Origin of the sequence: Bradyrhizobium sp. ORS 111, from assembly GCF_045571485.1 — a bacterium.
GTDB lineage: Bacteria > Pseudomonadota > Alphaproteobacteria > Rhizobiales > Xanthobacteraceae > Bradyrhizobium.
On record NZ_CP120701.1, the window covers coordinates 1,943,894 to 2,001,564 of the forward strand.

45 protein-coding genes and 1 riboswitch (2 of these 46 running past the window's edge) are annotated in these 57,671 nt (G+C 59.6%); of the genes, 32 read left to right on the top strand and 13 right to left on the bottom strand.

The window, feature by feature from the left end; all coding sequences use genetic code 11:
- The 10 genes from P6U30_RS08995 to P6U30_RS09040 all read left to right on the top strand — a co-directional run.
- Positions 1 to 1,113 carry the 3' portion of an FGGY-family carbohydrate kinase gene (locus P6U30_RS08995; protein WP_407169041.1) on the top strand. The gene continues 303 nt to the left of window position 1, outside the view, so the window shows 1,113 of its 1,416 coding nt (coding positions 304–1,416); its start codon lies beyond the left edge, outside the window; the stop codon is at positions 1,111 to 1,113.
- A 107-nt stretch (positions 1,114 to 1,220) separates the two neighbouring features.
- A complete protein-coding gene (locus tag P6U30_RS09000; RefSeq protein ID WP_407169042.1) occupies positions 1,221 to 2,633 on the top strand; it encodes a sugar ABC transporter ATP-binding protein in 1,413 nt (470 codons plus the stop codon).
- Positions 2,633 to 3,634 (top strand): ABC transporter permease, encoded by a 1,002-nt coding sequence (locus P6U30_RS09005; RefSeq protein ID WP_407169043.1) that lies wholly within the window; start codon positions 2,633 to 2,635, stop codon positions 3,632 to 3,634. Before P6U30_RS09000 ends, P6U30_RS09005 begins: the two co-directional genes overlap by 1 nt.
- A gap of 15 nt (positions 3,635 to 3,649) precedes the next feature.
- Positions 3,650 to 4,594, top strand: coding sequence for an ABC transporter permease (locus tag P6U30_RS09010; protein WP_407169044.1), 945 nt, complete (start codon positions 3,650 to 3,652; stop codon positions 4,592 to 4,594).
- Between the two features lie 59 nt (positions 4,595 to 4,653).
- Complete coding sequence (locus P6U30_RS09015) at positions 4,654 to 5,760, top strand: substrate-binding domain-containing protein (protein ID WP_407169045.1); 1,107 nt, start codon at positions 4,654 to 4,656, stop codon at positions 5,758 to 5,760.
- Between the two features lie 91 nt (positions 5,761 to 5,851).
- Entirely contained in the window at positions 5,852 to 6,913 is a 1,062-nt protein-coding gene (locus P6U30_RS09020; protein WP_407169046.1) for a class II aldolase/adducin family protein, read from the top strand.
- Complete coding sequence (locus P6U30_RS09025; RefSeq protein WP_407169047.1) at positions 6,913 to 8,187, top strand: FGGY-family carbohydrate kinase; 1,275 nt, start codon at positions 6,913 to 6,915, stop codon at positions 8,185 to 8,187. Before P6U30_RS09020 ends, P6U30_RS09025 begins: the two co-directional genes overlap by 1 nt.
- Positions 8,187 to 9,035 (top strand): TIGR01459 family HAD-type hydrolase, encoded by an 849-nt coding sequence (locus P6U30_RS09030; protein WP_407169048.1) that lies wholly within the window; start codon positions 8,187 to 8,189, stop codon positions 9,033 to 9,035. Before P6U30_RS09025 ends, P6U30_RS09030 begins: the two co-directional genes overlap by 1 nt.
- A gap of 18 nt (positions 9,036 to 9,053) precedes the next feature.
- Positions 9,054 to 10,343, top strand: coding sequence for an L-rhamnose catabolism isomerase (rhaI, locus tag P6U30_RS09035; RefSeq protein WP_407169049.1), 1,290 nt, complete (start codon positions 9,054 to 9,056; stop codon positions 10,341 to 10,343).
- Positions 10,344 to 10,386: 43 nt separating this feature from the next.
- A complete protein-coding gene (locus P6U30_RS09040) occupies positions 10,387 to 10,611 on the top strand; it encodes a hypothetical protein (protein WP_407169050.1) in 225 nt (74 codons plus the stop codon).
- A gap of 332 nt (positions 10,612 to 10,943) precedes the next feature.
- Here the strand turns inward: P6U30_RS09040 and P6U30_RS09045 are convergent, their stop codons facing one another.
- On the bottom strand, positions 10,944 to 11,741 hold the full coding sequence (locus tag P6U30_RS09045) for an IclR family transcriptional regulator (protein ID WP_280980834.1): 798 nt from the start codon (positions 11,739 to 11,741) through the stop codon (positions 10,944 to 10,946).
- 201 nt (positions 11,742 to 11,942) lie between these two features.
- Between P6U30_RS09045 and P6U30_RS09050 the strand changes: the two genes are divergently transcribed.
- From P6U30_RS09050 to P6U30_RS09075, 6 genes are all read left to right on the top strand, one after another.
- A complete protein-coding gene (locus tag P6U30_RS09050) occupies positions 11,943 to 13,103 on the top strand; it encodes an aminotransferase class V-fold PLP-dependent enzyme (protein ID WP_407169051.1) in 1,161 nt (386 codons plus the stop codon).
- 51 nt (positions 13,104 to 13,154) lie between these two features.
- On the top strand, positions 13,155 to 13,946 hold the full coding sequence (locus P6U30_RS09055) for an amino acid ABC transporter permease (RefSeq protein ID WP_407169052.1): 792 nt from the start codon (positions 13,155 to 13,157) through the stop codon (positions 13,944 to 13,946).
- Positions 13,943 to 14,638, top strand: a complete 696-nt coding sequence (locus tag P6U30_RS09060) for an amino acid ABC transporter permease (protein WP_280980832.1) — start codon at positions 13,943 to 13,945, stop codon at positions 14,636 to 14,638. The genes P6U30_RS09055 and P6U30_RS09060 overlap by 4 nt, the downstream gene beginning before the upstream one ends.
- A gap of 55 nt (positions 14,639 to 14,693) precedes the next feature.
- Complete coding sequence (locus P6U30_RS09065; RefSeq protein ID WP_280980831.1) at positions 14,694 to 15,461, top strand: amino acid ABC transporter ATP-binding protein; 768 nt, start codon at positions 14,694 to 14,696, stop codon at positions 15,459 to 15,461.
- A 29-nt stretch (positions 15,462 to 15,490) separates the two neighbouring features.
- Positions 15,491 to 16,384, top strand: a complete 894-nt coding sequence (locus P6U30_RS09070; RefSeq protein ID WP_280973537.1) for an amino acid ABC transporter substrate-binding protein — start codon at positions 15,491 to 15,493, stop codon at positions 16,382 to 16,384.
- A 110-nt stretch (positions 16,385 to 16,494) separates the two neighbouring features.
- Entirely contained in the window at positions 16,495 to 17,847 is a 1,353-nt protein-coding gene (locus P6U30_RS09075) for an amidohydrolase family protein (RefSeq protein ID WP_280980830.1), read from the top strand.
- A gap of 341 nt (positions 17,848 to 18,188) precedes the next feature.
- Here the strand turns inward: P6U30_RS09075 and P6U30_RS09080 are convergent, their stop codons facing one another.
- Together P6U30_RS09080 and P6U30_RS09085 are read right to left on the bottom strand one after the other, a co-directional pair.
- A complete protein-coding gene (locus tag P6U30_RS09080; RefSeq protein ID WP_280985647.1) occupies positions 18,189 to 19,226 on the bottom strand; it encodes a Cj0069 family protein in 1,038 nt (345 codons plus the stop codon).
- 87 nt (positions 19,227 to 19,313) lie between these two features.
- Positions 19,314 to 20,087: a sulfite exporter TauE/SafE family protein gene (locus P6U30_RS09085; protein ID WP_280980829.1), complete on the bottom strand. Its 774-nt coding sequence runs from the start codon at positions 20,085 to 20,087 to the stop codon at positions 19,314 to 19,316.
- A gap of 418 nt (positions 20,088 to 20,505) precedes the next feature.
- Between P6U30_RS09085 and P6U30_RS09090 the strand changes: the two genes are divergently transcribed.
- A complete protein-coding gene (locus P6U30_RS09090) occupies positions 20,506 to 20,805 on the top strand; it encodes a hypothetical protein (RefSeq protein WP_280980828.1) in 300 nt (99 codons plus the stop codon).
- Positions 20,806 to 21,066: 261 nt separating this feature from the next.
- Here P6U30_RS09090 and P6U30_RS09095 read toward each other — a convergent pair whose 3' ends face one another.
- On the bottom strand, positions 21,067 to 21,873 hold the full coding sequence (locus tag P6U30_RS09095) for a hypothetical protein (RefSeq protein ID WP_407169053.1): 807 nt from the start codon (positions 21,871 to 21,873) through the stop codon (positions 21,067 to 21,069).
- Positions 21,874 to 22,149: 276 nt separating this feature from the next.
- Positions 22,150 to 22,650, bottom strand: coding sequence for a transcription elongation factor GreA (gene greA / locus P6U30_RS09100; RefSeq protein WP_407169054.1), 501 nt, complete (start codon positions 22,648 to 22,650; stop codon positions 22,150 to 22,152).
- Positions 22,651 to 24,019: 1,369 nt separating this feature from the next.
- On the opposite strand from greA, the gene sfnG reads away from it, so the two are divergent.
- From sfnG to metE, 7 genes are all read left to right on the top strand, one after another.
- Positions 24,020 to 25,120 carry a dimethylsulfone monooxygenase SfnG gene (gene sfnG / locus P6U30_RS09105; protein ID WP_280980825.1) on the top strand — a complete coding sequence of 367 codons (1,101 nt, stop codon included), beginning with the start codon at positions 24,020 to 24,022 and terminating at the stop codon, positions 25,118 to 25,120.
- Between the two features lie 446 nt (positions 25,121 to 25,566).
- Positions 25,567 to 26,763, top strand: a complete 1,197-nt coding sequence (locus P6U30_RS09110) for an acyl-CoA dehydrogenase family protein (protein ID WP_280980824.1) — start codon at positions 25,567 to 25,569, stop codon at positions 26,761 to 26,763.
- A gap of 434 nt (positions 26,764 to 27,197) precedes the next feature.
- Positions 27,198 to 27,512 (top strand): co-chaperone GroES, encoded by a 315-nt coding sequence (locus P6U30_RS09115; protein ID WP_280980823.1) that lies wholly within the window; start codon positions 27,198 to 27,200, stop codon positions 27,510 to 27,512.
- Positions 27,513 to 27,599: 87 nt separating this feature from the next.
- On the top strand, positions 27,600 to 29,249 hold the full coding sequence (groL, locus tag P6U30_RS09120) for a chaperonin GroEL (protein ID WP_407169055.1): 1,650 nt from the start codon (positions 27,600 to 27,602) through the stop codon (positions 29,247 to 29,249).
- Positions 29,250 to 30,609: 1,360 nt separating this feature from the next.
- On the top strand, positions 30,610 to 31,455 hold the full coding sequence (locus P6U30_RS09125; RefSeq protein WP_280985646.1) for a nodulate formation efficiency C protein: 846 nt from the start codon (positions 30,610 to 30,612) through the stop codon (positions 31,453 to 31,455).
- Positions 31,456 to 31,824: 369 nt separating this feature from the next.
- Positions 31,825 to 32,937, top strand: a complete 1,113-nt coding sequence (locus tag P6U30_RS09130; RefSeq protein WP_407152465.1) for an MFS transporter — start codon at positions 31,825 to 31,827, stop codon at positions 32,935 to 32,937.
- 708 nt (positions 32,938 to 33,645) lie between these two features.
- A riboswitch (cobalamin riboswitch) is annotated at positions 33,646 to 33,846 on the top strand.
- A 101-nt stretch (positions 33,847 to 33,947) separates the two neighbouring features.
- Positions 33,948 to 36,281, top strand: a complete 2,334-nt coding sequence (gene metE / locus P6U30_RS09135; RefSeq protein WP_280973518.1) for a 5-methyltetrahydropteroyltriglutamate--homocysteine S-methyltransferase — start codon at positions 33,948 to 33,950, stop codon at positions 36,279 to 36,281.
- A gap of 540 nt (positions 36,282 to 36,821) precedes the next feature.
- Here metE and P6U30_RS09140 read toward each other — a convergent pair.
- Complete coding sequence (locus P6U30_RS09140) at positions 36,822 to 37,778, bottom strand: GDP-L-fucose synthase family protein (protein ID WP_407151032.1); 957 nt, start codon at positions 37,776 to 37,778, stop codon at positions 36,822 to 36,824.
- A complete protein-coding gene (gene gmd / locus P6U30_RS09145; RefSeq protein WP_280980820.1) occupies positions 37,759 to 38,844 on the bottom strand; it encodes a GDP-mannose 4,6-dehydratase in 1,086 nt (361 codons plus the stop codon). The genes P6U30_RS09140 and gmd overlap by 20 nt, the downstream gene beginning before the upstream one ends.
- 1,047 nt (positions 38,845 to 39,891) lie before the next feature.
- Between gmd and P6U30_RS09150 the strand changes: the two genes are divergently transcribed.
- From P6U30_RS09150 to P6U30_RS09160, 3 genes are all read left to right on the top strand, one after another.
- Positions 39,892 to 40,122, top strand: a complete 231-nt coding sequence (locus P6U30_RS09150; protein WP_280985643.1) for a hypothetical protein — start codon at positions 39,892 to 39,894, stop codon at positions 40,120 to 40,122.
- A 145-nt stretch (positions 40,123 to 40,267) separates the two neighbouring features.
- Positions 40,268 to 42,094: a glutamine--fructose-6-phosphate transaminase (isomerizing) gene (glmS, locus tag P6U30_RS09155; protein WP_280978243.1), complete on the top strand. Its 1,827-nt coding sequence runs from the start codon at positions 40,268 to 40,270 to the stop codon at positions 42,092 to 42,094.
- Positions 42,095 to 42,633: 539 nt separating this feature from the next.
- Positions 42,634 to 43,458, top strand: a complete 825-nt coding sequence (locus P6U30_RS09160) for an Effector protein NopP (RefSeq protein ID WP_280973514.1) — start codon at positions 42,634 to 42,636, stop codon at positions 43,456 to 43,458.
- Positions 43,459 to 43,993: 535 nt separating this feature from the next.
- On the opposite strand, the gene P6U30_RS09165 is transcribed toward P6U30_RS09160, so the two are convergent.
- The 4 genes from P6U30_RS09165 to dctA all read right to left on the bottom strand — a co-directional run bounded on the left by P6U30_RS09165 (position 43,994) and on the right by dctA (position 49,912).
- Positions 43,994 to 44,380, bottom strand: coding sequence for a response regulator transcription factor (locus P6U30_RS09165; RefSeq protein WP_280973513.1), 387 nt, complete (start codon positions 44,378 to 44,380; stop codon positions 43,994 to 43,996).
- 92 nt (positions 44,381 to 44,472) lie between these two features.
- Positions 44,473 to 45,150, bottom strand: coding sequence for a response regulator transcription factor (locus P6U30_RS09170; RefSeq protein ID WP_280980817.1), 678 nt, complete (start codon positions 45,148 to 45,150; stop codon positions 44,473 to 44,475).
- Positions 45,147 to 47,819: a PAS domain S-box protein gene (locus P6U30_RS09175; RefSeq protein WP_407151033.1), complete on the bottom strand. Its 2,673-nt coding sequence runs from the start codon at positions 47,817 to 47,819 to the stop codon at positions 45,147 to 45,149. The genes P6U30_RS09170 and P6U30_RS09175 overlap by 4 nt, the downstream gene beginning before the upstream one ends.
- A 770-nt stretch (positions 47,820 to 48,589) precedes the next feature.
- Positions 48,590 to 49,912: a C4-dicarboxylate transporter DctA gene (gene dctA / locus P6U30_RS09180; RefSeq protein ID WP_280973509.1), complete on the bottom strand. Its 1,323-nt coding sequence runs from the start codon at positions 49,910 to 49,912 to the stop codon at positions 48,590 to 48,592.
- 1,936 nt (positions 49,913 to 51,848) lie between these two features.
- On the opposite strand from dctA, the gene P6U30_RS09185 reads away from it, so the two are divergent.
- From P6U30_RS09185 to P6U30_RS09205, 5 genes are all read left to right on the top strand, one after another.
- Positions 51,849 to 52,895 (top strand): aromatic ring-hydroxylating dioxygenase subunit alpha, encoded by a 1,047-nt coding sequence (locus P6U30_RS09185; protein WP_280980816.1) that lies wholly within the window; start codon positions 51,849 to 51,851, stop codon positions 52,893 to 52,895.
- A gap of 3 nt (positions 52,896 to 52,898) precedes the next feature.
- Positions 52,899 to 53,651 carry a GntR family transcriptional regulator gene (locus tag P6U30_RS09190; RefSeq protein WP_280980815.1) on the top strand — a complete coding sequence of 251 codons (753 nt, stop codon included), beginning with the start codon at positions 52,899 to 52,901 and terminating at the stop codon, positions 53,649 to 53,651.
- Positions 53,652 to 53,663: 12 nt separating this feature from the next.
- Entirely contained in the window at positions 53,664 to 54,644 is a 981-nt protein-coding gene (locus P6U30_RS09195; RefSeq protein WP_280980814.1) for a PDR/VanB family oxidoreductase, read from the top strand.
- A 542-nt stretch (positions 54,645 to 55,186) separates the two neighbouring features.
- Positions 55,187 to 55,909, top strand: coding sequence for a CBS domain-containing protein (locus P6U30_RS09200; protein ID WP_280980813.1), 723 nt, complete (start codon positions 55,187 to 55,189; stop codon positions 55,907 to 55,909).
- 27 nt (positions 55,910 to 55,936) lie between these two features.
- Positions 55,937 to 56,116: a hypothetical protein gene (locus P6U30_RS09205; protein WP_280980812.1), complete on the top strand. Its 180-nt coding sequence runs from the start codon at positions 55,937 to 55,939 to the stop codon at positions 56,114 to 56,116.
- Between the two features lie 352 nt (positions 56,117 to 56,468).
- On the opposite strand, the gene P6U30_RS09210 is transcribed toward P6U30_RS09205, so the two are convergent.
- Together P6U30_RS09210 and P6U30_RS09215 are read right to left on the bottom strand one after the other, a co-directional pair.
- On the bottom strand, positions 56,469 to 57,143 hold the full coding sequence (locus tag P6U30_RS09210) for a helix-turn-helix domain-containing protein (RefSeq protein ID WP_280973503.1): 675 nt from the start codon (positions 57,141 to 57,143) through the stop codon (positions 56,469 to 56,471).
- Between the two features lie 297 nt (positions 57,144 to 57,440).
- A protein-coding gene (locus P6U30_RS09215; protein ID WP_280973502.1) for a hypothetical protein crosses the window boundary here: on the bottom strand, positions 57,441 to 57,671 show its 3' portion. Its footprint extends 42 nt past the window's final position; 231 of the gene's 273 nt are visible here — the last part of the coding sequence; its start codon lies beyond the right edge, outside the window — the gene reads right to left on this strand; its stop codon occupies positions 57,441 to 57,443.

Genomic DNA, 57,671 nt, shown 5'->3' on the forward strand with positions numbered 1-57,671 from the left:
GAGCAGGAGATTCCCGACGCGATCGCCGCAAAGGTCGCTCCGAGCCTGCCCGCCTTTTCCGAAACCTACACGCCGCATCTGCCGTTGGGGTTTTGCATCGCACGCCACATCTTCTGGCTCGCGGAAGAGGAGCCGCAGGCCTTCGCCGAAACCGAGTCCATCCTGTGCTACCCGCAATACTGGGTCTGGCGATTCACAGGCCGGCATGTCTCCGAGTATTCCTATCTCGGCGCGCATAATCAGCTCTGGGCGCCGCTGAAGCGCGATTACAGCTCGCTGGTCGACCGTCTGGGATGGCGCTCCAGGTTCCCTGCAATCGTTCCTTCCGGCGCCATCGTTGGCCAGACGACCGTGCGTCTCAACGACGGCTCGAAGAAGACCATCGATGTGCACAATGGAGTCCATGATTCCAATTCGGCGCTCGCTTACTACCGCATGACCGGGCTCGAACATTTCACGATCGTCTCGACCGGAACCTGGGTCATCATCATCAATCTCGATTGTCCGCTGAACGCGCTCGATGAGGAGCGCGACATGCTCTCCAATGTGACTGTCAATGGCGAGCCGGCGCCGTCGCTGCGCTTCATGGGCGGGCGCGAATATGACCTGCTCAGCGGCGGCTGGACCAAGCCGATTGGCCCCGTCGCGGTCGAGGCGGTGATGGCGCGCGGCGTGTTCGCGCTGCCATCATGGGCTGCCGGGGGGCCATTTCCGGAGATCAAGGGCGAAATCGTCGGCGGCGATGTCGCGGGCGAGGAGCGCGCCGCCGTCGCCGCGCTCTATGTCGTGATGATGACAGACTTGTCGCTCGACCTGATCCGCTCGACTAACAAGGTGGTGGTCGATGGCGGCCTGGCGAAGATCGACCTCTACACCTCCATGCTGGCGCAGCTTCGGCCTGAGCAGGCGGTGGTCCGCAGCACCATGAGCGAGGGATCCGCCACGGGTGCTGCTGCACTCGCCTTCAAGGCGCGAGGTTTGTTTCCGTTCAAGGACGAGACGGTGGCTGTCGTCGCGAGCGGCGTCGCCGGGCTCGAGGCCTATCGCGATCGGTGGCGTGAGCTCGCGAGCGCGGCGCGGGCAAGGGCGCGCCGCGCTGCGGGACTGGAGTAAGCGGAATGGCCGACACGCCCGCCTTTGTGACATTGAGTGGCATCTCCAAGGCCTTCGCCGGCGTGAAGGTGCTCAGGGATGTCGGTTTCGACGTGCGCCCGGGCGAGGTGCATGCGCTGCTCGGCGAAAACGGCGCGGGCAAGTCGACGCTGATCAAGATTCTGTCGGGCCTCTACACGCCCGATACCGGCACGATGATCATCGACGGCAAGAGCGTGAAGTTCGCTTCGCCCCGCGACGCGACGGCCGCGGGTATCGCGACCGTCTATCAGGAGCTGCTGCTTTTTCCCGAGCTTTCGGTGGCCGAAAACGTATTTCTCGGCAACTACCCCCGCACGTCGATCGGCATCATCGATTGGGCCGAGGTGCGTTCGCGCACGCGTGAGCTGCTCGATTCACTCGACACCCACGATCTCGATGTCGATGCCAAGGTGCTATCGCTTTCGGTCGCTCAGCGCCAGCGCGTGGAGATCGCCAAGGCGCTGTCGAAGAACGCGCGCGTGCTGATCATGGACGAGCCGACGGCTTCCCTCGTCGAGGCCGATGTGCGCCGGCTCATGGATATCGTACGCCAGTTGCGTGCTCGCGGTGTCGGCATCATTTACGTGAGCCATCGCATGTCCGAGATCTTTGCCTTGGCCGACCGTGTCACGGTGCTGCGCGACGGAGCTTTCGTGGCGACCAGGGATATCGGCGATGTCGACGAAGCCGGGCTGGTTTCGCTCATGGTTGGCCGTTCGATCGAGAGTCTGTTCCCCAAGCTCGACGTCTCCATCGGCGAAACGGTGCTGGAAGTGAAGGACCTCAATCATGGCCGGCATGTCCGCGACATCTCGTTCGCGCTGCGCAAGGGCGAGATTCTCGGCGTGGCCGGCCTTGTCGGTTCGGGCCGGACGGAGCTGGCGCTCACGCTTTTCGGCATGACGCCGGCGGCGTCGGGGGAGATCCTGCTTGACGGCAGGCCGGTGTCGATCGGATCGCCAGTACAGGCGCGCGATCTCGGCATCGCCTATGTGCCAGAGGATCGCGGTTTGCAGGGATTGGTCAAGCCGATGGCGGTGCGCAAGAATGTGACCATGGCGACTCTCGAGGAGGTATCGAGCGGCATCTTCCTTAAGGCGCGTGAAGAGGCCTCTCGTGCCATGGCCGCGGTCAAACGCCTCGGCATTCGCTGTCGGACGATCGACCAGCCCGTTGGGCAGCTTTCTGGCGGCAACCAGCAGAAAGTCGTGATTGCCAAATGGCTGCAGACGAACCCGCGTATCCTCATTCTCGATGAGCCGACCCGCGGCGTCGACGTCGGGGCGAAGTCGGAGATCCATTCGGTCATGGGCGAGCTCGTCAAGCAGGGCGTGGCCATTCTGATGATCTCCAGCGAACTGCCTGAAGTGCTCGGCATGAGCGACCGGGTGCTGGTGATGAGCGACGGAAGGATCACGGATGTGCTCGACCGCGTCGAGGCGACACCTGAGCGCGTCGGGGCTGCGATGACGGCACGGAAACCGGCGGAGGCAGCGTGATGGCCGTGACCGGAGTTGAGCTGTCGTCTGCCCGTCCGCAGCGAAAGCCGCGCCTCGGCGGCCTGAAACGCCTGATGTCGGACTATGGACAGGAGGTCGTGGTGTTCGCTGCGATCATCGCTCTGTTCGTGGTCGTCACATTGATCAATCCGCGCTTCATCAGCGCCAACAACCTGACCTCGATTTTCGCCGGCAACGCCTATATCGCGGTGGCCGCGATCGGCATGTCGATGGTCATCATCACCGGCAACATCGATGTTTCCGTCGGCGCGCTGATCGGCGTGCTGGCGACGATCTCGGGGACGCTCGCGGTCGCCGGCTATCCGGTCTGGGTGGCGTGGTTCGTCCCCGTGCTGGTCGGCATGGCGATCAACGCGGTCATCGGCGTGCTCGTCGCCTACGCCAAGATCCCCTCGATCGTGGTGACGCTGGGGGCGTTGTCCATCCTGCGTGGCGGTCTCATCAGCGTCACCGGCGGAACCTGGATATCCAACCTGCCGCCCGAGTTCCTGATCGCGCAGAAGAGACTTCTTGGCATTCCCGTGCCGCTGGTCGCGATGTTGTTGCTGACGCTCGCTGCCGCAGCTTGGATGCGTTATTTCGCCTTCGGGCGATCGCTCTATGCGCTCGGCGGGAATCCCGAGGCCGCAATGGCCAGTGGCATACCGGCCGAACGGCGCACCGTGGCAGTGTTCATCATCCATGGCTTCTTTGCAGGGCTCGCGACGATCCTCTTCGCCACACAGCTTCAGGTGATCCAATCCACCGTGCCGCCAAACCTGGAACTGACCATCATCACGGCTGCGGTCATCGGAGGCGCCTCGATCCTGGGAGGCAGCGGAACGGTCGTCGGCTCCACACTGGCGGCGATCCTCTTCGCGACGATCGGATCGGCGCTGATCTTCACCAATGTCTCGGCTTATTGGCTGCGCGCGGTCATCGGTTCGCTCATCCTGGCGACCGTGCTGGCCGACATGCTGCGTCGCCGGCGTAACGCTTAGTCAGAGAGGGCGGCGATGACGCTGCGTTCCTTCATTCGTCACGAGACCTTGCTGACGCTGCTGCTGGCGCTGGTGCTGGTCGTCCTGTCCTTTCAGTCGGACAAGTTCTTTACGGTGCAGAACCTGCTGAACCAGGGCCGTCTGATGACCGAGACAGGTCTGATCGCGATCACCATGACCTTCATCATCGCGACAGGCGGTATCGATCTCTCGGTCGGCTCAATCCTTGGCCTCTCGGCGATCCTGACGGGTGTGTTCTGGCACAACGTCGGCCTGTCTTTGCCCTTGACCGCCGTCGCAGCGATCGCTGTCGGCACTGTCGCCGGCCTGGTCAACGGGATCATTATCACGCGCTTCAAGGTGCCGCCGCTGATCGCGACGCTGGCAACGCTGGCGCTCTATCGCGGTCTGGCAGAGGGCATCAGCCAGGCGCGTTCGGTGCGCGGCTACCCCGAATGGTTCTACGTGCTGGGTCAGGGACAAGTTCTCGGCGTGCCGACACAGCTTTGGATCCTGCTTCTGGCTGCGATCACGGCCTCCATCGCCCTTACCTACACGCGCTGCGGCCGAACCGTGTATGTCATCGGCTTCAACGAGGTTGCGGCACGGTTTTCCGGTCTCTCCGTCGAGGGGACGAAGCTCGCCCTTTACACTGCGTCCGGTTTCACCGCCGCGGTGGCGGCGGTGATTTTCGTGTCGCGCGTCTCGACGACTCGCTCGGACATGGGCACCGGCATCGAACTCGACGCCATCACGGCGGTCGTCCTTGGTGGCACATCGATCTTTGGCGGGCGGGGCACCGTTCTCGGTACGGTCATCGGGCTCTGCCTGATCCAGGCGCTGAAGAATGGTCTATCGCTCGCCGGCGTCAAAGGCGACGGCACGATCATGCTGATCGGCGTCGTACTGATCCTGGCGATCCTGGTTAGCAACCTTTTCGAGAGAAGCGGCGCTCGATAGCTCGGAGAACGTCGTTGCTCATTGCCGCGTGAAGTGACCGGACAACACTGGAGGAAACAATGGGTAGGATACTTCTGTCTGCGCTGCTGGCGCTATCGTTATCGACCGGCCTCAGTCATGCCGCTTCGACTTGGACCGGGGGCGACGACCTGCCGACCAATCCGCTGGCTTGCGATGCGACACCGGCGAAGGCCGAGCCGAAGCCGTATGACGGTGGTCAGCCGAGCAAGGCTCCTGACCGAAAGGGCAAGACGCTCAACGTCGTCGACGTGCCCAAGCTGGTCGGGATCGGCTACTTCAACGCGACATCCAAGGGTATCGCGGACGCGGCCAAGGAAATCGGCACGATGAAGGCCAAGACTGACGGTCCGAGCAAGGCCAACATCGACGACCAGATCACGCTGATCGACAACTACATCACCAGCGGCGTCGACGGCATCCTTTTTGCCGCGAACGATCCGGTGGCGATCTCGCCCGTGCTCAAGAAGGCCCTGCAGGCGGGCATCAACGTCGTCGGTTACGACGCCAACTCCGAGCCAAGCGCGCGTCAGTGGTTCGTCAACCAAGCCGAGTTCAACGGCATCGCCAAGGCGATGGTGGACTCGATGGCCGCCGGGATCGGCGAGGAGGGGGCTTTCGCCATCGTCACATCGACCTTCACCACACCTAACCAGGCGCGCTGGATCGCCGAGATGGCCGCGTACCAGAAGAAATGCCACCCCAAGATGAAGTGGCTGGAAACGGTCGAGGCGCAGGAAGACAACATCCTGTCCTTCAATCAGTCCAATACGCTGATCAACAAGTACGGCGACGAATTGAAGGGCATCTTCGGCATGACGTCCGTCGCGACGCCAGCCGCCGCCGATGCGGTGACGCAAGCGAAGAAGTGCGGTCAGGTCACCGTCGTCGGCCTGGCGACTCCGAATGCGATGAAACCCTATGTTTCGTCCGGCTGCGTAAAGTCGGTGGTGCTGTGGAATCCGGTCGATCTCGGCTATGCGGCAGCCTATGTGCTGCGCGCCGTGGCTGACGGTACGCTGCAGCCAGGCGCGACCTCGGTGAAGGCCGGCAAGCTGGGTGACCTCAAGGTCATCAATGGCTCGGAAATTCTGCTCGGCTCGCCGACAGTTTTCACCAAGGACAACATCAATAACTTCGACTTCTGATCGAAAGTCGGGGAGGCGCATGGTGCGCCTCCCCGCAACGATCGCACGACGGCCGCCGAGGCGGCGTATTGGCATATCGATGACTCAATCCATGAAGCCTTTGGACTGGCGCACGGAACTTCAGGCGTTGCGCGACTTTTCCGCGCTCATCGGCGCCGACTCGCTGCTGACCCAGGCCGCCGGCGGCAACACCTCGCTCAAGGACGGCGATACGCTCTGGATCAAGGCATCGGGCACGTGGCTCGCGCATGCGCGGGAGCGCGACATCATGGTTCCGGTGCGAATGGCGCCGCTGCTTGATGCCGTTGCGAACGCGCAACCGGAGGCCGAACAGGCCCAGTTGTTTACCCTCTCCGATCAAAGTCCTTCCGGCCTGCGCCCATCCATCGAGACCACAGTTCATGCCTTGATGCCGCAGCGTGTCGTCGCGCACGTCCATTGCGTCGACACCATCGCTCTGGCGGTCCGTGAGGACGCGATGCCGATCCTGCAGGACCGGTTGCGCGGATTGAACTGGGCCTATGTGCCGTACAGGCGGCCGGGGCTGCCTCTGGCACTCGGTATCGCCGAACACCGGCACCGGCGTCCCGATGTCATCATCCTCGGCAATCACGGACTGGTGGTTGCGGCGGAAACCGTCGCTGATACGGCGGCTCTGTTGTCGCGCGTGAAGCGGTTGCTGACGCAGGATGCACGCCTGGCGCCGGCCGGCGATCCGGAGGCGTTGTCGAAGCTGGCGGGCGACAACTACCGGCTTCCGGCAAGCGATGTCGCCCATGCTGTCGCGACGGATGCGGCCAGCACGGCGATGGCGGTCGGCGGGAGCCTCTATCCTGATCACGTCATTTTTCTGGGCGTCGGTTCCGTTGCGGCTGGGGTCGGCGAGACTGCGGATGATGCTGTCGCTCGTCTCGGGACGGCGCCGGTAGAGATTCTCTTTCCCGGCAAAGGGGTGCTGATGCGCCGGGACGCGACGCCCGCAGCGGATGCGATGGCGAGGTGTCTCGCCGACGTCATAGCGCGCGTGCCTGAAGGTGCCCCTCTGCGCTATCTGACCAACGAGGAGAACCTTGAGCTGACGAACTGGGACGCCGAAAAATATCGGCAGAAGCTCGACGCCATGGTTCCCTCGGCGACCAGAGGTATCTTCTGATGTCCGCGATTGTCATCGGCATCGACATCGGTACGTCAGGGGCGCGTGCCGTCGCCTTGGATGCCGCAAGCACGATTGTCGCCCAAGCGACGGCTTCCTTGTCTGATTTCGGTGCGGATCCTCGCGATCCGAACATCTGGTGGGCAGCCGTCGCGCGCAGCATCCAGGGCTGCGTAAGGTCGATCGGCGGCAGCAAGGTCCGCGCCATGGCCGTTGATGGCACGTCTGGCACGGTGCTCCCCGTCGACGCGACCGGCCGGCCGCTCGCCGCGCCGTTGATGTACAATGAGAAGGTCGCAGACGCCGGCCTGCTGGCTCGCATCGCACCGCTGATGCCGCCGGAGAGCGCGGCGCACGGCCCCACATCCGGCTTGGCGAAGATGCTGTGCTTTCAGTCGATCCCTGACGTGGCCAAGCTCCTGCATCAGGCGGACTGGATTGTCGGAAGGTTATCCGGCCATTTCGACGTGACCGACGAAAACAACGCGTTGAAGTCCGGCTACGATCCGGTCGCCGGCAGATGGCCGGAATGGATTGCCGGTACTGGGCTTAAGCCGGAATTTCTGCCGCAGGTGCTCGCACCGGGCGCGGTGATCGGATCGATCCTGCCTGCGGTGGCCGCCGAATTCGGGCTGCCGTCGGACGTTTGCATTGTCGCCGGCACGACGGATGGTTGCGCGTCGTTTTTGGCGACAGGTGCAAGCGCGCCTGGCGACGGCGTTAGCGCGCTCGGCTCCTCGCTCACCCTCAAGCTGCTCTCGACTGCGCCAATCTTCGCGCCCGAGTTTGGCATCTATAGCCACCGTATCCTTGGCATGTGGCTCGCGGGCGGGGCGTCCAATACAGGAGGCAGGGTGTTGGCACATTTTTTCGATCCAGACAGCCTGCGGCGCCTGTCGGCAACTATCGATCCATCTCGGCCGGGCGGTCTCGATTACTATCCTCTGCTGTCGCCCGGCGAGCGGTTTCCGATCATGGATCCGTCGCTGCCGCCGCGGCTCGAGCCGCGTCCAGCGCGAGAGGATGATTTTCTCAAAGGCCTGCTCGAAGGCATCGCCGCGATCGAGCAGCTCGGTTATCAACGCCTTGAGGAACTCGGCGCGCCAAAACTGAAATCCGTACGCAGCGTCGGTGGCGGTTCGGCCAATCCGCAATGGACACGCATTCGTCGACGCATGCTGGGCGTGCCGTTTCCGGCGGCGGTGTCGGGAGAGGCTGCGGCCGGAACGGCGCGGCTCGCGCTTGCGGGCGCGCGCAACGCCGGGCTTCTCTAATGCATAACGTTCGAATCCCCCGGGGCATTCAGGACCTCGTCGACGTGTTCGACTGCTTTATCGTGGACCAATTCGGCGTGCTGCATGACGGCACACGGCCCTATCCCGGCGCGGTCGATGCGCTTGTCATGTTGAAGCAGGCCGGCAAGACGATCCTGGTCCTGTCGAATTCCGGACGCCGGTCGGCCCCCAACGAGCAGCGGCTGCTGCGGCTCGGCTTCCAGAACGGAAGCTGGGATTATTTCCTGTCGTCGGGAGAGGTGGCCTGGAAACGACTCGAGGGGAAGCTGAAGGAGCGGGTCGGCGGAGAGCCTTTGAAATGCCTCCTCATGGCGCGCGAGGGCGATCGTTCCGCGGTGGAGGGATTGCCGCTTGAGATCGTGGATTCGGGGGCGGATGCCGATATCGTGCTGCTGTCCGGCAGCATGGGCGATCGTTTCGATATGGATCACTACCGTCGTCTGCTGGAACCGGCCGCCGCGCGCAACGTGACGTGTCTGTGCACCAATCCCGACAAGATCATGCTGACGGAGGTCGGGCCGCGCTTCGGCGCCGGCCGGATCGCCGAGGTCTATGCCGAGATGGGGGCTCCCGTGACATGGATCGGCAAGCCGTTTCCGGAGATCTACGAGGTTGCCGTCGAGATGCTCGGCCGTCCGCTTGCGGCCCGCACGGCCTGCGTCGGCGACAGCATCGAGCACGACATTGCCGGTGGGCAGAGAGCCGGCCTGCCGACAGTGCTTGTCGGCACGGGCATCCTCGGCATGCTGACCGGCGCGGAAAAGGCCGAACTGCTTCGACAGCACGGCGCGGAGCCGGACTATTTTCTCCCGGCATTCGTTTGGTGAGGTGGACCGGAGGCTTGCATGGAAAATGTCATCGCTGGCGAGATCTTGGCCGCAGGTAATGCCGCGCGCGAGAAGACGTTGCGGACAGACTACGCAGCGCTGGGCGAGCAGTTGCAACGCCGCGCCATCGACATCGATGCCATCCTGAAGAAGGTCGAAGCCTTCGCCGTGGCCATCCCGTCCTGGGGCGTCGGCACCGGAGGAACGCGATTCGCGCGCTTTCCCGGCGACGGCGAGCCGCGCGATATCTTCGACAAACTCGAGGATTGCGCAGTCATTCAGCAACTGACCCGCGCCACGCCGAGCGTATCCTTGCACATCCCCTGGGACAGGGCCGACCCGAAACGCTTGAAACAGGCGGCATCGCGTTACGGCCTCGGGTTCGACGCGATGAACTCGAACACCTTCTCCGATGCCGGGGATCAGAAGCATTCCTACAAGTTCGGCTCGCTCTCCCATGCCGATGCCGGCACGCGCCGGCAAGCGGTCGAGCACAACCTCGAATGCATCGAGATCGGAAAGACGCTCGGCTCCAGGGCGCTGACGGTCTGGGTCGGGGACGGTTCGAACTTCCCTGGGCAGGTGAATTTCGCCAGGGCATTCGAGCGCTATCTTGACTCGGTCAAGGCCGTCTACGCGGCATTGCCCAGCGACTGGCGCCTCTTCACGGAGCACAAAATGTACGAACCGGCCTTCTATTCGACGGTCGTGCAAGATTGGGGCACGAACTACATCATCGCGAAGGAACTTGGCGAAAAGGCCTATTGCCTCGTCGATCTCGGTCATCACGCGCCGAACGTCAACATCGAAATGATCGTTTCGCGCCTGATCCAGTTCGGCAAGCTGGGTGGCTTCCATTTCAACGATTCGAAGTACGGCGATGACGACCTGGACGCAGGCTCGATCGATCCCTATCGGCTGTTCCTTGTCTTCAACGAGCTGGTCGATGCCGAGCAGTCCGGGAAGAGGGACTTCGACCCGGCGCATATGCTCGACCAGAGCCATAACGTCACGGACCCGATTGAAAGCCTGATGTTGTCGGCAATCGAAGTGCAGCGGGCCTATGCTCAAGCGCTGCTGGTCGACCGCAAGGCCCTTGGAGCGTATCAGGAGAACAATGACGCGTTGATGGCGACACAGACGTTGAAGGCCGCTTATCGCACCGACGTCGAGCCGATCCTGGCGATGGCACGCCTCAATGCCGGCGGCGCCGTCGATCCGATCGCCACCTATCGAGCCAGCGGCTATCGCAGGAAGGTCGCCACCGAGCGTCCCGCCGTCGCAGCCGGCGGTGGCGGCATCGTCTAAGGGCCTTCACCCTGCAAGAAATCCCCCATCTACCGCGACCACCGTGCCGGGTGTCGGCGGCTTCCTCGCCGGGCGCACCATCTGGCTCGATGCCGTCCTGAAGAATTTTCCGGATCGTGCTGCGGTTTCGGCAAGCCTTCGCACGGATGGCCTCGCCGTGCTGGAACGGCTCAATCGGCTGACTACCGCGAAGGGCACACCCTGGAAGGCGCGCTTTCCGGTTTTCACCGATATCAAGCAGGAAGGCGACTTCGCGCGCGCTTACTGAGGTAGTCGCGGCTCCGTCGTCATCTTTATCTCGATCGCAACGTTTGCAGCACGACTGACCGCGTCACCATTGTATATCCTTGAAGATATTGGTGGGCCCGGCAGGACTCGAACCTGCAACCAGACCGTTATGAGCGGGAGTATCTCGATCGCCCTCGTTGATTTTCTTTCGCTTTCGTTTGGGTTCGATCGCGTTCTTCACATTTCGTTTGCACTGTTTCTGGTGCGGAACTGGTGCGGTTGGGCCCACTGAAGATCGCGGGCTCAAAATCCGGTCCCAGCAAACGATTCTTGCGAAAACGGGGCTTCCTGGAAGGTGGACGCCGACGCTTCTCAAATCTCCTCAATTGTTTCGTCTTCACTGTCCGTCTGAAGGATGGTTTGCGACAGGAGCGAGGCGGCTCTTTGAAGCGGCGGAATGAAGCGATCCAGCTCTGCAAAGCTGACTCGCGCTACAGGCACCGATACGCCAAGGCAGGCTATCAGCGCTCGGTCTGGGGAAACGATGGGGACCGCGCAGCCGACGACGCCCTTCACGTACTCCTCATTGGTCTTGGCCCATCCGCGACGGCGGGTCTCCTTGAGAAGCTTCAGGAGGGTGTCGTAGTCCACAATGGTGTTGTCGGTGTACCGCGTCAGAGCGAGGGAGCGGCATAACTGCTCACGCGCTCTCTCGGGTAACCGGCTCATGTAGATTTTTCCAGTCGAGGTGCAGTGAAGCGGAGCAGCCTCGCCAGGATTGAATTGAAGCCCCTGTGGTTGGGACACACGTACGCTGTCGACGTAAGCGACGACGTTGTCGCGCACGACGCCGATCTCGCACTGTTCGCCTATCTCACCGGCGACCGCGCGCAGGACCGCATGGCGCCGCGCCGTGCGAAAGGCCGCGCCGATAACTTTGGCGGACAGCGTGACCAACTGGTTGCCCACCACATAGCGCTTTGATCCAAGCGCCTTCTGGAGGAGCCCCCGTTCTTCCAAGTTTCCGACAAGCCGATGAGCGGTCGGAACCGGCAAGGAAAGGGCGCTCGCGATTTCCGCGACCGAGACAGCCTTCGTCTGATTGGCGACGTAACCGACGATGGCGAATGCCCGGTCGAGCGGTCTAGCCGTGCTTTCATGCTCCGTCATACGAGTCTCCTATTTCAATAAATTATCATTATTCGGAATAAATACTACTGAAATACGGAAAAATAACTTGGACGCCTCCGCCTTTGCCCATATCGTCGGCGTCGTCGCCTCATGATCAGTTCTTGTGCAGTGCACAGGCCACTTCGGCTAAGCCCAGAATTCGACCGCTGTGGCGAGAGGTGTCCGAGAAGGAGATGAGGAATGTCTCGTCATTACGATGTGGAAGCTGTGCGCAGGGAGTTCCCGGCAGCCGAACGGATGGTCTATCTCGACTCCGGTTTCCAGGCGCCGCTGGCGCGTCCTGTCATGGCCGCGATCGAGACCTTCCTCCGTGAAGGTCTGGAGACGGCCGGTCCGAAAAGCGTATGGCTCGATCGAGTTGAGCAAACGCGTGGCAAGGTCGCCCGTTTCCTTGGGGTGTCGGCCGACGAAATTGCCTTCACGAAGAACACATCGGAAGGCATGAACATCGCGGCGAATGCGTTGCCTCTCCGAGCTGGCGACAACATTTTGATGATCCACGGAGATCATCCAAATAATGCCTATGCCTTCCTCAATTTGAAGAAGAAGGGCGTCCGGATCGACTTCCTCCCCATGACGGATGTCGTAAACGCGGAAACGTTCCTTCCCCACATCGACGAAAAGACTCGCGCGATCTCGCTCTCGCACGTCACCTTCCACGCTGGACATCGCTTCGACATCGAGAGCGTCGGCGCTCTTTGCGCGGATAAGAAGCTGTACTTCGTCGTTGACGTCATGCAGGCGATCGGGGTCGTTCCGATCGACGCGAAAGCTATCCAGGCAAGCTTCGTGGGCTCCGGCAGTCACAAGGGATTGCTCGTCCCTCAAGGTCTTGGACTGCTCTATTGGGATAAGAAGCTGGAGGAGCTGGAGCCTACCTATCTTGCCGCCGCCAGCTTGGCCGAGATTCCTGGCGACCTTATCGCACGTACCGATCGGTTGTCGCCATCTCCGAGCGCGCGACGTTTCGAACTAGGAAACTTCAACCTTCCTGCAATTCACGCACTCGGCGCCTCCCTCGACATGATCGAACAGATCGGGGTGAATAACATTCAGAACCATTGCTTCGATCTGGGCGATCATCTCATCGCTCAACTGGACGATCTCGACCTCACTCTCGTCGGCCCACGTCAGCGGCAGCATCGCTCGCCTCACATCTACGTCGTTGGCCTACCCGCGACAGAATGGCTCAGCTACTTCGAAGAGAATGGGGTGCGTGTTTCCCCCGAACGCGATGGCATTCGCGTGTCGTTCGGCATGTTCAACACGGTCGACGATGTCGATCGTCTGGTCGACCTCATCCGTCGACGCAAATCAAGAAAGTCATTCAGGGCCGCTTAGGATTGGCAGGGAAGCGGACTGATAAAAACACCCGCAATCGTGAGGCTCGCGATGTTCGGAGTTCTTCTTGAAAATACGACGGATGGTCAGCGGTACATCGACTGGCTTCTTTCGGGCCTCGGTTGGACGTTGGCGCTTGCCTTCTTCGGCTGGTGGATAGCGTTCGGGATCGGAGTCGTCGTTGGTATAGGTCGAACCGTGCGGAGTTCCGTTATCAGGGCATTAGCGCGATTGTACGTAGAGATCTTCCGAAACATTCCCGTTCTCGTGCAGATGTTCCTCTGGTACTTCGTCCTGCCCGAGCTTCTTCCGAGTGCGATGGGCGACTGGATCAAGCAAATTCCTCCGCCCTGGGGATCTTTCTTTCCCGCCTTGTGGTGTCTGAGCCTATATACCGCGGCACGAATCGCAGAACAGGTTCGGGCGGGCATCGAGGCCTTGCCGAAGGGGCAAGCCGAAGCGGCTGCCGCACTTGGTCTGAGTGGATATCTGACCTATCGCCTTATCATCCTGCCGCAGGCTTTGCGGGTCATCGTGCCAAGTCTGACAAGCGAGGTGATGGGCGTCTACAAGAACACGTCCGTCGCTCTGACCATCGGCTTGATGGAGCTGACCGCCCAGGCGCGCCAAATCAGCGATGCGACGTTCCAAACCTTCGCGGCATTCGGTGCCGCCACACTCATCTATCTCGCTTTGGCTTTGATCGCCTACCAGACGATGATGCTCATCGACAAAGCGGTGCGAATTCCCGGTGCCGCACCGGGCAGGGAAGCCATCGGGGCAGATTTTGACGATGTGAAATTGGAAAGCCCCCTGCCTGGCAGTATGGAGGTCGTGAAATGAATGGTCTCGATTTCTCGATTGTCGTGCAAGCGTGTCCCTATTTATGGTCAGGATTGCTGTTCTCGCTTTCGTTGACGGCAGCCGCCTTCTTGGTTGGGATGTTTCTGGGAACGCTCTTCGCCCTCGTGCAGCACTTTGAGCTCCGCATTCTGAGCCAGCTCGTTCGTAGCTACGTCGCCCTGATGCGATCGATTCCGCTCATTCTTGTCCTATTTTGGTTCTTCTTCTTGGTGCCCGTCGTTCTGGGACACCTGTCAGGCAATGGTCGTCCGATTCCAGTCGGTGCCACCTACACGGCGTTCATCACTTACGGCTTGTTCGAAGCCGCCTACTATTCGGAAATCATTCGCGTCGGATTGCGCGCGGTGAACGAAGGACAGTTCGAGGCTTGCCAGGCTCTCGCCCTGTCGACATTCGATACGTATCGTCATGTCGTCCTTCCGCAGGTGTTTCGGGTCGCAAGCCCCATCATACTGAGCCAGACCATCATTCTGTTTCAGGATACGTCCCTCGTTTACGTCCTGTCGCTCACTGATCTCCTTGGTGCGGCTTCGAAGCTTGCACAGCTCAATGGCCGCCTCGTCGAGATGTACCTCGCAGTGGCCGTCGTTTATCTCATCATAAGCTCAACCGCGTCCCAATTCGTCGCCTCGCTCCGCAAGAAGTACGCGATCGCGGGTGCCCGCCGATAATTAATCGATTCGCTGATGGCCCCTCGTTCCTAGTGGCTACAACCTGGAGATCAGCATGCCGCAAGAGTGCACAGTTAGCCCAGCCGACCCTTTCCCGATGGTTGTCGTCGAGCACCTCGTCAAGCGGTTCGGCAGCTTCAATGCCCTGAGTGACATCAACCTCAAAGTTGCAAAAGGAGAAAAGATCGTACTCTGCGGGCCCTCGGGTTCCGGGAAGTCGACTCTCATCCGCTGTATCAATCACATCGAAAAGCATGATTCCGGCCGAATAGTCGTCGATGGGATCGAGCTGACAGATCGGATGCGCGATATCAACACCATTCGCCGTGAAGTCGGCATGGTCTTTCAAAGCTTCAACCTTTTCCCACATCTTTCGGTAGCCGAAAATTGCATGTTGGCGCCAATGAAAGTCAGGGGGCTCGCTCAGTCTGAAGCACGTGACCGGGCGATGGTATTGCTGAGGAAGGTCCGGATCCACGACCAGGCCAAGAAATATCCCGCGCAATTGTCGGGCGGCCAACAGCAACGTGTCGCTATAGCCCGTGCCCTGTGCATGCAGCCCAAGATCATGCTCTTCGACGAGCCGACTTCTGCCCTCGATCCGGAAATGGTCAAGGAGGTGCTCGAAACCATGGTTGATCTCGCGCAGGACGGGATGACGATGATCTGCGTCACGCACGAAATGGGCTTTGCGCGCGAAGTTGCGGATCGAGTGGTCTTCATGGATCGCGGCTCAATCGTGGAAGAGCGCGATCCGAGCACCTTCTTTCGCGCGCCCAACACCGAGCGTGCGAAGGCCTTCCTCAACCAGATCATTCATTAGGCGCGTCTCACCCGAACAGAGGGATTTCTATGTTCAGAACATTTGCACTGCTTTCCGCGTCTGCGATTGCCGTGTTTTCAGTCTCTGCTGCTCAGGCAGGGCCAACTCTCGATAACATCAAGTCGAGGAGAACAATCACCATTGGCTATCGCGAGGCCTCGATACCGTTTTCCTATCTCGCCGGTGACCAGAAGCCTGTCGGGTTTTCCCTGGACCTCTGCGCGCACGTCGTCGATCGGCTGAAGGCTGATCTCAGCACTCCAGATCTTCAGATAAAGCTCACGCCGGTCAATTCGTCCAACCGTATCCCGCTTATCCAGAATGGCACAATCGATATCGAATGCGGCGGAACTGCCAGCAGCAAGCAGCGTCTGGAACAGGTCTCATTTAGCGTTGCAACCTTCGCCAGCCAAACGGCTTGGCTCGCGAAGGTGTCGAGCGGGTTTAAGACGCCGAAAGACCTGAAGGGAAGGACTATCGTTGTCACACAGGGGTCCGATGCGCTCGGCATCGCCAAAGGCATCTCGCAGGATGAGGGTCTCAATCTTACGATCGCGCAGGCCAAAGACCATGCTGAATCCCTGCTGCTGCTGACCACTGGGCGTGCATCGGCGTGGGTGGAGGCCGACATTCTCTTGGCCGGTATGAAGGCGGATTATTCGAAACCCGCTGACCTAGCCTTCTTGAGAGCCAACTACGGCACGATCTATTATTATGGTCTGATGTTCTCGAAGGATGATCCCGACTTCAAAAAAATGGTCGACGACGTTCTCTCTAAGCTCATGGCTTCCGGCGAGTTCACGAAGATCTATGACAAATGGTTCATGGCTGCGATTCCGCCAAGAAACATAAACCTCAACTTCCCAATGACCGACGCTCTTAAAGAGCGCGTTGCTCATCCTAGTGATGTCGTCAGCAATTGATCTCGCCACCCGCGGCGCTGAAGGTCCCGCTGGCTACAGCTAGACGTACAGCATGTCTACACGAGGATCGCAAATGCGGACGCAAGCGACTGTACTTAAAGGAGCCACAAATGAGTAGAGCTGCGATTGGCTGGGAGTCGATGACGGAATCCGATCGACAGATCGCACAATGGGTCGAGGAGACGCCGTTTGTGGATACCCATGAGCACCTGATCGAGGAAAGTCAGCGCCTTGCCGGCGAGATCCATCCACGAACATTGCCGTGCAATGACTGGGCGTATTTATTCAGGTCCTATGCTGCCGAAGATCTAGTGGTGGCCGGCCTGCCAGCGGCCGACTTGCGCAAGTTTCTCGGGCCGGATCTTCCAAGCCAGGAAAAGTATCGGATCATCGCCCCTTACTGGGACCGCATCCGCCACACTGGCTACGCCCAGGCGCTGCGCCATACGTTTCGCGGCGTATACGGCGAGGATGAACTGACTGCCGAGAGTCTGCCGCGCATCGCCGAGAAATATCGTGAAACCGTTCAGCCCGGCTTTTATGCGCGCATTTTTGGCTTGGCGAACATCAAGGGCTGCCACGTCAATTCGCTACAGCGCATCTTCATGGAGACCGAACAGCCAGAGCTGCTCGATCACGATATAAGTATCCTTCAACTGTGCCGGTGCAGTGCTGCTGACTTTGCGTGGGTGGAAGCCGAGACAGGTCGACGCCCAACGACACTCGATGAGTGGCTCGACGTCATCGACTTCTATTTCGCAACATACGGCGCCAGAGCGGTCGCCGTAAAATCGCAAATAGCTTATTCGCGTGCGCTCAATTTCGAACCGATCACCAAGGCGCATGCGTCAAGGTTATTTCCCCACCACGCCGACAGGGTCGGCGCATTACATGCCCTCGGTCCTGAGGATCTCAAGGCGCTACAAGATTATCTGTTCCGCTATTGCGTCGGCAAAGCTGGCGAGTGCGGCCTGCCGGTCAAGCTGCACACCGGCGTTTTGGCTGGCTACGGCGTGATGCAACTCGGTCGTACCCACAGCAATGCTGCCGACGTCTGCCGACTATTGCAGGACTTTCCAGAAACCCGATTCGTCCTAATGCACATTGGGTATCCATACCAGCACGAGTTTATCGCGCTGGCCAAACATTATCCCAACGCCGCGATCGACATGTGCTGGGCATGGATTATCAACCCAGTGGCAGGCGTTCGCTTTCTGAAGGAGTTTCTGATGGCGGTTCCGTCCAACAAGATCTTCACCTTCGGCGGCGACTATGTCGCTGTCGAGCCAATTTATGGCCATGCTTTCGTAGCGCGCCGCGGAATCGCTCTGGCACTCTCGCAATTGGTTACCGAAGGTTGGATTGCGCTCGAAGATACTCGTAGCCTGATAGACCGGATCATGCGAGGGAACGCCCAACAGTTCTTTCGGAAAGGATATCGAGAGAATGTGACGCATCCGTGAGAGGCGAGGGCGCCCTGTTACAATTAGGGAGCTCGGCTGGACGCGGTGTTCTGACGGATCGTTGTGGTGGTTATCCGCTACGGCGTTGTGGCCCGCGAGGAGGCCTATCTAGATCGCAAGTTCGGTGATGTCCACCGCGCTTATCGCGCGCGTGTTCGACGGTGGATGTAGCGCACTCCAATGGGAGTGCATCCAGGGTTCGAACCCTCACTGAGCGCGTTCATGTGACCCGAACGCCGGAGATCGTGGATATGGAGCCGGAATGCAACATCGACGCCGTGGCAGCCGTTGGCGAGCACGGTTGAAAACTCGAGATCGGAGCAGACGCAAGATTTCTCGCCTCAGAGCTTCGACTTCAGTCTATCGGCAACTCGGCCAGCGATCTCTGCCCAAGCCTCTTCGGGGATCGGGAAGACTGAGCTGACGTTGATCTCGCCGAGCACGTAACTGTCGGTCCCGTCGGGACGGGGCGGACCGAGCATGAAGTCCGCGTCCCAGATCATCGGGAGATCGCTGCTCGGAATATCCAGCAAGGTTGTCAGCTGCGGCGTCCACTCGTCTTCCATCAACCGACGCAGGACCTGAAAGCGCGGATCGGCCTTGCTGGCATAGAGCCGTGGTCCGGCTTCGGCGCGCGCGGTCGGTTCGTCAACCAGGGCCTTGACCTTATGGTGGCCGAAGCCGGCGCAGCGATCGCCTGCCATATAACAGCGCACCACCCCCTCGCTCAGGCGCGCCTGGAACGGCTGATCGATCACAGAGCCGTCTTCGAAATAATCGACGCACCGCTGAAGAAACTCGTCCAGAGCGACGTCCTCCGATGCGTCGCTCGTGGCATCAAGCACGCGAACCATCGGCCGGGTGGGGGGACTTACCAGGGCGTCGACCTTCCAGACGCCCTGGCCGCCGTTGCCGCGGCTGCGCTTGATCACGCGCGGGCCAGCTGCCAGCCGCAACGGCAATTCCACCCTCATCTGCTCGAGCGTTCGGTAGAGGGCCGTGTCACAGCCCCAACTCATCATGCGGGTGCGATGGAGCACCTCCTTGGTGCCCATTTTGAGGATGACATCGGGATGGGCGCTCACCCAGACGCCGCGCGCCGCCACCTCGCGCAGCAGCGCGTCGAGATTGGCGCGATTGCGCCCCTCGTGAATCGGATTGACCCAGACGAGTACACCATCAAGTGTGGCGAGCTGTGCGCGCACTGCGTCGAGGACATCGTCCTCGTAGACCACCGGTTCGGCATCGACGCCGACATCGGCGAGCGCCGCGAACACGGCCTTGAAACGGCTGGTCTCTGGGGAAACACTGCGGCGCGCCGCTTCATCACCTCGCCAGAGGATAGCGATGCGGCCGAGGCGAGTTGTGGGTTCAAACATGGAAACGGCTCCAGAGTCATTGATCCCTATGATTGCATGTTCCTTCCATACAGCCGGTCCGCCCGCCGGGCGGGATCTGCCGTAACGCTAAACGACCAGGACCGCGCCCGAAACCAGAAGCGGCGCCAGTACGATCCTGCGGAATGCAACCTCGCTGAGGCGACCGAACAACTTGAGACCAATCCAGGTACCGGCGAACAGGGCGGGCAATCCGATCAGAAAGAGCTTGATTGTCTCCGCGCTCAACGCGCCCCTGGCGCCGATCCACAGCGCACTCACCAGGAATGTCGCCACCGCAACGGGGTGAAACACCGCACGCTGCACGTCCTTGGGCCAGCCGCGCAGTCCGCACCGGATCGTGACGAGGATTCCGGCGAGCCCGGTGATACCGCCCAGGACGCCATTGAGGAATCCGACAATGGCATCGACGCCAGCGCCCGGCGCTTTCAACGGCCCGAGCGCAGGACGAAGCAACGCATAAAGGCTGTAGAGAACGAGAAACACATCGACGCCAACGCGGACGCAGCCAGGATTGCCCCAAGTCAATATCGTTACGCCAACCGGTACGCCGAGTGCTGCGCCAAAGATGAACGGCCAGAGCCGTCTCCAGTCCAGCGCACCACGTAGTTTCCATACGGAGTAGGCCTGCACGACCAGCCCAAAGGCGATGATCAGGCTGGCGGTTTGCAGGGGGGTAAGGATGTAGAGCCAGATCGAGGCGACTACCAGGCCGGATGCAAATCCGGAAAGGCCAGCGACGAGCGCACCGGCACCGCCGAAGGTCGCAACAATGAAAAGCGGAAGCTCAAAAGACATCCCATCCATGTGTTCGCTCCAACACAAAGCGAACAGCTCTTGCATGGGATGGCCCACTTGACGGGGAGGCTGCTACGTCCCCTGAGGCACACTAGTACGAACGTAAAGCTCAATTGACGATTTCAATGTGCAACGTCTCGGCCGGTTTGAGGATGGAGTAACCGATGGACACATGGGTCGTGAGGATCACCGCAGCGGGTTTATGCAGTGTCTCGTCGGTTGCCTGATGGCTCTTATTTTCAGGACGAGACGTGCCGAGACTTAAGGGGTAACAGCCTGATTCCTGCGTGCGGACGAGGGGCCTATTTGTGATCGTCGCGGTCTCCGCTTTGAGTCTATAGCATCAATGTTACGCCCTTCTGCGCCCATACTGCACCGCTCACCTGCACCGGAACCAGCGTGAAATCAGCGAACCGAAGCTCAGGTGAGTCGTTAGTGTTTCATCTGAATGGAGGAGAAACGCATGCGTATCGTTGCGGTAACAACAGCAATGCTGCTGTCCTGTGGTCTCGTTCCCACCTCCGCCGAAGAAGCGGGAAGGACTGGCCAAGCGCAGACGGTCCCTGTGCAGCCCGATCAGACCCCTCAACAAGCGGAGCAGTCGCGCGCACAGGAACGGGGACGCGGAGAGGATGTGCAAATTGGGCGTGATTGGAAAGCCAAGGAAAGCGACGCTGATCGCGCAGGGCGTATGGATAAGACAGATGAGGGCCACCAGACGGTAGGCCGTGACTGGCGAGCGCATCCGGACGAGAAGCATTGACACCATTCCTGCCACACCGTTCTTGCGACCCCCAAGATGATCTGCGAGCGGACGGCCGCAGACACGTCGTTTCGCTCTCGGCGTCGCAAGGAACGCGGTGGCGCCTCACCGTTATGCAATCGCGTGCCTGCGGACCTGCTTTCAGATTGACAGGTTCAACAGCTTTGGCACTATTTGCCCCTGGGGATAGCGGTCTCCCCACGAGGCGACATGCCCAAGAATCGCGTCCGGTTCTTTGAAAAGGACGCTGCATGTCTGCCCTTATTCCACCATCGGCTGTTGGATGCGCTCGCTTAATTGTCCAACGAAAGCCTTCCATCTCTTCAGCTGGAGCGCCCTCAGGTTGGTCATTTCATTGTCCAGTTCGGCAATGCGTTGTGTAGCGGTGATCATTGCTGCTGAAGCACGATTGTAGTTGTCTGCAGTCAATTGAAACGGGAATACGAACTGACCTTCTGTCACTTTGTAGATACCAAAATCCCTCAGCAGGACCGTCACACACTTCTCATAGGCCTTGTAGTATTCAGTGTGCGTGGCCGACAGTTTGGAAGCTACGGCAACTATTTCGGTGTGCTGCGCGTCAATCATTCTCATAAATCTGAGAACTGTTTCGTTTCCAAGACGGAGCAAACGGGCTTCGTTTTCCAATTTGCCGCGCTCGGATTTGATCAGAGCGATATAACGGGGTTCAAAAGTAGCGATACCACGCTCGGCGGCTTTCAGATCGCGTAGGAGCTTGTCTAGATCACTGCGACTGGAAGCTAAATCGATTGCTTTCGGAAGATCATTTTGCTCGGCACCGGCTAGTAACCTCCGCGCGGCAGCATCCATTTCGATCGCATCCAGCCTTGCCATTGCGATCATTTTCAGCATCGCATTTGAGGGATGTTGCTTTAGCGCTTGATCCAGTTGTTCGGGATTACTCACGCTGCGCATGGCGACCTGGCCCTCACTTATTGAAATAGCTTCCTGAAATCTGGACAGGTCGCCGACTACGTACAAGCCGATGAGGCCAACGATCATGAACGCACACAGTACCAGTAGAACCGGCGCCAGTCGTCCCGGCATGTTCGCGTCCCGATGTAACGTTGATCTCATTGGTCGACCCGAGACTCGTGTGCGCGCTATTGGGCGCTCTCGATCGGCGAAGCGAGCCCCCGAGGCAATGAAGCCGGGAAAGAGCTTGGTCTCGATCGCCACCGGCTCTTCCCGCCGAAGACTACACTAGTCGGCTATGCTTTTGCTTGCGCCGAGTCCCGCCCTGTACGCGATGACCTAGAGCAGGATCCCCGATAGGTTGTCGCGTAACTATGGTTGTGCGGTCGGCGCCTTCGTCGATTACGCTTACACTTGCTCTTGCTTGGGCTTGCTCTGGAGCCACTCTACTTGTCGCACACTGTAGGTCTTGGTACCGCCCGGCGCCTTGACCACCGTACTTCCGTTTCTCTTTCCAATTAATGCCAAAGCAATTGGCGAGGTTACTGAAATTTTGTGTTTGCTCGCATCGGCTTCGGCTTCGCCTACGATCTGCCAGATCCGCTTCTCACCAGTGTCCTCATCTATCAACGTCACCGTCGCTCCGAACTTGATTTCCTCGCCGGAAAGTCTGGACACGTCGACGATCTCAGCACGCGCGAGCTTATCTTCCAGCTCGGCGATGCGAGCGTCGTTAACGCTTTGCTCCGCAAGCGCAATCTGATATTCCGAGTTCTCGACCAGATTTCGGTCATTGGCGATCGCCTGTTGAATTCGCTGAACGAGATCTGGTCGCTCGGTGCGGATGCGGTGACGCAGTTCACCTTCGAGCGCAGCATGCCCCTCGGCCGTCATGGGAAGCTTTATCATCGGAATTGTTCTAACGGGTTAATCGACGAAGTCTTGTCGCCTGAATGAATGGTGCCTTTGACGCTCGATACTGGTGCCGATGAGTGCCACGGCCTGGGCCTATCGGAGCCGATCGAAATCGATCGCCGTAAGCCTCGGGTGGAACGCCATGCGCCGACAGATGTTCCAATCCTGATGATTGTTGCTGCACTGCGTAAAGGTGCAAGCCGGCGGGGCAGCCGACCGCTATGTCGTGGGCTTGACCGATATGGTTCGGTACCTCTACTCAAGATAAGGAGCTCTAGGATCCAAGGGGGTGCCAACGCTGATAGTCCACCACCCGAGCAATGACATAGCAAAGGCCAGACGTGAGACTGCAGCCTGGATGAGGTGCGATGTCGTCCCGCAAAGGTGGACGCAGGGTTTGGTAAGCCGGCGCGGTTCCGATCGCTTTTGCGGAACTGGCGCTTACGGGTCGGCCACGGCACGTAAATTAGCGAGCGGCAAACCGAGGAGCCGAACGACGCGTTTGATCTAGCAACGCACCCGTATCGATCGCAACGAATGCGCGCTTTAGTAGCCTACGACTTGTTGAAGGCGCCGCGGGCCGGAACAGGCGGCCCGCGGCGCCGTTAGCAAAAGCCATGTCCTTATTTCCGACAACGTCCAACGAGGACTGATGCAGCGCATTGTCGGCAACGTAATTGCCGCCGCGGCGATATCAGCTCCGCTAAACGGTGCGCAGATGATCAAACCCGATGTTCGCATTCGATCGCCTAGAATTCAGGCGGCCGTAACTTCGTTCAAGCGATGAGGCGGCGTCTTAAAGCGACTGATTAAGTGGTCGATCGTGTACCGCCTGGGTCGACAGCCGCAAATGCGCGGGCGCCAAAGCGAACATCGCACTCGGAAAGGCCGTGTTCGAAGGTCGCATCGTTGGGATCAATGCGATTGGCATTCAGCACTGCTGAACAAGCTCGCGACCAGAGCTGCAGCAATAAACGACGCGTTCAACGCGATTAAGAGAATGTTGCTTTCCCCGACCGCATGGAAAAGAGTGCGCCTTGGACTCGCGCGTGATCGGTTTCTCTGCGAGTATCAGTTGCTCGCCGAGCGCGCTTGCGAGGGAGAATGCGGATGACTTGCTCTGGCCTCCTTGATCAATTTCGAACATGCGTCGCATCGTTGACGCCGTGCCGTGCGGCCTGTTGCTGACGTACCGAGCATGCGCCGGCGGCGATCAGCTGACCTGAGCCGCGCCAACCGTCCCGTAAATCACATCTAACGACGGCTCGAACGAGCGGCGTCGCAACCGGCTGGCACAGCAGCCTGGGTGCTTCGTTGCGCCAGCGTCACGTCCTACTCCAGCCAAAACCGTTGAGGTACCTTCATGAGCACCAGCAATGATTCGATCAAATTCGCCTACTGGGTCCCGAATGTCTCCGGTGGTCTTGTCATCAGCAAGATCGAGCAGCGCACCGGATGGGACATCGATTATAACCGCCGCCTGGCGCAGATCGCGGAGCAGGCGGGGTTCGAGTATGCGCTGAGCCAGATCCGATTCACAGCCGGTTATGGGGCCGAGTTTCAGCATGAGCCAGTTGCTTTCAGCCATGCGCTACTTGCAGCAACGAACAAGCTGAAGGTGATCGCGGCCCTTCTTCCCGGACCATGGAATCCGGCTGTTGCGGCCAAGCAGATCGCAACCATCAGCCAGCTCACCGAAGGCCGCGTCGCGGTCAATATCGTCAGCGGCTGGTTCCGCGGCGAGTTCGCGGCAATCGGCGAGCATTGGCTTGATCATGACGAACGTTACCGGCGCTCGGAAGAGTTCATCCGGGCACTACGCGGCATCTGGACTCAAGACAGCTTCACGTTCCGCGGCGATTTCTATCGCTTCAAGGACTACACGCTGAAGCCGAAGCCGGCGCAGCCTCTGCCAGAGGTCTTCCAGGGCGGCAGCTCGCGTGCGGCGCGCGACATGGCGGCGCGGGTATCGGACTGGTACTTCACCAACGGCAACTCGGTCGAGGAGATCAAGAAGCAGGTCGACGACATCATGGCCAAAGCCCGCGCAAACAACCGTTCCGTCAAAATCGGCGTCAACGGCTTTGCGATCGCGCGCGACACAGAGGCCGAAGCGCGCAGCGTCCTCAATGAGATCATCGACAAGGCCGATCCGGAGGCCGTCAATGCCTTTGGGCGCGAGGTCAAGAACGCCGGCAAGGCGTCGCCGGAAGGTCAGGGCAATTGGGCGAAATCAAGCTTCGATGACCTCGTCCAGTACAACGATGGATTCAAGACTAATTTGATCGGCACGCCGGAGCAGATTGCCGAGCGCATCATTGCGCTTAAGAAGGTTGGCGTTGACCTCGTGTTGCTCGGTTTCCTGCATTTCCAGGAAGATGTCGAATATTTCGGCCGCCGCATCATTCCGCTGGTCCGCACGCTGGAAACGAACATGGCCGGGCACGTCCAGGCGGCCGAATGACAATGGTTGACGTGACGACGATAGCAGCAAGTGCGGACCGCCTTGCGCCAGATGGGGTCTTGCTGAGCCGGCGCTCTCTCTGGCTTGTCGGCCGAGCGGTCCGGCGATGGCACAGTTGCGGCCGGTGCTCTTGCGTGCGGAGATCTCGCTGACGTTCGAAGCACCGCGGCGCTCGGTGACATCGAGCCTGAAGTCGTGGCGGCGAAATGCGAGCCCTGATCGGATCCAACGGGACGCCGCGCCAAGGCTGGATCCGGTATCGTGCGCGCTTTGCCGATGTGGTGCAGCTGGCCGAGCACGCGGGTCGCGTGCACATTCCAGACCCTCGCGGTGTACTCGCCCGCGTGGCTGCCGAGCTGCGTCTCGGCGGCTCGTCGCCGGGGCGATCTTAACGGAACGTTGCCGACGCAGGCTCTCGCTTGACACTGCCCAACAGGAGAATGACCATGACCAACGACAACTTCGCTCACAGGGCCGACGACGACGCCTACGCTCGGCTCGACGCGGCGATCGACGCCACCGTAAAGGTGAACGCCGATCGCAACGACAAGGAGAGCCGATTTCCGCGGGAGAATCTCCACGCATTGTCGGACGCCGGCTGGACCGGCGTGCTGAACGAGGTGCAGTTCGGCGGGCTCGACTGCAGCCATATCGACTTCGCCGAGGCTGCCTGTCGGATCGGGCAGGTCGATGCCTCGACCGGCCTCGTCTACGTGATGCATGTCGGCGCGGCGCAGACCATCAATCTGTTCGGCAGCACCGATCAGAAGGAGCGATGGCTCAAATCGAACAATGGACGACTGCTCGGCACTTATTCGACCAGCGAGCGCGCCACCGGCGGGCACTGGTGGTACAATCTGTCCGAAGCGTCGCGAGATGGCGAGGACTATCTCGTCAACGCCGAGAAGTCGTTTACGACTAGCTCGGGCCAAGCCGACTATTATGTGGTCCAGACGCGCACTCCGGGCGCCAAGGATCAGACCGACATCGTGTTCTTCATCGTCGACGGCACGTCCCCCGGCATTGAGTCACGGCCATGGGATGCGCTGGGTGTCAAGGCTAATCATTCGGGCGCAATCCGCTACATCAACGTGCGTGTACCACAACGCGACAGGCTTGGTGCCGAAGGGCAGGGCAAGGAGATTATCTATGACGGGGTGTCGCCCGTCTACTTGATTGGGCTCGGCTCTGTCTGGGAAGGTGTGGCGCGCGGCGCGCTGAACGCGGCGGTCGCGCACACCACACGCTTCGTGCATAGGGATCGGAACAAGAGTCTTTCGGACTACCAAGCGATCCGGCAGGAACTCGGGGCAGCCAAGGTGCTGGTCGAGACGCTGCGGCCTTGGCGCAACGAACTCGCGGGCCAACTGGACGCGCTGTGGCGCGCTGGCAGGCCGCAGAGTGAAATCCTTATCCCGCTGACCGAGTTCAAGGTGCATGCCGCCGAAGTCGCCAACAAAGTCGCGGCCACGGCTCTGACGGTAACGGGCGGCTATGGGTACCATCGGGGGCCGATCGAACGCGCCTTCCGCGACGCGCGCGCGGCCATCGCGATGGGGCCCTCTAATGTGATCGCGCGCGATTGGATCGGCAAGGCTCTGGTCGGTCTGCCGCTGGAGCTGTTCTACGAGGGGGGAGAATAGTGAGGATTGAGAACTGCTCGCAACATTGCCTGCGAGCCGCGGCTGAAAAGAATGAGAGCCTCTGCTTTCAGATGCAGTGCCGTTTCCGGCCGTCAGAGATCTTTCAGGGTTCTTATGCGAGCCCAACCGGTGGCAAGTCCCGGACCCAAGGACGCCTTTAGAAAACTCGAAGTCGTTCCCGCTACCTGCTGGTCGGGTTGGGCGTAGCCCGAGGCATAATGGGGCCACCAAATCGTCTTGGCTTTGGTCGGAAGGTCCCGTCGGCAAACGGCGGGCTCCTTCTTTAGGTAGGGGGTAAGCGCCAATTTTTTTGCTACAGACCCTTGCTCCGGAAGAAGCCTGTCCTATTTCAGTTCCGCCTGCGTTAGCACTCGCCGGCATCGACTGCTAACAGTCGAGAATCGTTAACTCGTGCAAATAGTTAGGAGGACTGTATGACTTTCCGTCCACTTCATGACCGCGTCGTCGTCAAGCGCATCGACGCAGAAGAGAAGTCCGCTGGCGGCATCATCATTCCAGACACAGCCAAGGAAAAGCCCTCCCAGGGCGAAGTCATCGCCGTCGGCCCAGGTGGCCGTGATGAGGCAGGCAAGTTGATCCCGATTGATTTGAAGATCGGCGACCGCGTGCTGTTCGGCAAATGGTCGGGCACCGAGGTCAAGATCGATGGCCAGGAGCTGTTGATCATGAAGGAGAGCGACATCATGGGCGTTCTCACCGAAATATCTTCCAGCAAGAAGGCCGCCTAATCCACTGCTCGCACCGCTCACCCCTGAGGAGCGCCTGCTGGGCGTCCTATCCAGGGTGAGATGAAATGAAACTCAGGGAAATCAACCATGTCAGCCAAAGAAGTCAAATTCGGCGTAGACGCACGCGACCGCATGCTGCGCGGCGTCGACGTTCTCGCCAACGCGGTGAAAGTCACCCTCGGTCCGAAGGGCCGCAACGTGGTGCTCGATAAGTCGTTCGGCGCTCCCCGCATCACCAAGGACGGCGTCACCGTCGCCAAGGAGATCGAGCTCGACGACAAGTTCGAGAACATGGGCGCCCAGATGGTGCGCGAAGTCGCTTCCAAGTCCGCTGACGCGGCCGGCGATGGCACCACCACCGCCACCGTGCTGGCGGCTGCAATCGTCCGCGAGGGCGCCAAGTCGGTCGCCGCCGGCATGAACCCGATGGATCTGAAGCGCGGTATCGACCTCGCGGTCGAAGCCGTCGTTGCGGACCTCCAGAAGAACTCCAAGAAGGTCACCTCGAACGAGGAGATCGCCCAGGTCGGCACCATTTCGGCCAACGGCGACGCCGAGATCGGCAAGTTCCTCGCCGACGCCATGAAGAAGGTCGGCAACGAGGGCGTGATCACGGTCGAGGAAGCCAAGTCGCTCGAAACCGAACTCGACGTCGTCGAGGGCATGCAGTTCGACCGCGGCTACATCTCGCCCTACTTCGTCACCAACGCCGACAAGATGCGCGTTGAGATGGACGACGCCTACATCCTGATCAACGAGAAGAAGCTCTCCTCGCTGAACGAGCTGCTGCCGCTGCTCGAGGCCGTGGTGCAGACCGGCAAGCCGCTGGTCATCGTCGCTGAAGACGTCGAAGGCGAAGCGCTCGCCACCCTCGTCGTCAACCGCCTGCGCGGCGGCCTGAAGGTCGCGGCCGTCAAGGCTCCCGGCTTCGGCGATCGCCGCAAGGCCATGCTGCAGGACATCGCGATCCTGACCGGCGGCCAGGCCATCTCGGAAGACCTCGGCATCAAGCTCGAGAACGTCACGCTGCAGATGCTCGGCCGCGCCAAGAAGGTGATGATCGACAAGGAGAACACCACGATCGTCAACGGTGCCGGCAAGAAGGCCGACATCGACGCCCGCGTTGCCCAGATCAAGGCGCAGATCGAGGAGACCACCTCGGACTACGACCGTGAGAAGCTGCAGGAGCGTCTCGCCAAGCTCGCGGGCGGCGTCGCGGTGATCCGCGTCGGCGGCGCGACCGAAGTCGAAGTGAAGGAGCGCAAGGATCGCGTGGATGACGCGATGCACGCGACCCGCGCGGCTGTCGAGGAAGGCATCCTGCCGGGTGGCGGCGTGGCGCTGCTCCGTGCCACCGAAGCGCTCAAGGGCCTGCGCACCAAGAACGACGACCAGAAGACCGGTGTCGAGATCGTGCGCAAGGCGTTGTCGTGGCCGGCCCGTCAGATCGCGATCAACGCCGGTGAAGACGGCTCGGTCGTGGTCGGCAAGGTCCTGGAGAAGGATCAGTACTCTTACGGCTTCGACGCACAGACGGGCGAGTACAGCAACCTGGTCTCCAAGGGTATCATCGATCCTACAAAGGTCGTGCGAGCGGCGGTCCAGAACGCCTCCTCCGTGGCGGCGCTCCTGATCACTACGGAAGCGATGGTCGCCGAGCTGCCGAAGAAGAACGCTGCCGGCCCCGCAATGCCGCCGGGCGGCGGCATGGGCGGCATGGGCGGTATGGACTTCTGATCCAGTCGCGTCACGCGGAACGCAAAAATAAGAAAGCCCCGGCAGCAATTGCCGGGGTTTTGTTTGCTCATTGATACAGCGGGCCACCAAGGCTGTCGACGAGGCTCGTTCCCTTGGAGCCGTGTTGGAATACCGTCGTCCAGCTTGCATCGGGCAATGTGAGGCGCGAGAGCTTGTATTGGCGAGCCATACCTGACGTTGCCACTCATCCCGGAGCGTACCAGCGATGTGCATATTCCAGGAGGGCGGTCACTCCGGATCGTTGCAGATCGTGTGCCCGATGGGGTGCAACTGTAGTCTCAGCCCCCCGTAGGGCCGGCGGCGCAATCCTCGCGGCACGGCTCTGTCCTCAGCATTATGTGGCGATTCAATAGGCTGGGCAGAGTGAGGGACCCAGAGGCTGTCGCGGTAGTCATCTCAGCGCTCCGGCAAGTTCACGGCGACGCTATTGCTCGCGCACTCCTTGCTGACGGAATGAGCCTAGCCGTTCTTATGGACGCGGTGTTCTCTCTATCAATGCGGAATAGCGAGGCGGTTCGAATGATCGCCAGAGCGTTAGACTCTCGCGATTTCGTCGTCTCCCCTGACGTCGGCTCGCTTTGGCACGTAAAGTATTTATATGATCGCCCAGGGTCCATGACCGTCGTCGATATGCTGGTACTGACACCTGAGAAGACGTTCATGAGCACTGAAATTTCGTTGCGGCTGCCGATCTGACCTGAGGCGTCAGCGCCGGGGGATCGCTCGGCAAATGCAATGGACAATAAGCCAGAGCAATCACCTGTTCGAAATAGCTGGTTGATCGTACGTCTGGTAACGTCAGCGCGCAATCCGTCGTGCTGGTATATGAACGTTCTGCCGTCCGAGCCCGGCGTCGAAGCCGACCTTCACCTAAATCTGCCGCCCGAGCGAACAAACGGAATATGAGTCCCACGCGTACGACCTTGTTCGGGCGGTCAGACCAAGTTGGACTCCGTGCCCGCGAATTTCGGCCGACGGATATTGCCTGATCATCACATCGACCACGCTGCAAGTGGAAGCATTCCGATCAGCGCGCCGAGTGCTTGCAAATCAATCACCTTCAACAATCTGTAACGACGTTAGTATTCTTCAGTATCTTTCCCACGACCGCTTCACGGTTGGACTGTACTGAAGGATTCGAGTGAGCGCACCCAACCATTCCTGGTAGGTGCATTGGATGCTTTCTGGCATACAGTTGTTCTAGATTGCCAGCACCTCGCTTCTCTCGAGACTCTCAACAGGTCGCGTTGGCCCGGCGGGACCAGAGCTGCAGCAAAAAAAATGAGTCTAATCTAGCGCTCCGCTCAAGCGTCGGCGCTGACCAGTCGCGATGACGAAGATGACGAAAATGACCAGAAGGTGCATGCTTTGGCTCTGTCTCGACCTCTTGTTGATTTGCCCAGGTGCCGTGGTCGTCGCGAGCAGCGATGTCAGAGCGGAGGACAGCATCCTTGTCGACAAGGTCAAGTCAACCTGGCGATCGCAAGACGGTGACACTATCGAGCAAATCATTTCCAAGGTCGCGAAGGTCGCGCACTTCGTCCCGAGAAGGTGGGGAGTCGCTCAATCGAACGATGGGAGCGAATATGCCTTCTTTTCGTGGAGTAAACATCGCGACGATAAAGCCGCCGAATATGCCATTATCTGGCAGGCTGCGCCCGACGGCGCGTTAAAAGTCGATTCGCCATATGCCAAGCCGATAGAATTGGGCTGGAAGGCGTTCGCACTCTCTCTGATCTCCAGTGAAATCGCAAACGGCGAAAAGGCGGTGAATCTCCACTTTCTGCATAACCCCATCAACTTCAACTTTGTGATGACTGCTCAGGGCAGGTTGGGCGATCTTCTGCGACACGGCCGCTGCACTATCGGCGATCCGATCCAGGTGGATTACCTGCAGAAAGTTGATGAAAAAGAGGCCACACAGAGCGGCCTATGGCGCGCCCTGATTGTGGTGAACTGCAATATTCCAGGACCTCGGTACTTCACTCGTGGCGGCGTCATCATTTTTGAGAAGGCCGAGGGAAAAACCTGGGAGCCGCAGTCGTTTTTTGCTAAGCGCATCGCAACCTATCCCCCAGGCTCTTGGTTCGATCATGCAGATCCAGAAGAACAAGAAGCACTAGAACCGGCCAAGAAGACCTTGCAGAATGACCGCGGAGGGCAGCTTCGCGGCGCAGCCCCTTGAGACAATGCGTCGAGTTTACAATGGGGCTCTACGACGAAGCGATGCTGCATCTGAGCCGGAGGTGCCGTGTTGGGTTTGAGAGATTTACGACAACACTTCTCCAAACTCGTCGTGGGTCCGAGGGTGCCGCAGCCCGCAATAGCAAGCAGTCGCGAGAAATAGGCTCATCCGAAAGTTTGCACCAGGAACGTCGCGTTAATTTCGCAATGGCACTGGACTTGCAGTAACGGAAGCATGTTCCGCGACGACATCGTCGTCGGGCTGCCCACCGTGTGCAGGCATGCGCCGGCAAACGCCGGCGCGCCGTACTCGTAACGTGCGTTCTCTGCGGAGTGCCCCGTAAAACCGTCTGCCGATCCGCCGGCCGGCCTGCTCGCGACGCGACTCATATTTTTTGTCTCCGGATTCGGCTTCTCGGCCTGGGCGCCTCTGGTGCCGCTCGCCAAGGAGCGCCTTGCGGTCGATCATCGCGTGCTTGGTCTGCTGCTGCTCTGCCTCGGCATGGGGTCCCTCTTCGCCATGCCTTTGACCGCTTTGTCGGGGGCGCGCTACGGCACCAGGCGCACTATTCTTGTAGGTGGACTTGGCCTTGCGCTGACCCTGCCATGGCTCGCTATCGCCAGTACACCTCTGAAACTCGGGGCGGTGCTGCTTGCCTTTGGCGCTTCACTCGGCTCAATCAATGTAGCCATGAACGTTCAAGCGGCCGAAGTAGAGCGAGCAGCCGGCCGCCCATTGATGTCCACCTTTCACGCACAGTTCAGCATCGGCGAATTGTCGGGCGCTGGCGCCCTGACAGCCTTGCTCTCGCTGCGGATTGACTCGTTTGCTTCGACGCTGGCTTGTTCGGCGCTAATGATAGTTGCGATTTTGTCGGCATGGCCGCGGTTGCTTGCGACACGTCGCACGCCGTCAGAGCCACTGCTTGTCTTGCCTCATCGCAGCGTATTGCTGATAGCGGTGCTTGCGGCCATCACCTTCCTTGTCGAAGGCGCGATGATCGACTGGAGCGCCTTATTTCTCATTGACAGAGGTCTTGTGGCGCAAGAGCATGGCGGGTTCGGTTATATGTTGTTTTCCATCGCGATGACCGCAGGCCGTCTCGCCGGAGATGCCCTCGTGATCAGAATCGGAGACCGCGCCACACTGATGTTCGGACCTGTGCCGATCATGATCGGTTTTGTGGCCCTGCTGGCCGCGCCGGTGGCTGCGATTGCCATGGCGGGTTTGCTGCTTATCGGATTGGGTGCATCGAATATCGTGCCGGTGTTATGCCGCCGTGCTGGCAAGCAGAAGGTGATGCCGGCAGGTTTGGCGATCGCAGCCGTCACGACGGCGGGTTACGCCGGTATCCTCGTCGGTCCAGCTGGCGCCGGGCTCGTTGCACACATGGCTGGGCTGCCTTTTGCTCTCGCGATACTAGGAGCACTCATGTGCATCGTCACGCTGTCGGCCCGGACTGTGACGGCCAACCCTCGCTGATTGTTGGAGAAGGACATGTAGGCCTTCTGCCAAGCGGTTGCGCACGGTTGGCACCCATCACCGCCACTCGGGGGTAGCAACATAGCGAGGACGCTGCGAAAGAGAACGGTTATGGCCAAGAAGCACTGTCGCAGAATGGCCGTTGGTCCAGCGGCCTGAAATACATAGCAAACGCAGTGCTGGTCCGTTCGACATCGATGGGGGCGCCCAGCACGGCAAAAGCGAGATTGATTGATAGTGCCGAGATCTTCCATGCCTTCCAGAGCATATTCGCACGTCTCGGCGCACACGGCCGACGGGATAGATACGTTACCGGGAGCTGCTTACCGGCCCAGCCGCTCGAACCACTTTGCCCGGGATGGGCAAGCTGATTTGACCCACAGCTTCCAAGGGTGACGGTCCCGCAAGGCGGATCTTGCTAAGTTGTCGAGAGATTCACATGTCGAAGATGCTAGTAAAGGCTACCGACTGGTAGCTCGGTCGAAGCCGATCTGTCGCGTGCCATCGGCTGCAGGCAAAATGCGACCCCGATGTACTCGCGCGTGCAGAGACCAGGGCCGAGTTCGAAGCGAGCACTGCCCGGCACACTCATCGCGCAAAGGGGGCTTTAGATCGCGATCGTCGCGATGGAGCCACACCTACAGACTTGTTGAGCGGAGCCGCAGAAGGATGCCGTGCCAAGAGGTTGACGGAACGCTGCTTGTTCGGATAACTGATTTTCGTCGAGGTTCTCCGGAGCGCACTGATCCGGAGCTAAGAGGGAAGCCGGTCGAATGCCGGCGCTGCCCCCGCAACTGTAAGCGGCGAGCCGCTGTCCAATAAAGTCACTGAAACCGCTTGGTTTCGGGAAGGCCGGACAGCAGCGATGACCCGCAAGCCAGGAGACCTGCCCCGACAACATATTCGTCCGCGGGCGGGGTGTCCCGGTGGTGCGCCAAGCAATTGCCGCTTCGGCGGCTTTTCCTGCACGCAATCGCCATGACCTCTGCCCCAAACCAGGGGTTAGAGCTATGTCCGTCCTTTCACTTCCCGTTGCTACACTTGGTACGCCACGCATCGGTCCGCGCCGTGAACTCAAATTCGCGCTCGAAAGCTACTGGACCGGGAAGTCCACCGAAGCGCAGCTGCTTGAAGCGGCAGCTGGACTGCGCACTGCTAACTGGGCGCGGCAGAAATCGCTCGGCGCGACCGTCATTCCGTCGAATGATTTCTCGCTTTACGATCATGTGCTCGACACCAGTGTGATGGTGGGCGCCATTCCGGATGTTTACGCTTGCACCACAGGTCCTGTACCGCTCTACACCTACTTCGCTATGGCGCGCGGTGCGCCGAACGGTGAACTCGATGCGAGTTGCCCTCACTCCAATCCTGCACAGGGCGCGCCTGCGCAGGAGATGACGAAGTGGTTCGACACCAATTACCACTATATGGTCCCTGAATTTCACAAGGGGCAGATCTTCAGGCTTTCTTCTCGAAAGCCGATTGAGGAATATGAGGAGGCAAAGGGGCTTGGTTACCAGACGCGTCCCGTGCTGATTGGCCCAGTGACCTTCCTGAAGCTTGGCAAGAGCGCAGATCCTTCATTCAATCCATTGTCGCTGTTGGATCGACTGCTGCCGGTCTATGTCGACGTTCTTCGTGAGCTGGTCGCGCGCGGCGCAGAATGGGTTCAGCTCGATGAGCCCTGTCTGGTCTTGGACCTCGACGAAATATCCCGCAAAGCCTTGCTTCGTACCTATACCTATTTTGCTAGGGAGATACCTGCTCTTAAAATCATGCTGGCGACCTACTTTGGGACCATCGGCGGTAATCTCGATACGGCCTTGGCTTTGCCGGTTTCCGGGCTCCACGTCGACTTGGTAAGGGGGGCAGACCCGCTGAACGCGATCGTCGCTGGGATTCGCAACGATCTCGTTCTCTCACTGGGGGTCGTCGATGGGCGCAACGTTTGGCGCTCCAACCTTTCAGCGCTGGTCGATCAGCTGGCGCCCACCGTGGCAAAACTCGGCACTGATCGCGTCCAGATCGCCCCCTCATGTTCGCTGCTCCATGTTCCAATCGACCTGGGGCTCGAAACCGATCTCGATTCCGATGTAAAGAGCTGGCTGGCTTTCTCGGTTCAGAAAATTAAGGAACTAGCGACCCTAGGAAGGGCGCTTGCTGGCGATCGTGCCGGCGTGGCCGATGTGCTCGCGGCATCAAAAAACGCGGCACTTGCACGCGAGCAATCGCCCAAGATCCACAATGCGGACGTCGCTGCGCGCATGGCTGCGATCGACCAAACCAAGCGCTACCGTTGCAGTCCTTTCGCAAAGCGCGCCGAGGCCCAGCGCGCGCGGTTTGCCTTGCCGACATTTCCCACGACGACCATTGGATCGTTTCCGCAAACCGCGGAAGTTCGCAATGCCCGCGCTTGCCATGCCAAAGGAGGGTTGAGCAACGCGCAGTACGAGCAGTTTCTCAGAGAGGAAACGGCGCGTGCGGTGCTATGGCAGGAGAATATCGGGCTCGATGTTCTCGTGCATGGTGAGTTCGAGCGCAATGACATGGTGCAGTATTTCGGCGAGCAGCTTTCCGGATTCGCCTTCACCAAGCACGGTTGGGTTCAGTCGTATGGCTCGCGCTACGTCCGTCCACCAATTCTGTTTGGGGATGTCTCGCGGTCGAAGCCGATGACGGTCGAATGGTGGCGATACGCGCAGTCGCTGACCAACAAGCCAATGAAGGCAATGTTGACTGGACCGGTGACGATTCTGAACTGGTCTTTTGTCCGTGACGATATTCGGCGAAGCGATGCCTGTCGCCAGCTTGCGGTTGCGATCCGCGATGAGGTGCTCGACCTTGAGGAGGCGGGAGCGACAATAATCCAGATAGACGAGGCCGCGTTGCGCGAAGGGTTGCCGTTACGCAAATCACAATGGAGGAGTTATCTCGATTGGGCCGTGGATAGCTTTCGCATCTGTTCGTCCGGTGCTGCCGACGAAACTCAGATTCATACGCACATGTGCTATTCCGAATTCAACGATATCATCGATGCGATTGCGGCGATGGACGCAGACGTCATTTCGATCGAGACGTCGCGCTCGAAGATGGAATTGCTCGACGCCTTCAAGAACTACAAATATCCGAACGAAATCGGGCCGGGTGTCTACGATATCCATTCGCCACGCGTTCCCGGCAAGGACGAAATGAAAGATCTCATAACGCTGGCCAGGCAGCGATTGTCCGATTCGCAGCTCTGGATCAATCCAGATTGCGGCCTAAAAACCCGAAGATGGGAGGAGGTGCTTCCCGCCTTGGTCAATATGGTCGCAGCCGCCCGCGAGTTACGAGCAGCCTGCTGATTGCATGAAGATCGTCGGCCCGAACGCCGTCGTCGATGGTGAATGTCGACTCGGACAAATGCACTGCGCTGAAAGGCGGGCGGTCCAATTGCGTGAATATCCCGCTAGTCGGCGGGATATGGCGAAAAGACCGTTCCGGAGTCGATCACACGCCGGTCTGCGAAAGGCCGGCACACCCCAGGACCCGTGGTATTTCGCTTTGCCTGGTCGGATGGGCAACAAATTGCGTGGCGGCGGTACTGAAGCTTCGGCGAAAGCCTGCATCAAGGAGAGCGACAGGCTGCGGGCATAGAGTGGGCGCGTCCTACTCTGTCCTTTCGGTGAGGCGCATCGTCGCCATGATGCCATCGGGCAACCCCGTCTCACGATTTCGCGCGAATGCTCAGAATCAATCGTCAAGCGTTCGCGCTTTCGAATTCGAAAAGCTTGCAGCCTGGTCCGGCTGCCAAATCGGCGTCCCGATCGGGAGTAGAATCGCAACCGACTGATTGCGGCGCTCGATTGCTCTGCTTCATCCCTGCGTGTCCGGCACGAGTGGGCTTACTCTCGCCGTGCGTTACTGTCGTCGAGATACGCTCGATACGCGAGCCTGATGCCGTCCTTGAGCGAGGTGGAGGCGCGCCAGCCGAGCTTGGCCAGGCGGCTGACATCGAGCAGCTTGCGCGGCGTGCCGTCCGGGCGCGACGTGTCGAAGCTGATCTCGCCGCGATAGCCGACCGCAGCCGCGACCACGCGGGCGAACTCGGCAATGCTGATATCCTCGCCGGTGCCGATATTGACCAGTTCGGGAGAGGAATAGGCCTTCATCAGGTGGATGCAGGCGTCAGCGAGATCGTCGACATAGAGGAATTCGCGCCGAGGCGTGCCGGTACCCCACACCACGACGTTGGCCGCCCCCGACAGCTTAGCCTCATGGAAGCGGCGGATCAGCGCCGCGACGACGTGGCTGTACTCGGGGTGATAATTGTCGCCGGGACCGTAGAGGTTGGTCGGCATCACGCTGATGAAATCGGAGCCGTATTGGCTGCGATAGGTCTCCGCCATCTTGATGCCGGCGATCTTGGCAATGGCATAAGGCTCGTTGGTCTGCTCCAGAGGGCCGGTCAGCATCGAATCCTCGCGCAGCGGCTGCGCTGCCAGCCGCGGATAGATGCAGGACGAGCCGAAGAACATCAGCTTCTCGCAACCATTGGCGTGCGCGGCCTGGATCACATTGGTCGAGATCGCCAGATTGTCGTAGAGGAACTCCGCCCGCAGCGTGTTGTTCGCGACAATGCCGCCAACCTTGGCCGCGGCAAGGAACACAACCTGCGGACACTTCGCGGCAAACCAGGCGTTCACTGCGGCCTGGTTGCGCAGGTCAACCTCGCTGCGCGAGGCCGTCAAGAGGTTTGTGCCCTCGCGCGCCAGCCGGCGCATCAGCGCCGAGCCGACCATGCCGCGATGGCCGGCGACGAAGACCGTCTTGCCCTTCAGTTCATACGGAGTGCTTGCCATTGGCGGCGTCCTGTCTGGCTTCTGCGAGATCGCCGGCAACCATTTCCTTCACCAACTGCGCGAAGGACGTCCTCGGCTTCCATCCAAGCTTGGCGCGCGCCTTGCTCGAGTCGCCGATCAAGAGATCGACCTCGGCCGGGCGGAAATAGGTCGGGTCGACGCGAACCACGGTCCTGCCCGACGCCTTGTCGACGCCGGTTTCGTCGACGCCCTTGCCGCGCCATTCGATCGCGCGGCCGACCTCGGCGAACGCCAGCTCGACGAATTCGCGCACCGAGCGAGTCTCGCCGGTCGCCAGCACGAAGTCATCGGGATGATCCGCTTGCAGGATCATGTGCATGCCCTCAACATAGTCACGCGCATGGCCCCAGTCGCGCTTGGCCTCGAGGTTGCCGAGATAGATCGTGCTCTCAAGGCCGACCTCGATGCGAGCGACGCCACGCGTGATCTTGCGCGTCACGAAGGTCTCGCCGCGGATCGGGCTCTCGTGGTTGAACAGGATGCCGTTGCTAGCGAACATGCCGTAGGCCTCGCGGTAGTTCACCGTGATCCAGTAGCCGTAGAGCTTCGCCACGCCGTAGGGCGAGCGCGGGTAGAATGGCGTGGTTTCCTTCTGCGGCACCTCTTGCACTAGGCCGTAGAGCTCCGAGGTCGAGGCCTGATAGAACCGCGTCTCCTTTTCTATGCCGAGGATCCGGATCGCCTCCAGGAGGCGCAGCACGCCGATGGCGTCGGCGTTGGCGGTGTATTCCGGGCTCTCGAAGCTGACCTGAACGTGGCTCTGGGCGGCGAGATTGTAGATCTCGGTCGGGCGGATCTGCTGCATCAGCCGGATCAGATTGGTGGAATCGGTCATGTCGCCGTAGTGCATCAGGAACGGCACGTTGCCGGCATGCGGGTCCTGGTAGAGGTGGTCGACACGCGCGGTGTTGAACGAGGACGACCGGCGCTTGATCCCATGAACGGTGTAGCCGAGACCGAGCAGGTATTCGGCGAGATATGCGCCATCCTGCCCGGTGACACCGGTGATCAGCGCGACGCGCCGCTTCGAATCCTGAGCTGCCATGTCGTCTCCAGAGCACGGAGCGGAAGTTGAGCTCGGCAACGCCATCTGCGCAGCGGCCTTTCGGAAGAGCCTGGATATGCTGGGTCGCGATCACACGAAGTGGAGGAGAGCAATCGTTCGCCTTGATAATACACGTCAAGTAAAGATGCGCATTATATACATTGATTTATCTTCCACCAGGCAGTGCGGAGGCCGCTCTTTATGCACACCTCCCGCCGAACGTTCAGGTCACGGCCTACTGTCTTCAGTAGAAAAAACAGCTCGGCCTTCGACACCCGAACAGAGCATAGGAGTCTGCGATCCCGAGCGGTCTGCAGGCGCTGGATCCGCACAGCCCGTGTTTTCAGGCGCGAAGCGACGCCCTGAGCGCGGATCAAGCGGTGCAAACGTATGTATAGTTCATCAAACGTTTCGATATCGGAGGTTTACTTCCGTACAGTTGAGCTGCCGATCCCGATCCTTCTAGTCTGGCGTTGGTCCGACTAGCGCCGTTCGCGTTGGTTCGAGTGTCGCGGTCTTCAAGATCAACGCTTGCGCGGTAAACTGATGCTTCGCGGCAGTGCCGTTGCAACAGCGCCGAATGCTTTTCAGATTAAATCAATCCGGCGAAGCAGAACGTCCGCAAGATAGAGAGAAGACGGAAAGCACATTCGAAACAGGATAAGGCAGCGGCAATCTAGATGGCAGGAATCGAAAGTGCGTTTCAACACAAGAGGTGGGCCCTATCAATGCGCATCGTGTCGTTGAGAGAAGCCGTATGGTCGTCGTTCCCTCAGGTGCGCAGCTCCGCCTTTTCAAAAGCTTATCTGTCCGCATTCTGGGCCGGTTAACTGAGGTTATCAGCAGAATGGTGGAGCGCGGCTATTTGGATGTTAACTGGCGTATCCTTCCAGCTGTGGCGCTGCAGAAGGTTCTTATGGTCTCGTACCGGAGAATCAAGCGTGGCTCTCGACCACGACGGGTCGAACCACGATCATGAAGTTTTATCGCCGGACATGCCGTCGGCCGACCCGCCTCGACTGTCGTCGATCTTTAGAAGGAGGTCACTTGCACGACATTGGTCTGCGACGCGATTATGATTGCTATCGTCGCTGTCGGGCGAAGGCTCCGCTGGTGCCGGAGCTGGCCGCCACACCAGAGCGTGGAGACGCGCCTGAATATCCGGTTCATCTCGATGTCGTCACGTCGTCTGCTGCCGCATCGCCGCTTGTATTCAGTGGCGCTCGCCAAAACCGCAATGCGGTTGGGCGAACTGATGATGACAAGAACGAGAATTGACGCGTGCGTACGCGTGCGACGATGCCAAATGAGGCTGCAGCGACGCCCGAGATGATTGCTGGTGACTATCCGTCAGATGAATGTCGTGATGGCTTTCCTATCGGGGTGAATGCCAGGTTCCTTGAAGATGGGTGCATTGATCGGTATGTGCGGAATTGTCGGAATCTTGGGTCGTGGTTCGGTCGTCGAGCGGTTGATCGGCTCACTCAAGCGATTGGAATATCGTGGCTACGACTCGGCGGGTGTCGCGACGCTCGAAGCTCTTCGCATCGAGCGCCGCCGCGCCGAAGGTAAGCTGAACAATCTCGAGAAGGAGCTGCGTCGCAAGCCCTTGTCGGGTCATGCCGGCATTGGTCACACCCGCTGGGCGACTCACGGAAAGCCCACTGAGGGCAACGCCCATCCGCATGCGACGGAGAATGTCGCGGTCGTTCATAATGGAATCATTGAGAACTTTCGCGAGCTGCGCACCGAACTGGAGCAAAGTGGTGCCCAATTCGAGTCCGAGACCGACACCGAGGTGGTCGCGCATCTCGTCGAATCCTATCTGCAGAATGGCTGCTCGCCGCAGGAGGCGGTAAAGGCGTCGCTGCCACGGTTGCGCGGAGCTTTTGCACTGGCCTTCCTATTCAAAGGCCACGACGACCTCCTGATCGGTGCGCGTCAGGGGGCGCCCCTTGCGATTGGGCATGGTAATGGCGAAATGTATCTGGGGTCGGACGCTCTCGCGCTCGCGCCGTTCACCGATACCATCACCTACCTTGAAGACGGCGACTGGACGGTTCTGACCCGCACGATCAGTGTCATCTATGGAGCACGGGGGAATGTCGTCCATCGGGAACCGTCAAAGTGTGGTGCGTCGTCGCTCCTCGTGAACAAGGGGAATTATCCACACTTCATGCTCAAGGAAATCCACGAGCAGCCGGAAGTAGTCGGGCAGACACTGGCCCATTACGTGGACATGACCGCTGGGCGCGTAGCCTTGCCGCTGAAATTGCCATTCGACTTCAATGTCATTGAGCGTATCTTGATCACGGCTTGCGGCACGGCGAGCTATGCTGGGCAGATTGCGAAATGCTGGTTCGAGGGGCTGGCACGCGTCCCGGTCGAGGTCGATGTCGCGTCCGAGTTCCGTTACCGTGAGGCGCCTTTGCGCAAGGGGGACCTCGCGATCGTCATTTCTCAGTCAGGGGAGACCGCCGACACGTTGGCCGCATTGCGCTACGCCAAGGGCCAGGGGCTGCACACGATCTCCGTCGTCAACGTGGCAACGTCGACGATTGCACGCGAGAGCGAATCGGTGCTGCCGACGCTGGCGGGGCCGGAAATCGGCGTCGCCTCGACAAAGGCCTTCACCTGCCAGTTGATGGTGATGGCCGCGCTTGCGGTCGCGGCGGGTAAAGAGCGTGGAGAATTATCCGAGATCGATGAATGCAAGCTCGTGCGTGAGCTGATCGAAGTGCCCCGGCTGATTGCCGCGGCGCTGGCGGTCGAACCGCAGATCGAGAAACTGGCGCGTGATATCGCCGGGTCAAGTGACGTGCTCTATCTCGGTCGTGGCACATCGGTTCCCCTGGCGCTGGAGGGCGCCCTCAAGCTGAAGGAAATCTCCTATCTCCACTCAGAGGGATATGCCGCCGGAGAGCTCAAGCATGGTCCGATTGCATTGATCGACGAGACGGTGCCGGTCGTGGTGATAGCGCCTTACGACCGGGTCTTCGGTAAAACCGTCTCGAACATGCAAGAAGTCGCTGCTCGTGGCGGCAAGATCATCCTGATAACCGATACGAAGGGCGCCTCGGAAGCGGCGCTCGACACGTTCGTGACCATCGTGCTGCCGGACATGGCCGCAACCTTTACGCCGATGGTATATGCCATCGCGGTGCAACTTTTGGCCTATCACACCGCCGCCGTCATCGGCTCGGACGTCGATCAGCCGCGTAACCTCGCAAAATCGGTGACCGTCGAATAGGCGGCAACGGAGCGATCGCCCGCGAGGCTCCTGGCCGTCTCGCGATCCGGTGATGTTTGGTTGCGTCTGTTCCGTGAATGCGAGAACCGACCACATCGTCAGTCTCGCTCCTATCCAAATTGGTTGTCGTTGGCGAGGATCGGGCCATGTGGTTAGGCCGATCCCGATCACTCCGCCTGTGCGAGCTCGTGCAGCACTCCGCTCGCCAGCTCGAGGAGACAGGCCAGCCCTAGACGTTATCAAGCGCCGGGCGGCGGTCTGGGGAAGGAGGCCGATTGATCGCATCAATCGTGCGACTATTCCGCTCCAATTGCTGGTGTCTGGCATCATCGGCCGCGATCACGCTCGTGGCGGAAGCTGGTCCGCTCGGAAACAAGCACGCGCCGTTATTGGCGATTGGAAATATGTGTGACCACGCCGGCCCTGGAAGGCGATCTCGAAAATCCACGTCAGCTTTTGGTAAGCCTGGATACCTATCAGCCTCTGCGGGCCTAGTCGGCCTTAAGCCAATGCTGAAATGTCCAGGAGTACGTATCGTCATGTATAATCGAATCGGTGGCTCATCCAACGGCCAATGGTCGCGTTCGGCCGAAGACGACGAGCACGCTTATGGAGATAGGTTCGCGGATACGTTCGCCGAACTGCGTTTAGGCGCCTCGGATTCGAACGGTTACTCATCGTCGTCGTCAGCGCGGCCGTACTCCGTCGTTTCCAGGCCGCCCGTGGTCGAGATGACCAAGGCGGCGTTCAGGCAGGAGGCGCAGGCCTTTCACGGCCCGGAAATCTGGCATATCGCCAACAATCCCCAAGAGTACTCACACTTCATATCCGATAAAGCAAGGCGAACCGCGGAGGTCGCCGAGGAATATGGAACCACTCGCGATTCGGATCAGGCGCGATACTTCAGCTACCACCTTGGAAGTAAGAGTGTCGGGCTTCTAAGAATGGAGGGCGGAGACAGCATGACCGAGTTCGACGTCGAACGGTGGCAGGAACTGTTTCCGGGACGCACTCGAACGACCTCCACCGTAGATCTTCAGGTCGTCCACCCGCTTGTCGAGAATGCCGGCGATATTCTGCTCGAGTATCAACTTGGTCTCGACGGTAAACGGCCGTTGCTCAATCTGCGCCCGGCGAATGATGAAGCAAGAGCTCGTGCAGAAAAGTTGGGCTTCGTTGAGGTTGATGATGACAACATGGTGCTCGATCCAACGAAGTCAGAGAAGTGGACGCTCAGTCATGGTAAGTGGCAGCGAACAGGCACGTCTGCGCGATATCTTTCCAAAACCGACGAGGGTGAGGGCAGAAATGCAAAACCTGCGGCAAGCTCATCAGAATATTCCGATGAAGACGATTTCATGTGATCATCGAACATTCTGAAGATGTCCCGCGGAAGGAGAATAATCGGCCGCGCCGGGGTTCTCGTGCGCCGACCCGACGCGTTTGGCGTCTCACGATTGAGAAGAGCTTCCACGATCTGGGCTAGACTGCTGCCCGGAATGTTCGACAAAGCTTAGCTTCATCGTTGCAGCGTCGATCGCGCGAGTTGGATGTCGTGGTTTCGCGCAGTAAAATTGCTCGCATCGGCAACAACTACACGTGACGACGTGCGCCCGGCTGCCGAAAGGGACCGGGCGCTTTTTTCCCGTGCGATGACTGCGGCCCAAAGAGCCCGGGCGAGGCCGCGGTGCGATGGAAAAGAACGGCAACAATATCGCGTGACGCTGGCGCGAATGAAACGGTTGGCGTCGCCACCCGTTCTGTTTACGAGCTGCATACACAACAGCAGGGCAAATGGACCGTCGACGTCGGCACTATTGCCGACCGCAACACTCACCCTTCCGATGGCTCATTCGCGCGCAGGTTCGCGCGAGAGGTGCTCCTAGATCGTTCATCCGCTCAGGTGCCTGGCCCACCGCGGTGTCCCTCTAAAGCGATTTCGAGGTGCTTGATCAACGTCTGCCCGGCGAATGGCTTGGCCAGGAAACAAGCCGCTCCGGCACTCTGCGCGGCGGCGCGAACGCGGTCATTGGGAAACGCCGTGATGAAAATGAACGGCGCGTTGTAACCGCGGGCGCGTGTGGCCGCGAGCATATCCAGGCCGCTCATAGTCGACATCTGTACGTCCGTGATCACGCAGGACATTTCGTGCAACTGCATCGACTGCAGGAACTCTTCGGCCGACGCGAACGTCAGGACGATATAGCCGCGCGATTTCAGAAGATTCTCTATCGCAACACGGACCGAGGCGTCGTCGTCAACGACGGAAATCAAAGGCGTGGACAAGACGAGCCCTCCTGACCCGCAAAAGCGCTTTCCGAAGCATTAGCCTCCCTGAGCGGAAAGTGGGCTTGGGGCACGTGATTGTAAAATCATACTTAGGTTTGTTCGGGCCGATTGTCATGGATACCCAGCGTCTCAGTCATTCTGATCAGATCGGCCAACGACCGAGCGCCCATCTTCTTCATCACGTGTCCCCGATAGATCTTGACGGTAATCTCGGCGAGGCCGAGCTCCGCAGCTACTTGTTTGTTCATCAGGCCGGCCGTCACCAGTTTCAACACGTCCTGCTCGCGCGGGCTCAAAGTCTCAAACAACGACTGGAGGCCCGCGATTGTCTTCGCGGCTTCCCGTCTCTTGCGATCGCGTTCGATTGCCGCAAGCACCGCATCAAGGAGCTCCTGATCGCGAAATGGTTTGGTAAGAAAATCGACCGCGCCACCTTTCATGGCTCTCACGCTCATGGGAATATCGCCATGGCCTGTGATGAAAATGATCGGGATGTGAAGGCTCGACTTGGCCAACTCGGCCTGGAACTCAAGTCCGCTTAATCCCGGCAGCCGGACATCAAGAACCAGACAGCTTACGACATCTGGAACGTTGCTCTGCAGCATTTCGCGAGCCGATCCAAAAGCAACGACCTCCAGGCCCACCGACTGAAAAAGGTTGGTGAGCGATCGACGCATTGAGGCGTCATCCTCGACAACGAAGACGATCGCGCTTGTTGCTCCCTCGGCTTCCCTGCCTTGGCGCGGCGAGTCAGAGCGTTCGGTCACGACACGACCTCCTTATGGAACGGCAGGGTGAATTGGAAAGTCGCGCCCGGGGCCGCCTTGCGGACAATCGACAGACGCCCCCCGTGAACCTCAACGATTGAACGGCAGATCGAAAGGCCCATTCCAAGCCCGCTCGATTTGGTGGTGAAGAAAGGATCCAAGACATGATCCGCGTGATCATCGGCGATTCCGACGCCGCAATCAGTCACCGCAATCTGCACGGATCCGCTATCGTCTTTGCATGACTGAATCACCAGTTCGCGCGGCCGGTCCTCAACCGTTTGCATGGCCTCGATTCCGTTCATCACCAGGTTGATGATCACCTGCTGCAGTTGAACCCGGTCGCCGAGGACCGCTGGAAGCGCAGGCGCCAACTCGGTTCGTAGTCTCACGTGGTGGGTCAACAGTTCACGCGTCACGAGCGCGATGGCGTCGTTGATGACCTCATTGAGACCGAGAGGCACCATCTCGATCTCGCCTTTCTTCGCAAGTGCGCGGATGCGGCGGATGACCTCGCTTGCTCGAATTGCATCTTCGATAATCCACTCAACAGACCTACGCGCAGCGGAAAGATCGGGAGTTTCGCGACCCATCCAACCGAGACACGCGTCGGCATTGCTGATAATGGCGGCAAGTGGCTGATTGATTTCGTGGGCAATGGAGGTCGTCAATTCCCCCAGCGTCGTCACGCGCGTCACGTGCGCAAGCTCGGCCTGAGCCTTCCGCAGCTCTTGCTCCGCTTGATCTGCGCGAATCGTCGCGGTGATGTCGGTGCTGACGCCACGGTAGCCGAGAAAGTTGCCGTCCACGTCAAAGAAAGGCTTGCCGCTGGTCCGAACGTAGATTGGAGCCCCCATCCGGTTGACGGTGCGATAGACCAGATCGCGAAACGGCAGATGCGCATCCAGCGTTGCTCGATGCTCTCGCCATTTTTCGGGTTCTGCGTCGACGTCGCACGCAATGTCCCAGCGGAGCTGGCCGATGAGGCCGGTCGCCAAGATTCCTGCGGCGCTGGTGTGCTCCGAGAGGTGTGTGACCAAGTGATCCGGGCCGGTCTCCCAGAGCCAGTCCGAAGCAGTTTCGGCGTAGTCGCGAAAGCGTTGCTCGCTTTCTCGCAGCGCAGCGAGTGTGTTTTCCAACCGTTCCCTGGCCGCGTACTGCTCGGTGACGTCCATATGGGTTCCGATGAGCTCGCGCGAAGAGCCGTCGCCCCCGACCATAGCATGCGCGACGGAATGTATGCGCCTAGTTGTGCCATCGGGAAGCAGGACTCGGAAATCATACTCGAAGTTCTCACCCTTGCCTTCGACAACCTGACGCTGCACCTCCTGAAGCGGCGGCACGTCATCTGGATGGATCCGCGAGAGGATCGCATCTCTCGACGCAGCCTCTTCCGGATCGAAGCCAAAGAGACGATCGACTTCGGCGGAGCGATAGGCAAAATCGCGACGGTAGACATCCCAGGTCCAACTGCCCGTATGGCTGAGACGCTGGGCTTCGGCCAGATTGGCTTCGCTACGGCGCAACTGTTGCTCCGCCTGCTTTGTCGCCGTAACGTCCGTCGCTGCCCCCACAAATTCGATGTCCCCAGATGCGGTCGTGATGGCTCGCGCGCGCGCGTGGATGTGCTTTATTGAACCGTCCGCCATCACGATTCGGTATTCATGCTCGAAATCCTCTTGGTCTCGCATCGCGCGATCAATGATCTCTTGGACAGAAGCCTTATCGTCCGGATGGGTCCGCTCGACGACCAGGCCCGGATTTGGTTCAGTGGCCGGATCGAGTCCGAAAATTCGAAAAGTCTCTCTTGACCAAAAGACCTCGCCGGTGGCGACATTCCAACCGAAACTGCCGGTGCGGCTCAATTCCTGAGCCTGGGCCAGATGCGCTTCGCTTCGCTGCAGGGCAAGTTCCGTGCGCTTTCTCTCGGTGATATCTTCGCAGGCAATGAGGACGATCGGCTTGTCATCGGCCCATACCATGGCTTTGGCGTTTTCACGCACCCACAGGACCGAGCCGTCCTTCCTAATTTTCTGAACGTCCCAAGTGTGCGATTGGCCGACCTGTTCAAGGCACTTGGCGATGCAGTCGCGCACGAACGCACGGTCATCCTGAAGAAAAACCTGCAGGACGGACTGGCCGATCAGTTCCGCGCGCGCGTAGCCGAGCTGCGTCGCGCCGAAGGTATTGACGTTTAGGACCATGCCGGCGTCATCGACCATGAAGTACATGACTGGGTTGTGCTCAAAGATTTCGCGCCACTGCTTTTGGCGGTCGCGCAAATCGGCTGCCTCCCGCTTGAGCCTGGCCGTTGCCTTAAGCGTATCTTCCCGTTCCAGGCGGAGCCGTCCGATGACGTACGTTGCAACAATCGACGTAATCAGGAACGCGACAACCACCTGAAGATATTGCGGATCGTCGATCCGAAGATTGAAACTTGGCGGCATAAAGAAATAGACCAATGCCGCGATCGAAATCATGGACAGCCCAATTGGTGCAATGAAGCTGTCCATCGGAGAAAACGCCACGATCACCGCCAGATAGGCAAACGCGGTCGCGGCGAAGTGGGGGCGAAAGTAGAACGAAGCGAGCGTTACCACCGCCAAGGCTAGGCTCCCGGAAACAAGCCGCCAGGCTGGATGCTTGAGCTTGGTGAATTGATTACGCATGCCTGTCAACTGTCCGGCCTTAATCGATGCCGGAAGAGATTAACATTTTGGGCAAAAATGGGGCAATTCATTTCGACCGAGAGCGCGCCTGAGCGGCTCCACGATCGGTTATCGATTGTGAGAATCAGCACGACCAGCAGGGAAGCGCATTACAAACGTTCGTATAGTTCCGCCAAATGTTTGAATATCGAACGTCGCCTCGGCGTGAGAGCCGCTGGTCTCGGCTCCCGATTTTCTTCGCTCGACGGCGAGTAGTGCTTGCAGGAGACAGATCGGATCAAAGGCAGGAGTGTCCAACCCAGGTTGACTTCGACTGGCCGCAGAACGGCTTCGTCCGCCCTTCGCAGCGCGACCAGCGAAGTCCATCTCTTCGGACGGGGCCGTGCTCAAGGTTCTGAGCGTTTTTCGAATGACCGGACGGGCAAACTGGTTTTTTTGGTCGCCCCAATCGTTCGACGTCGTTCGTCCGCTTCCATGCTTTCGAGAGAACAGTCTCGCGCGTGAAAGCTCATCTCTACGCGAGCTGATTTGGCGCTGGACCGCGCCCGGAATATTGGAACCGACGGCTTTGCGAGATGCTCGTTTCGGTTTCCAAGCTATGCGCCACTATTGCGCCGGATGCCGACGCTAGGCAACGGAAAGCTGAGTTGCCGGAGACAAACTTTTGGGGGCACAATCCTGGACGCCCTCCGCCGGATTGAGCACCCAGAATGACGAACTCAGCCGCACTCGACTTGGTGGCATTTCGCCATCGCCGACAAGCTGTAGATCTACCCCGCGGTGTCCGTCGGCTCCGCCTTGGTGAGATCGATGTCCTTGTCGAGCCGCGCACGCAGTGTTGCGTGGTCGAGTTCGCCTTCCCACCAGGACACGAACACGGCGGCAATGCCGTTGCCGGTGATGTTGGTCAGGGCTCGCACCTCGCTCATGAATTTGTCAATCGAGAACACGATCGCCATACCGGGCACGAGCGCTGGGTTGACCACTGATAGGGTTGCGGCGAGCGTAATGAAGCCTGCGCCGGTAACGCCGCTTGCACCCTTCGAGGTCAACATTGCCACGACCAGGATCGTGAGCTGTTGGCCAAAGGTGAGATCGACCCCGAGCGCCTGCGCAATGAACAGCGTTGCCAACGTCATATAAATGTTGGTGCCGTCGAGATTGAAGGAGTAGCCGGTCGGTACCACGAGCCCGACCACTGGCTTGGAGCAGCCCAGTCGCTCAAGTTTTTCCATCAACTGCGGCAGCGCGCTTTCCGAGGACGAGGTGCCAAGTACAATCAAGAGCTCGTCCTTGATATAGACGATGAACTTGAGAACCGAGAAGCCGACCAGGCGGGCAATAACACCAAGCACGACCAGGACGAATAGCGCCGCCGTCACGTAAAACAATGCGATGAGGCCGATCAAGTTGCCGAGTGCCGCGGGCCCGAATTTTCCGATCGTAAAGGCCATGGCGCCAAACGCCCCGATGGGAGCCGCTTTCATGACAATGGCGATCACGCCAAACACCGCATGCGCGGCGTCGTCGATAATGCCGCGTAGCCTCTCGCCGCGCTCGCCCAGCGCCATCAGCGAAAAGCCGAACAAGACCGCGAACAGGAGTACCTGCAGGACGTCTCCGCGCGCAAGAGCGCCGACCACGCTGTCGGGAATAATATTGAGGATGAAATCGACTGTTTTGGAGGTTTCCGCCTGCCTTACGTAGTTGGCGACCGCCCCAGCGTCCGGTTTGACGGAAAGCCCCCGACCGATCTGGAACAGATTGCCCATTACCAGCCCCAGCAATAGGGCAAAGGTGGAGACAATCTCGAAATAGGCTAGCGCCTTGATGCCAACTCTTCCGACCTTCTTTGCATCTTGAATATGCGCGATGCCGGACGTCACAGTGCAGAAAATGATCGGCGCGATGACCATCTTGATCAGCTTGATGAAGCCATCACCAAGCGCTTTGACCCACTCGTTGGTCGCGAGTGACGGCCACAACCAGCCGACAACGATGCCAAGGAGGATCGCGATCAGAACCTGGACGTAAAGAAGTTTGTACCAAGATCGCGATGCCCGCGCAGGCGCCGCAGTTGCGATGGTGGTCATGTCGCTCCTCCCTTGGACGCAAACTCAAATACGAGCCGCCGCGCGTTGAGAAGCGACGGCATCATATGCGTCAGTCGTTTCTTGCCGTGTCCGATTGAAGACGTTGATGTCGGCAGTTCGACACGTGCGGCGTCATTTCAATGGCAGGCTTTCAGTTTCTGCTTATCCTGCTCTGTCTAGCAAGAAGTGCGCCAACCGGGGCGGCGCTTCTTGGACGGGCCTGACGATGACTCGACGGTCTTCCGTGCTGGCGCGCATTCGTGCCGCGAACGCGGCGACGTCGCTGGATGTGCCGCCAGTAGATTCCGTTAACTTCCGGGATTGGATGCCAAGCCAGGTCAAGTACGTAGCGCTCGTTTGTTTTGTCGTCGCTCCGCAACTTGCTTCTTGACCGTGGCGATGATTGCGTTCGCCAGTTGAGCTCCCCTTCTGTCGTTTTCTGTCGACATAGCGCCATCCCATCTTTAGTCGAGCAGCGTCACGCGATGGTCAGTGACGTGATCGGCATGAGAGGGGTGGCGGCGTCGATGCAGCATTCCGCAACAATGGTAAAATCCATTGTTTGGATGGTAGGTATCCACGCCGTGAAAGTATGGAGCAATGCTCGGAGGGGATGCCGAGATCCACGTTGGTTCTTGCTCGTTCCGTTGCCCGCGTAACCTGATCAGCTGACGCCGCAATGGTCTAACGCCGCCCGAATGACCTCGGTGGACCACTTAGACTCCACGTCTCTCTCGATGCGGCAAAAGAGGCGGTGCCGGGCTCGGACCTCCGTACTGAGGCAAGCCCTGGCTCGGAAACGAGCAACCGTCTCGCTTGTAATCGTGCGTAACATAGGCAGCTAGAAGAGTAGTCGTCGCTGGCGAGAACGACATCTGGCTCAATCTGAGGATTGTCGCACCTTGGTTGCTGTGAAAAGCTTCTGTCACACCAAAACCCCTGGGGGCGTCGACCTTGAGCTTGTCATATCAGTCGGCCTACACAGCGCCCGTGTTGCCCAAGCTCTACACTGTACCTCCGCCCCCAGGCTGGTAGCACGATGACCAACGGGCGTGGCGACATCTGATACATGGGATGCGATCGCAAAAGATCCTACCGAGCGCGTCTCAGCCGCAGGCAGATCTCACGTTTAAGGCGTGAGCTACGTGGCCACCATTCCTGGAGCGCGAGATTTTCTCCGTCGAGCTTGATTGGCTCGCCCAACCAGTTGGGCACGCGCTGCGCGCCGGAGCTCTCCTCGATGCAAACTGACGGATCGCAGTTATTTCTCGGGGGGGCGCGGTCGTTAGCTTTGCTGTCAGGCAGGTAAGGCTGGTCAGCGAAACGAGTAGTGCATGATAGTGACGGCAGCGCTTCGTTCACGCGTGGCTCAGGAGCGCCAAGTCACAGCGTTACTGACGTCATCCCAGAATGCTGGGCGAGATCGTCTCGGAACAATGAATGACAGGAGTGGAATCTGCTCCCGACACTGCAAAGCAGCGAACACCGATGGCCGTGACCAGTTGTACGCGCTGTCCGGCATTGGCGGCCTCTTCAGGTCGCGTTTGACTTGGCGATTCCGTGAGGTCGAGGACTCTACCGGCGTGTCACCTGCTCGCTGCAGAAGCCCCACGTATCCGCGACAGTATGTAGGGAAGGTGCTGATGGCGCGCCGATCTTGGCTTTGCCACAGCGGCGCGCCCTGTGGGGACGGAGGATCCGCATTTGGCGTTGCTCCCACCCTGACACGAAAGTCGGGTTCGCGGGCCAATTTCCATCAGCCGGGCAGGCAAAATGGAGATGCGCGACCGCGATGAGCCGACCTCGAAATGTATACAGAACCTGACGTGAATGCCGCCAGATGCAGGTTCTTTGTCAATATTTGACCCGATTTCATCTGTTATCGTGGAAGAAGTGGATACAGAATGTATCCATCGGTGAACAACGAGGACCGCCAATGGACCACTGTTTTCCAATGAATGCCTGGTACGCCGCTGCCTGGGATGCTGACGTGAAGCAGGCGCTATTGCCGCGTACCGTATGCGGCAAGCACGTCGCGATGTATCGCCGCAGCAACGGCGAGGTGGCTGCCTTGGAAGATGCCTGTTGGCATCGGCTGGTGCCGCTTTCAAAGGGGCGACTTGAGGGCGACGCTGTCGTTTGCGGCTACCATGGGTTGAAATTTAACGCGCAGGGGCGCTGCACCTTCATGCCCTCGCAAGACACAATCAACCCCTCCGCGTGCGTGCGTTCCTATCCTGTTGTCGAGCGTCATCGTTTCATCTGGCTATGGATGGGCGATCCCGCGCTGGCCGATCCACAATTGGTGCCGGACATGCACTGGAACGACGATTCCGCGTGGGCCGGCGACGGTAAGACCCTTCACCTCAAATGCGACTACCGTTTGGTCGTCGACAACCTCATGGATCTGACGCACGAAACGTTCGTCCACAGCGCCAGCATTGGCAATGACGCCATCGCGGAAGCGCCGTTCGATGTCACGCATGGCGAGAAGACCGTCACCGTCACGCGTTGGATGAAGGGAATTACCGCGCCGCCGTTCTGGGCCAAGCAATTGCAAAAGCCGGGTCCGGTGGACCGCTGGCAAATCATTCGTTTCGAGGCACCATGCACCATCAATATCGATGTCGGCGTCGCGCCCGCCGGGACGGGCGCACCCGAGGGCGATCGCTCGGCCGGTGTCAACGGTCTTGTCCTCAACACCATCACGCCGGAGACGGAAACGAGCTGTCACTACTTCTGGGCATTCGTGCGCAACTATCGGTTAGGCGAGCAGCGTCTCACCACCGAGCTCCGCGAAGGCGTTGCCGGCATTTTTCGGGAGGACGAGCTGATTCTTGAGGCGCAGCAGCGCGCGATCGCCGAAAACCCAGACCGGGTCTTCTACAACCTCAATATCGATGCGGGCGCGATGTGGGCACGCCGACTGATAGATCGCATGATTGGCGCGGAGCATCCGCCGCAACGGCAGGCGGCGGAGTAAGGCATGGCCGAGCGTGACAGCGATCGCGCCGTCTCGCAAACAGTGCGCGCGCAGCTCAGTTTGCGCGACCTGATCCTGTCGGGCGATTTGCGGCCAGGCGCGCGAATCTCAGAATTGCAGGCAGTGCAGGCCACCGGTGTCTCGCGCACGCCGGTGCGAATGGCGCTGGTGCGATTGGAGGAGGAGGGTCTTTTGGAAGCGATCCCCTCCGGCGGCTTCATGGTCAAGGCGTTCTCCGAGCGAGATGTCTTGGATTCGATCGAACTGCGCGGCACGTTGGAAGGACTTGCGGCGCGCTTTGCCGCCGAGCGAGGCGTTTCATCGCGCGATCTCGAATCCATGAAGGGTTGTCTCGACGAGATCGATACCCTGGTGCGGCAGGACCCGATCTCAGTCGAGGCCTTCGCCTCCTACGTCGCGCTCAATGCGCGTTTTCATGCGCAGCTCACCGAACTGTCGCGCAGCCCACCCCTGATCCGGCAGGTCGATCGCGCGTCGGCGCTCCCGTTCGCCTCGCCGAGCGGTTTTGTCATGACGCAGTCGACGCTGCCGGACGCTTCCCGGACGCTGCTGATCGCGCAGGATCAACATCGAGTCGTGATCGACGCAATCGAGAACCGCGAGGGGGCGCGGGCCGAAGCGGTCATGCGCGAGCACGCGCGGCTGGCCGCACGAAATCTGCGGCTGGTGCTCAAGAATAGGACACATTTCGATCTGCTCCCCGGACTGGCGCTCATCAGGACGGCAGGCGATTAGAGGAGGAACCGCATGCGCTTCATCGAAACACGGACGCCCGCCACCTTGATCGCGACACGCGATCTGACGACTTCAATCCGCGAGTTTCTGATCCGACCTGACAATTATAAGGGCGCGGCCTACCCGGTTGGAAGCCACATCGATGTTGCTGTCGTCGTCCATGGCCAGCCCGAGACGCGGTCCTACTCGCTGGTTGGTGAAGTGGACGGCGCCGGCTACCGTATTGCGGTGCGGCGGGCGGATGACTCACGTGGCGGCTCGCGCTACATGTGGTCGCTCGCGCCGGGGGCACGGCTGAACGTCACATTGCCGATCTCGTTGCTGCCGATTGACTGGGCGCGTCAACATTATTGCTTGGTCGCCGGCGGCATCGGCATTACGCCGCTGATCGGGGCGGCACAGGCGCTCGCCCGGCGCAATGCTGAGTTCATTCTGCATTATGTGGTGCGTTCGCGCGAGGATGCGGCCTATCTGGATGTTCTGGTCCCCTTGTTGAACGAGCGCCTTGTTGTCCATGCCGGCAACGAAAAGCGTCGCTTCGATCTCGCCGCGACGTTCGCGTCGCTGCCGCCTGATGCCATGACGCTGTTTTGTGGCCCGATGCGTATGCTCGATGCCGCGCGACGAGCTTGGATCGATGACGGGCGCGCATTGTCCGACCTGCGCTACGAGACTTTCGGTTCGAGCGGCTTGCTACCGACCGAAAGTTTTCGGGTGCGCCTTGCCGAACAGGGCGTCGAGATCGAAATTCCGCGCGATCGCTCGATGCTGGACGCGCTCAATGCGGCAGGTTACGAGGTGATTTCGGATTGCCGTCGCGGCGAGTGCGGCGTTTGCGCCATCAACCTCATCGGCGTCGACGGGGAGGTTGATCACCGTGACGTCTTCTTCAGCGAGCAGCAGAAACGCGCCAGCGAGAAGATCTGCGCATGTGTCTCGCGCGCCCGCGGTACCATCACGGTCGACATGCTGCTTCGCCCGGACGTCGTTTAGCCTCGCCTCAAGACGCCCGACGGCGGAAAAGCCGGAGTTTCAACGGAGGTCTCGGAGGAGCCAAGTCGTCCCACATCTGACCGTCCTCGGGCGTTCGGCAAAAATCGTGTCACTCGACACCGATCACGCTGACATTCAGCCCGCAATCCTGCCCATCGCAGTCGATGCAAGCCTCGATCTCTTGGCCCCGAGCCGCTATCGCCGTTCCCGTCTGCAGGAGGTCGTGCCGGCGGTGTCACGGCAAATGTGTTGCGCGGCATGACTGTAGCATGCCTCAGGTTGCACTGAAATGCGCAAGCAATGCCAGTCCAGACGCAATTTGCACGACCTTATTCTCTTGCGAGAGCGAAAGTCGGCCGACGACGGTCGCCTTCCTTGGAGAAGCTGAGCTACCCAACAACGGTCAGGCATGGACGCACCAATCTCCAGCTTAAGAACCTGAATGATAGATCCACAAGGCTGGCGTTGCTTCGATTGAGCTAAGTCAAAGCCTGCAGCGCAGGACGCCCTACCTTCAACTCATTAGGCTCAGGAGGCATTCCATGCGAGCTCACCAGGTCATGACGAAGAACGTCATCACGGTCACTCCTCAGACCTCGATCGAGAACGCCGCCAACATCATGCTACGCAACCACATCGGTGGGGTGCCGGTCGTAAACTCCGATGGCAGGCTTGTGGGCATCGTCTCGGAGAGTGATTTCCTGCGCCGCAGCGAGATCGGAACCGGACGCAAGCGTCCGGCCTGGCTGCAGTTCTTCCTTGGACCCGGCCGAGCAGCCGTCGACTTCATCCGTGAGCGGGGCCGCAAGGTGGAGGACGTGATGACGCTGGAGCCGATCACGGTCGAGGAAGAAGCATCGCTGGACGAGCTCGTGGGCCTGATGGAAAAGAAGAACGTCAAGCGCCTGCCAGTGATGCGCGGCAAGGACCTAGTCGGCATCGTGGCCCCTTCGAATCTGCTGCAGGCCGTTGCCAGCAAGGCGGCCGAGATCCCGGATCTAACTGCAGACGACGACCATATCCGCGACCGCATCGTTCAGCAGGTCAGCGCCACGGACTGGTGCCCGATTGGTTTTGAGGTCGCTGTGCGTAACGGCATTGTGCACCTTCACGGCGTCATCATCAGTCCTGATTTGCGCCGGGCAGCAATCGTGGCAGCGGAGAACGTCGCGGGCGTCAAGGACGTGCATGATCATTTCTGCTTTGTCGACACCTATTCCGGCTACCACCTTGAATTTCGGGAAGACGCGAAGGCCGCGAGTTAGTCCGCTACCTCATTTGGAAGCCAATCGATGTCCTGGATTGTTTGGATCTTCTTCATCATCGCAGCGCCGATCGCGGCGTTGCTGGTTACGCCGGACTCTGCGAATTTCGATATCGTGCAGGCTGTCCTTGCGATCATCCTGATGACCGCCCTGATCGGCCTCGGCGCGGCGTGGACAGCCTATCGCCGGCGAAGCGTCCGCCCATAGATAAGGTTGGCTTGGTGTCTTTGACCGGACGACAATTGTCATCTTGCGATCATCGGCCTGAACTTGATCAGGTCCGACAACGCCCTCGGCGTATCATATGGACCAAAGAAATGGCTGATCGACAGACTTGGCGCCCCATTCTCTTTTGCTGCCCGTGGACGGGGCGCACGGTACAGGGATTATTGTCCGAAGAGGTCTTCAGCTCTACCGGTTCAAGCAAGGATCGCTACGAGCCTGTCACATGCGTCGCCTGCGCGGCCACTCATTTCGTCAATCCGGTAACCGGAATTGTATTGGGAGCTGGCGCAAAGCGGTCGTGATGCCTCCGCATCAAACTAATCGACGGCGCCAATTACGCGTTCAGCCGATTCAGGACGGCTTCGTCGCGCAACTGGATGCGTCGGGATGTTTCGAGTGTAATGATGCCGGATTGTACGAACTGGGTAAATGTGCGCGACACGGTCTCGATCGTCAATCCAAGGTAATCGGCAATGTCCCGCCGCGACATTGGCAACTCAATCACGGCATCGCGGCAGCTGCGGCCGGACATTTCCAGCAAAAATCCGGCGACCCGCTCTTCGGCGCTCTTGATCAGGACAAGGGAATGCTCCTGGACCCTCTGCAACTCCCGCACCGTGAGCGTCCAAAGCTGCGCGGCGAAATCCTTTTCGCGCTCGGCGCGAGCCATTAGGCTGCTGCGTTTCACCACGAGCACCTCGGCATCATTAAGGGCTTCGGCGGACGACAGGTGAACCTCGCCGGCCTCGACGCCGAAGATGTCTCCAGGCAGGTAAAAACCGCAGATCTGGCGTCGGCCATCATCCAGCATACGATAGGTGCGCACGGCTCCAGAAATGGCCTGATAAAGGTATTCGGCTGGCTCATCTTCACCGTAAATCTCAGCGTTGCGGGCAAATCGCATCGCTGCCCCCATCAGAGCCCGCGGACTGTCTTTTTGGGCTACACCTGAGCGCAACAGCGGAAGGGAACGACTATACTTTTGGGAATTGGCGGCCGTCATGAGCATGGCAAAACTCCGGTTCGATCCTTCACGATCGGAAGTCTGCCTCTTTTTAATGTTTCCGAAATCTCGGTCGGTCCCCTAAGTACAATTCCGGAGGGCCGCAGGGAGTTACCGACCGGCGTCGAGCGCTGGTTACCTGTCAGCTTCGCTCGAGGTGCAATCGTTGCGGCGCACCTCTCATCTGCTTAACTTGCAATTGTGGAGAAGATGGCGAGTGGATCTCTCGCGGCGTCGGCTAGCCGTCCAGCCTTATTCACGCGAGGTCCCGAATCCGATGCGCGATCTGCGGTTCATAGTCCATCAGACGCTCCAGATACCGTCCAGGGTCGTATCCCCCGAACAGATCGATGGTACAACATCGGCCTTGATTTTTCTGATCTGAACCCGGGCAAATCTGCTCTCGCGGTTGTCTGCTCGGCTTGTCTTACCAACGCGCAACCGTTCTTCTATCAGGCTAACAATTCCGATCTGCTGCTCGTCTCGCTCTTCGCCTGCGGACATTCGTCGACGGTGATTCGCTTCCTTCCATAG

Bases quoted from the DNA above. Each gene is read 5' to 3' on its own strand.
- P6U30_RS09005 (WP_407169043.1), top strand. From the start codon at position 2,633: ATGGCCGTGACCGGAGTTGAGCTGTCGTCTGCCCGTCCGCAGCGAAAG.
- P6U30_RS09010 (WP_407169044.1), top strand. From the start codon at position 3,650: ATGACGCTGCGTTCCTTCATTCGTCACGAGACCTTGCTGACGCTGCTG.
- P6U30_RS09015 (WP_407169045.1), top strand. From the start codon at position 4,654: ATGGGTAGGATACTTCTGTCTGCGCTGCTGGCGCTATCGTTATCGACC.
- P6U30_RS09020 (WP_407169046.1), top strand. From the start codon at position 5,852: ATGAAGCCTTTGGACTGGCGCACGGAACTTCAGGCGTTGCGCGACTTT.
- P6U30_RS09025 (WP_407169047.1), top strand. From the start codon at position 6,913: ATGTCCGCGATTGTCATCGGCATCGACATCGGTACGTCAGGGGCGCGT.
- P6U30_RS09030 (WP_407169048.1), top strand. From the start codon at position 8,187: ATGCATAACGTTCGAATCCCCCGGGGCATTCAGGACCTCGTCGACGTG.
- rhaI (WP_407169049.1), top strand. From the start codon at position 9,054: ATGGAAAATGTCATCGCTGGCGAGATCTTGGCCGCAGGTAATGCCGCG.
- P6U30_RS09045 (WP_280980834.1), bottom strand. From the start codon at position 11,741: ATGACGGAGCATGAAAGCACGGCTAGACCGCTCGACCGGGCATTCGCC.
- P6U30_RS09050 (WP_407169051.1), top strand. From the start codon at position 11,943: ATGTCTCGTCATTACGATGTGGAAGCTGTGCGCAGGGAGTTCCCGGCA.
- P6U30_RS09055 (WP_407169052.1), top strand. From the start codon at position 13,155: ATGTTCGGAGTTCTTCTTGAAAATACGACGGATGGTCAGCGGTACATC.
- P6U30_RS09060 (WP_280980832.1), top strand. From the start codon at position 13,943: ATGAATGGTCTCGATTTCTCGATTGTCGTGCAAGCGTGTCCCTATTTA.
- P6U30_RS09065 (WP_280980831.1), top strand. From the start codon at position 14,694: ATGCCGCAAGAGTGCACAGTTAGCCCAGCCGACCCTTTCCCGATGGTT.
- P6U30_RS09070 (WP_280973537.1), top strand. From the start codon at position 15,491: ATGTTCAGAACATTTGCACTGCTTTCCGCGTCTGCGATTGCCGTGTTT.
- P6U30_RS09075 (WP_280980830.1), top strand. From the start codon at position 16,495: ATGAGTAGAGCTGCGATTGGCTGGGAGTCGATGACGGAATCCGATCGA.
- P6U30_RS09080 (WP_280985647.1), bottom strand. From the start codon at position 19,226: ATGTTTGAACCCACAACTCGCCTCGGCCGCATCGCTATCCTCTGGCGA.
- P6U30_RS09085 (WP_280980829.1), bottom strand. From the start codon at position 20,087: ATGCAAGAGCTGTTCGCTTTGTGTTGGAGCGAACACATGGATGGGATG.
- P6U30_RS09090 (WP_280980828.1), top strand. From the start codon at position 20,506: ATGCGTATCGTTGCGGTAACAACAGCAATGCTGCTGTCCTGTGGTCTC.
- P6U30_RS09095 (WP_407169053.1), bottom strand. From the start codon at position 21,873: ATGCCGGGACGACTGGCGCCGGTTCTACTGGTACTGTGTGCGTTCATG.
- greA (WP_407169054.1), bottom strand. From the start codon at position 22,650: ATGATAAAGCTTCCCATGACGGCCGAGGGGCATGCTGCGCTCGAAGGT.
- sfnG (WP_280980825.1), top strand. From the start codon at position 24,020: ATGAGCACCAGCAATGATTCGATCAAATTCGCCTACTGGGTCCCGAAT.
- P6U30_RS09110 (WP_280980824.1), top strand. From the start codon at position 25,567: ATGACCAACGACAACTTCGCTCACAGGGCCGACGACGACGCCTACGCT.
- P6U30_RS09115 (WP_280980823.1), top strand. From the start codon at position 27,198: ATGACTTTCCGTCCACTTCATGACCGCGTCGTCGTCAAGCGCATCGAC.
- groL (WP_407169055.1), top strand. From the start codon at position 27,600: ATGTCAGCCAAAGAAGTCAAATTCGGCGTAGACGCACGCGACCGCATG.
- P6U30_RS09125 (WP_280985646.1), top strand. From the start codon at position 30,610: ATGACGAAAATGACCAGAAGGTGCATGCTTTGGCTCTGTCTCGACCTC.
- metE (WP_280973518.1), top strand. From the start codon at position 33,948: ATGTCCGTCCTTTCACTTCCCGTTGCTACACTTGGTACGCCACGCATC.
- P6U30_RS09140 (WP_407151032.1), bottom strand. From the start codon at position 37,778: ATGGCAAGCACTCCGTATGAACTGAAGGGCAAGACGGTCTTCGTCGCC.
- gmd (WP_280980820.1), bottom strand. From the start codon at position 38,844: ATGGCAGCTCAGGATTCGAAGCGGCGCGTCGCGCTGATCACCGGTGTC.
- glmS (WP_280978243.1), top strand. From the start codon at position 40,268: ATGTGCGGAATTGTCGGAATCTTGGGTCGTGGTTCGGTCGTCGAGCGG.
- P6U30_RS09160 (WP_280973514.1), top strand. From the start codon at position 42,634: ATGTATAATCGAATCGGTGGCTCATCCAACGGCCAATGGTCGCGTTCG.
- P6U30_RS09175 (WP_407151033.1), bottom strand. From the start codon at position 47,819: ATGCGTAATCAATTCACCAAGCTCAAGCATCCAGCCTGGCGGCTTGTT.
- dctA (WP_280973509.1), bottom strand. From the start codon at position 49,912: ATGACCACCATCGCAACTGCGGCGCCTGCGCGGGCATCGCGATCTTGG.
- P6U30_RS09185 (WP_280980816.1), top strand. From the start codon at position 51,849: ATGGACCACTGTTTTCCAATGAATGCCTGGTACGCCGCTGCCTGGGAT.
- P6U30_RS09190 (WP_280980815.1), top strand. From the start codon at position 52,899: ATGGCCGAGCGTGACAGCGATCGCGCCGTCTCGCAAACAGTGCGCGCG.
- P6U30_RS09195 (WP_280980814.1), top strand. From the start codon at position 53,664: ATGCGCTTCATCGAAACACGGACGCCCGCCACCTTGATCGCGACACGC.
- P6U30_RS09200 (WP_280980813.1), top strand. From the start codon at position 55,187: ATGCGAGCTCACCAGGTCATGACGAAGAACGTCATCACGGTCACTCCT.
- P6U30_RS09205 (WP_280980812.1), top strand. From the start codon at position 55,937: ATGTCCTGGATTGTTTGGATCTTCTTCATCATCGCAGCGCCGATCGCG.
- P6U30_RS09210 (WP_280973503.1), bottom strand. From the start codon at position 57,143: ATGCTCATGACGGCCGCCAATTCCCAAAAGTATAGTCGTTCCCTTCCG.